51 protein-coding genes and 2 pseudogenes (1 of these 53 running past the window's edge) are annotated in these 56,634 nt (G+C 73.2%); 32 read left to right on the top strand and 21 right to left on the bottom strand.

Annotated features, from left to right (window positions below; all coding sequences use genetic code 11):
• A protein-coding gene (locus ACFVIU_RS15695) for a hypothetical protein (protein ID WP_385842995.1) crosses the window boundary here: on the bottom strand, positions 1-224 show its start. The gene continues 523 nt to the left of window position 1, outside the view; 224 of the gene's 747 nt are visible here — the first part of the coding sequence; its start codon is at positions 222-224; the stop codon falls past the left edge of the window.
• A gap of 107 nt (positions 225-331) precedes the next feature.
• Between ACFVIU_RS15695 and ggt the strand changes: the two genes are divergently transcribed.
• Positions 332-2,134, top strand: a complete 1,803-nt coding sequence (gene ggt / locus ACFVIU_RS15690; RefSeq protein ID WP_385842994.1) for a gamma-glutamyltransferase — start codon at positions 332-334, stop codon at positions 2,132-2,134.
• Positions 2,135-2,165: 31 nt separating this feature from the next.
• On the opposite strand, the gene ACFVIU_RS15685 is transcribed toward ggt, so the two are convergent.
• Positions 2,166-4,730 carry an ATP-dependent Clp protease ATP-binding subunit gene (locus ACFVIU_RS15685; protein ID WP_385842993.1) on the bottom strand — a complete coding sequence of 855 codons (2,565 nt, stop codon included), beginning with the start codon at positions 4,728-4,730 and terminating at the stop codon, positions 2,166-2,168.
• Between the two features lie 126 nt (positions 4,731-4,856).
• Positions 4,857-5,633: a type I methionyl aminopeptidase gene (gene map / locus ACFVIU_RS15680; RefSeq protein ID WP_385842992.1), complete on the bottom strand. Its 777-nt coding sequence runs from the start codon at positions 5,631-5,633 to the stop codon at positions 4,857-4,859.
• 73 nt (positions 5,634-5,706) lie between these two features.
• On the opposite strand from map, the gene ACFVIU_RS15675 reads away from it, so the two are divergent.
• The 10 genes and pseudogenes from ACFVIU_RS15675 to ACFVIU_RS15630 form a co-directional block, all read left to right on the top strand.
• The gene (locus tag ACFVIU_RS15675) at positions 5,707-5,958 is read left to right on the top strand and encodes a helix-turn-helix domain-containing protein (RefSeq protein ID WP_385842991.1); all 252 of its coding nucleotides are present in this window, start codon (positions 5,707-5,709) and stop codon (positions 5,956-5,958) included.
• 126 nt (positions 5,959-6,084) lie between these two features.
• Entirely contained in the window at positions 6,085-7,506 is a 1,422-nt protein-coding gene (locus tag ACFVIU_RS15670) for a hypothetical protein (RefSeq protein WP_385842990.1), read from the top strand.
• A gap of 207 nt (positions 7,507-7,713) precedes the next feature.
• Positions 7,714-8,556 carry a nitrilase-related carbon-nitrogen hydrolase gene (locus ACFVIU_RS15665; RefSeq protein ID WP_385842988.1) on the top strand — a complete coding sequence of 281 codons (843 nt, stop codon included), beginning with the start codon at positions 7,714-7,716 and terminating at the stop codon, positions 8,554-8,556.
• The gene (locus tag ACFVIU_RS15660) at positions 8,553-9,836 is read left to right on the top strand and encodes an aspartate aminotransferase family protein (protein ID WP_385842987.1); all 1,284 of its coding nucleotides are present in this window, start codon (positions 8,553-8,555) and stop codon (positions 9,834-9,836) included. The genes ACFVIU_RS15665 and ACFVIU_RS15660 overlap by 4 nt, the downstream gene beginning before the upstream one ends.
• Positions 9,837-9,858: 22 nt before the next feature.
• Complete coding sequence (locus ACFVIU_RS15655) at positions 9,859-11,445, top strand: PucR family transcriptional regulator (RefSeq protein ID WP_385842986.1); 1,587 nt, start codon at positions 9,859-9,861, stop codon at positions 11,443-11,445.
• Between the two features lie 179 nt (positions 11,446-11,624).
• Entirely contained in the window at positions 11,625-12,467 is an 843-nt protein-coding gene (locus tag ACFVIU_RS15650; protein WP_385842985.1) for a nitrilase-related carbon-nitrogen hydrolase, read from the top strand.
• A 28-nt stretch (positions 12,468-12,495) separates the two neighbouring features.
• Entirely contained in the window at positions 12,496-13,899 is a 1,404-nt protein-coding gene (hydA, locus tag ACFVIU_RS15645) for a dihydropyrimidinase (protein ID WP_385842984.1), read from the top strand.
• A gap of 11 nt (positions 13,900-13,910) precedes the next feature.
• Complete coding sequence (locus tag ACFVIU_RS15640) at positions 13,911-14,930, top strand: TIGR03842 family LLM class F420-dependent oxidoreductase (protein ID WP_385842983.1); 1,020 nt, start codon at positions 13,911-13,913, stop codon at positions 14,928-14,930.
• 122 nt (positions 14,931-15,052) lie between these two features.
• Positions 15,053-16,633 (top strand): NCS1 family nucleobase:cation symporter-1, encoded by a 1,581-nt coding sequence (locus ACFVIU_RS15635; RefSeq protein WP_385842982.1) that lies wholly within the window; start codon positions 15,053-15,055, stop codon positions 16,631-16,633.
• Positions 16,582-16,982: pseudogene (locus ACFVIU_RS15630) on the top strand (MSMEG_6728 family protein); the annotation flags it as partial. The gene ACFVIU_RS15635 and the pseudogene ACFVIU_RS15630, both read left to right, overlap by 52 nt.
• Positions 16,983-17,097: 115 nt before the next feature.
• Here the strand turns inward: ACFVIU_RS15630 and ACFVIU_RS15625 are convergent.
• The 13 genes from ACFVIU_RS15625 to ACFVIU_RS15565 form a co-directional block, all read right to left on the bottom strand.
• Positions 17,098-17,760 (bottom strand): hypothetical protein, encoded by a 663-nt coding sequence (locus ACFVIU_RS15625; RefSeq protein WP_385842981.1) that lies wholly within the window; start codon positions 17,758-17,760, stop codon positions 17,098-17,100.
• 129 nt (positions 17,761-17,889) lie between these two features.
• Positions 17,890-18,432, bottom strand: coding sequence for a hypothetical protein (locus ACFVIU_RS15620; protein ID WP_385842980.1), 543 nt, complete (start codon positions 18,430-18,432; stop codon positions 17,890-17,892).
• Positions 18,429-18,965 carry a hypothetical protein gene (locus ACFVIU_RS15615; protein ID WP_385842979.1) on the bottom strand — a complete coding sequence of 179 codons (537 nt, stop codon included), beginning with the start codon at positions 18,963-18,965 and terminating at the stop codon, positions 18,429-18,431. The genes ACFVIU_RS15620 and ACFVIU_RS15615 overlap by 4 nt, the downstream gene beginning before the upstream one ends.
• Positions 18,943-20,226: a WXG100 family type VII secretion target gene (locus tag ACFVIU_RS15610; RefSeq protein ID WP_385842977.1), complete on the bottom strand. Its 1,284-nt coding sequence runs from the start codon at positions 20,224-20,226 to the stop codon at positions 18,943-18,945. Before ACFVIU_RS15610 ends, ACFVIU_RS15615 begins: the two co-directional genes overlap by 23 nt.
• Positions 20,227-20,246: 20 nt before the next feature.
• Positions 20,247-20,537, bottom strand: a complete 291-nt coding sequence (locus tag ACFVIU_RS15605) for a DUF6317 family protein (protein ID WP_385842976.1) — start codon at positions 20,535-20,537, stop codon at positions 20,247-20,249.
• Complete coding sequence (locus tag ACFVIU_RS15600) at positions 20,534-21,046, bottom strand: SAV_915 family protein (protein WP_385842975.1); 513 nt, start codon at positions 21,044-21,046, stop codon at positions 20,534-20,536. Before ACFVIU_RS15600 ends, ACFVIU_RS15605 begins: the two co-directional genes overlap by 4 nt.
• 181 nt (positions 21,047-21,227) lie before the next feature.
• Positions 21,228-22,292: a biotin/lipoate A/B protein ligase family protein gene (locus ACFVIU_RS15595; RefSeq protein ID WP_385843030.1), complete on the bottom strand. Its 1,065-nt coding sequence runs from the start codon at positions 22,290-22,292 to the stop codon at positions 21,228-21,230.
• A gap of 94 nt (positions 22,293-22,386) precedes the next feature.
• Positions 22,387-23,394 carry a hypothetical protein gene (locus tag ACFVIU_RS15590; protein ID WP_385842974.1) on the bottom strand — a complete coding sequence of 336 codons (1,008 nt, stop codon included), beginning with the start codon at positions 23,392-23,394 and terminating at the stop codon, positions 22,387-22,389.
• A gap of 58 nt (positions 23,395-23,452) precedes the next feature.
• On the bottom strand, positions 23,453-23,725 hold the full coding sequence (locus ACFVIU_RS15585; RefSeq protein ID WP_385842973.1) for a DNA-binding protein: 273 nt from the start codon (positions 23,723-23,725) through the stop codon (positions 23,453-23,455).
• A complete protein-coding gene (locus ACFVIU_RS15580; protein ID WP_385842971.1) occupies positions 23,722-24,447 on the bottom strand; it encodes a hypothetical protein in 726 nt (241 codons plus the stop codon). The genes ACFVIU_RS15585 and ACFVIU_RS15580 overlap by 4 nt, the downstream gene beginning before the upstream one ends.
• A 97-nt stretch (positions 24,448-24,544) precedes the next feature.
• A complete protein-coding gene (locus ACFVIU_RS15575) occupies positions 24,545-26,620 on the bottom strand; it encodes a hypothetical protein (protein ID WP_385842970.1) in 2,076 nt (691 codons plus the stop codon).
• Complete coding sequence (locus ACFVIU_RS15570; protein ID WP_385842969.1) at positions 26,610-27,518, bottom strand: hypothetical protein; 909 nt, start codon at positions 27,516-27,518, stop codon at positions 26,610-26,612. Before ACFVIU_RS15570 ends, ACFVIU_RS15575 begins: the two co-directional genes overlap by 11 nt.
• Positions 27,519-27,686: 168 nt before the next feature.
• Positions 27,687-28,343 (bottom strand): Crp/Fnr family transcriptional regulator, encoded by a 657-nt coding sequence (locus ACFVIU_RS15565; RefSeq protein WP_385842968.1) that lies wholly within the window; start codon positions 28,341-28,343, stop codon positions 27,687-27,689.
• A gap of 234 nt (positions 28,344-28,577) precedes the next feature.
• Between ACFVIU_RS15565 and ACFVIU_RS15560 the strand changes: the two genes are divergently transcribed.
• From ACFVIU_RS15560 to ACFVIU_RS15485, 16 genes are all read left to right on the top strand, one after another.
• The gene (locus ACFVIU_RS15560) at positions 28,578-31,253 is read left to right on the top strand and encodes a glycosyl hydrolase (protein WP_385842966.1); all 2,676 of its coding nucleotides are present in this window, start codon (positions 28,578-28,580) and stop codon (positions 31,251-31,253) included.
• Positions 31,254-31,525: 272 nt separating this feature from the next.
• Entirely contained in the window at positions 31,526-33,343 is a 1,818-nt protein-coding gene (locus tag ACFVIU_RS15555) for a gamma-glutamyltransferase family protein (protein WP_385842965.1), read from the top strand.
• 93 nt (positions 33,344-33,436) lie between these two features.
• Positions 33,437-34,285, top strand: coding sequence for an inositol monophosphatase family protein (locus ACFVIU_RS15550; protein ID WP_385842963.1), 849 nt, complete (start codon positions 33,437-33,439; stop codon positions 34,283-34,285).
• A 104-nt stretch (positions 34,286-34,389) separates the two neighbouring features.
• Positions 34,390-35,808 (top strand): phytoene desaturase family protein, encoded by a 1,419-nt coding sequence (locus ACFVIU_RS15545; RefSeq protein ID WP_385842962.1) that lies wholly within the window; start codon positions 34,390-34,392, stop codon positions 35,806-35,808.
• A complete protein-coding gene (locus tag ACFVIU_RS15540) occupies positions 35,805-36,314 on the top strand; it encodes an O-acetyl-ADP-ribose deacetylase (RefSeq protein ID WP_385842961.1) in 510 nt (169 codons plus the stop codon). The genes ACFVIU_RS15545 and ACFVIU_RS15540 overlap by 4 nt, the downstream gene beginning before the upstream one ends.
• A gap of 330 nt (positions 36,315-36,644) precedes the next feature.
• Positions 36,645-37,829 (top strand): ATP-binding protein, encoded by a 1,185-nt coding sequence (locus tag ACFVIU_RS15535; RefSeq protein ID WP_385842960.1) that lies wholly within the window; start codon positions 36,645-36,647, stop codon positions 37,827-37,829.
• Complete coding sequence (locus tag ACFVIU_RS15530; protein ID WP_385842958.1) at positions 37,826-38,668, top strand: roadblock/LC7 domain-containing protein; 843 nt, start codon at positions 37,826-37,828, stop codon at positions 38,666-38,668. Before ACFVIU_RS15535 ends, ACFVIU_RS15530 begins: the two co-directional genes overlap by 4 nt.
• Positions 38,665-39,048 carry a DUF742 domain-containing protein gene (locus ACFVIU_RS15525; protein ID WP_385842957.1) on the top strand — a complete coding sequence of 128 codons (384 nt, stop codon included), beginning with the start codon at positions 38,665-38,667 and terminating at the stop codon, positions 39,046-39,048. The genes ACFVIU_RS15530 and ACFVIU_RS15525 overlap by 4 nt, the downstream gene beginning before the upstream one ends.
• A gap of 3 nt (positions 39,049-39,051) precedes the next feature.
• Positions 39,052-39,612 carry an ATP/GTP-binding protein gene (locus tag ACFVIU_RS15520; protein ID WP_385842956.1) on the top strand — a complete coding sequence of 187 codons (561 nt, stop codon included), beginning with the start codon at positions 39,052-39,054 and terminating at the stop codon, positions 39,610-39,612.
• A 13-nt stretch (positions 39,613-39,625) separates the two neighbouring features.
• Positions 39,626-40,981 carry a cytochrome P450 gene (locus ACFVIU_RS15515; protein WP_385842955.1) on the top strand — a complete coding sequence of 452 codons (1,356 nt, stop codon included), beginning with the start codon at positions 39,626-39,628 and terminating at the stop codon, positions 40,979-40,981.
• A 98-nt stretch (positions 40,982-41,079) separates the two neighbouring features.
• Entirely contained in the window at positions 41,080-42,330 is a 1,251-nt protein-coding gene (locus ACFVIU_RS15510) for a cytochrome P450 (protein WP_385842953.1), read from the top strand.
• Between the two features lie 5 nt (positions 42,331-42,335).
• A complete protein-coding gene (locus tag ACFVIU_RS15505; protein WP_385843029.1) occupies positions 42,336-43,091 on the top strand; it encodes an enoyl-CoA hydratase/isomerase family protein in 756 nt (251 codons plus the stop codon).
• A gap of 365 nt (positions 43,092-43,456) precedes the next feature.
• Positions 43,457-44,332 (top strand): methylenetetrahydrofolate reductase, encoded by an 876-nt coding sequence (locus tag ACFVIU_RS15500; protein ID WP_385842952.1) that lies wholly within the window; start codon positions 43,457-43,459, stop codon positions 44,330-44,332.
• Positions 44,333-44,403: 71 nt separating this feature from the next.
• Complete coding sequence (locus ACFVIU_RS15495) at positions 44,404-44,586, top strand: hypothetical protein (RefSeq protein ID WP_385842951.1); 183 nt, start codon at positions 44,404-44,406, stop codon at positions 44,584-44,586.
• A 122-nt stretch (positions 44,587-44,708) separates the two neighbouring features.
• A complete protein-coding gene (locus ACFVIU_RS15490) occupies positions 44,709-46,226 on the top strand; it encodes a DNA-3-methyladenine glycosylase 2 family protein (protein ID WP_385842950.1) in 1,518 nt (505 codons plus the stop codon).
• A complete protein-coding gene (locus ACFVIU_RS15485) occupies positions 46,223-46,711 on the top strand; it encodes a methylated-DNA--[protein]-cysteine S-methyltransferase (RefSeq protein ID WP_385842949.1) in 489 nt (162 codons plus the stop codon). The genes ACFVIU_RS15490 and ACFVIU_RS15485 overlap by 4 nt, the downstream gene beginning before the upstream one ends.
• Here ACFVIU_RS15485 and ACFVIU_RS15480 read toward each other — a convergent pair.
• Positions 46,696-47,439 carry an NAD-dependent deacetylase gene (locus ACFVIU_RS15480; RefSeq protein WP_385842948.1) on the bottom strand — a complete coding sequence of 248 codons (744 nt, stop codon included), beginning with the start codon at positions 47,437-47,439 and terminating at the stop codon, positions 46,696-46,698. The two genes, ACFVIU_RS15485 and ACFVIU_RS15480, sit on opposite strands and share 16 nt — an antisense overlap.
• Positions 47,440-47,658: 219 nt before the next feature.
• Here ACFVIU_RS15480 and ACFVIU_RS15475 point away from each other — a divergent pair.
• The 3 genes and pseudogenes from ACFVIU_RS15475 to ACFVIU_RS15465 all read left to right on the top strand — a co-directional run.
• Positions 47,659-48,426: pseudogene (locus ACFVIU_RS15475) on the top strand (MFS transporter); the annotation flags it as partial.
• A gap of 139 nt (positions 48,427-48,565) precedes the next feature.
• On the top strand, positions 48,566-49,222 hold the full coding sequence (locus ACFVIU_RS15470) for a hypothetical protein (protein WP_385843033.1): 657 nt from the start codon (positions 48,566-48,568) through the stop codon (positions 49,220-49,222).
• 105 nt (positions 49,223-49,327) lie between these two features.
• A complete protein-coding gene (locus ACFVIU_RS15465) occupies positions 49,328-50,836 on the top strand; it encodes a hypothetical protein (RefSeq protein ID WP_385843032.1) in 1,509 nt (502 codons plus the stop codon).
• Positions 50,837-51,059: 223 nt separating this feature from the next.
• On the opposite strand, the gene ACFVIU_RS15460 is transcribed toward ACFVIU_RS15465, so the two are convergent.
• From ACFVIU_RS15460 to ACFVIU_RS15450, 3 genes are read right to left on the bottom strand one after another with little or no spacing between them, the layout of a single operon-like run.
• Positions 51,060-51,554, bottom strand: coding sequence for an NUDIX domain-containing protein (locus ACFVIU_RS15460; RefSeq protein ID WP_385842947.1), 495 nt, complete (start codon positions 51,552-51,554; stop codon positions 51,060-51,062).
• A 28-nt stretch (positions 51,555-51,582) separates the two neighbouring features.
• A complete protein-coding gene (locus ACFVIU_RS15455) occupies positions 51,583-52,668 on the bottom strand; it encodes an ADP-ribosylglycohydrolase family protein (protein WP_385842946.1) in 1,086 nt (361 codons plus the stop codon).
• 40 nt (positions 52,669-52,708) lie between these two features.
• Positions 52,709-53,278 carry a hypothetical protein gene (locus ACFVIU_RS15450; protein ID WP_385842945.1) on the bottom strand — a complete coding sequence of 190 codons (570 nt, stop codon included), beginning with the start codon at positions 53,276-53,278 and terminating at the stop codon, positions 52,709-52,711.
• A 343-nt stretch (positions 53,279-53,621) separates the two neighbouring features.
• On the opposite strand from ACFVIU_RS15450, the gene ACFVIU_RS15445 reads away from it, so the two are divergent.
• Positions 53,622-54,560 (top strand): Ig-like domain-containing protein, encoded by a 939-nt coding sequence (locus tag ACFVIU_RS15445; protein WP_385843027.1) that lies wholly within the window; start codon positions 53,622-53,624, stop codon positions 54,558-54,560.
• Between the two features lie 12 nt (positions 54,561-54,572).
• Here ACFVIU_RS15445 and ACFVIU_RS15440 read toward each other — a convergent pair whose 3' ends face one another.
• Complete coding sequence (locus ACFVIU_RS15440; protein ID WP_385842944.1) at positions 54,573-55,241, bottom strand: NAD(P)-dependent oxidoreductase; 669 nt, start codon at positions 55,239-55,241, stop codon at positions 54,573-54,575.
• A 151-nt stretch (positions 55,242-55,392) separates the two neighbouring features.
• Between ACFVIU_RS15440 and ACFVIU_RS15435 the strand changes: the two genes are divergently transcribed.
• Positions 55,393-56,529 carry a glycerate kinase gene (locus ACFVIU_RS15435; RefSeq protein WP_385842943.1) on the top strand — a complete coding sequence of 379 codons (1,137 nt, stop codon included), beginning with the start codon at positions 55,393-55,395 and terminating at the stop codon, positions 56,527-56,529.
• Positions 56,530-56,634: the final 105 nt, after the last annotated feature.

Below are 56,634 nucleotides of genomic sequence, written 5' to 3'. Positions count from 1 at the left end.
AGCTCCAGCAGGGCGAACACGTCGGTCCGGGTCACCGTCAGCTCCGGCCCGCCCGCGTCCCGGTTGACCACGAGCAGCGACTCCGAGTTGTCCGGCAGCCCGAAGAACGCCTGCTTGCGCCGGAGTCTGCGCCGCCACAGACCCGTGCGGGCGAGCCAGCCCAGGGCGGCGGATATGCCGGTCGCCACCAGGCCCAGGACGATGTTGCGCACGTCGTCGTTCATGGTCGGGCATGGTAGGCGCTCCGCCACAACCGCACCGGCCGGTGGCGCAGTTCCCCGTGCCCCGCCGGGACGCTAGGCTGCGCGGACGGTTCCGACGGGAGGTACGGATGCGTCGTCCTGGGAGACGGAAGCTGGCTGTGCTGGCGGTCTCGGCCGCCATGGTGTCGGTGGGGGCGGCGGCGCCACCCGCCGCGACGACGGGCGGAGGGGCCACCAAGGTTCCGGTGGCCGTCGGTTACGGCGGCGCGGTCGCCAGCGTCGACGCGGACGCCTCCGCCGCCGGCATCGAGGTGCTCCGGCACGGCGGCAACGCCGTCGACGCGGCCGTGGCCACCGCCGCCGCGCTCGGCGTCACCGAGCCGTACTCGTCCGGCATCGGAGGCGGCGGCTACTTCGTCTACTACGACGCCAACACCCGCACGGTGCACACCATCGACGGCCGGGAGACCGCGCCGCTCACCGCCGACGCCGACCTCTTCAAGGAGAACGGCAAGCCGCTCGCCTTCGCCGACGCCGTCAGCTCCGGGCTGAGCGTCGGCACCCCGGGCACCCCCGCCACCTGGCAGACGGCCCTGGACGCGTGGGGCAGCCGGAAGCTCGGTACGGTCCTGAAGCCCGCCGAGCGGATCGCCCGCGACGGCTTCACCGTGGACGACACCTTCCGCGCGCAGACCGCGGCCAACGAGACCCGGTTCCGCTACTTCCCGGACACCGCCAGGCTGTTCCTGCCGAACGGGCAGCTGCCCGCCGTCGGCTCCACCTTCAAGAACCCCGACCTGGCCCGGACCTATGAGGAACTGGCCGACAAGGGCGTGGACGCGATCTACCACGGCGACCTCGGCCGGGACATCGTCAACACGGCCGACCACCCCCCGGTGGACCCCGGCTCCGGCTGGAACGCCCGCCCCGGCAAGCTGTCCGCGCAGGACCTCGGCGCCTACCGCGCCAAGCTCCAGAGGCCCACGAAGGTGTCGTACCGGGGCCTGAAGGTGTACTCCATCGCCCCGTCCTCCTCGGGCGGCACCACGGTCGGCGAGGCGCTCAACATTCTGGAGAGGACGGACCTCTCCCGGGCGAGCGAGGTGCAGTACCTCCACCACTTCATCGAGGCGAGCCGGATCGCGTTCGCCGACCGCGGCCGCTGGGTCGGCGACCCCGCCTTCGAGGACGTACCGACGAAGCACCTGCTGTCCCAGCGGTACGCCGACTCCCGCGCCTGCCTGATCAAGGACGACGCGGTGCTCACCAGCCCCCTCGCCCCCGGTGACCCGCGTCACCCGGCGGCCTGCGGCCAGGGCGGCACGGCGGCCCCCACGACCTACGAGGGGGAGAACACCACCCACCTCACCGTCGCCGACAAGTGGGGCAACGTCGTCTCCTACACCCTCACCATCGAGCAGACCGGCGGCAGCGGCATCACCGTGCCCGGCCGGGGCTTCCTGCTCAACAACGAGCTGACCGACTTCTCCTTCGCCCCGGCCAACCCGGCCGTGCACGACCCGAACCTGCCCGGGCCGGGCAAGCGGCCGCGCTCCTCGATCTCCCCGACCATCGTGCTGGACCGGCACAACCAGCCCGTCGTGGCGCTCGGTTCGCCCGGCGGGGCGACCATCATCACCACCGTGCTCCAGACGCTCACCGAGTTCCTCGACCGGCATCTGCCGCTCGTCGACGCGATCGCCGCGCCCCGCGCCAGCCAGCGCAACGCGGCGAAGACGGAACTCGAACCCGCCCTCTACGACTCCGCTCTGCGCACCCGGCTGGAGGCCATCGGGCACTCCTTCTCGCTCAACCCCGAGATCGGCGCGGCGACCGGCGTGCAGCGGCTGCCGGGCGGCAAGTGGCTCGCCGCCGCCGAGAAGGTACGGCGTGGCGGCGGCTCGGCGATGGTGGTGGACCCGGCGCCCTGACGCTCACCGTTCGCGTGCCGGCGCCCGACGCTCACAACTCGGGGGCCGGCGGCCGGGCTTCCTCGGGCGGGGTCTGACGCGGGGCTTCGGTGCGGAAGTCCAGCCGGCCGTCCCTGACGTCGACCGTGACCCGGCTGTCCTTGCTGATGGTGCCGTCCAGCAGCAGCCGGGACAGCCGGTTGTCCACCTCCCGCTGGATGGTGCGGCGCAGCGGCCGGGCGCCGTACTCCGGCTGGTAGCCGCGCTCGGCGAGCCAGTCGACGGCCGCGTCCGTGAACCGGACCGTGACGCCCTGCCCCTCCAGCAGCCGCCGGGTGCCGTTCAGCAGCAGATCCGTGATCTGCCGCAGCTGCTCGCCCGTCAGCTGCCGGAAGACGACGATCTCGTCGATGCGGTTGAGGAACTCCGGCCGGAAGTGCTCCCGCAGCGGGCGCAGGATCTGCTCCCGCCGCGCCTCCTCGTCGGCGTCCGCGCCGCCCGGCCCGAACCCGATCCCGGCGCCCCGCCGGGTGATCACCTCGGAGCCCAGGTTGCTGGTCATCACGATGACCGTGTTGGTGAAGTCCACCGTGCGGCCCTGGGAGTCGGTCAGCCGGCCGTCGTCCAGGACCTGGAGCAGGATGTTGAAGACGTCCGGGTGCGCCTTCTCCACCTCGTCCAGGAGCAGCAGCGAGTACGGGTGCCGGCGCACCACCTCGGTGAGCTGCCCGGCCTCCTCGTGTCCGACGTACCCGGGCGGGGCGCCGACCAGCCGGGAGACGGTGTGCCGTTCCTGGTACTCGCTCATGTCCAGGCGGACCATCCGGTCCTCGCTGCCGAACAGCGCCTCGGCGAGGGCGCGGGCCAGCTCGGTCTTGCCGACACCGGTGGGGCCGAGGAACAGGAAGCTGCCGATGGGCCGCCGGGGGCTCGCGAGCCCGGCGCGGGAGCGCAGTACGGCCTCGGCGACCACGGCGACGGCCTCCTCCTGGCCGACCACCCGCTGGTGCAGATGCTCCTCCAGGCCCAGCAGCCGCTCCTTCTCCTCCTCGGTGAGCCGGCTGACCGGGATGCCGGTCTGCCGGGACACCACCTCGGCGACGGCCTCCGCCGTCACCTCCAGGTCCTGCCCCTCGTCGGCCCGGTCGCCGCCGCTGGCCTCCTCGATCCGCTGCCTCAGCTCGCCGATCCGGTCGCGCAGCTGCTTGGCCTGCTCGTAGTCCTCGTCCGCGACCGCCTGGTCCTTGTCCCGGGCCAGCTGCTCCACCTCGCGCTCCATCGCGCGGACGTCCGTGCCCTTGGTGCGCGCGCCGAGCCGCACCCGCGCGCCCGCCTGGTCGATCAGGTCGATCGCCTTGTCCGGCAGCCGCCGGTCGGTGAGATACCGGTCGGACAGCTCCACGGCGGCGGTCAGCGCCTCGTCGGTGTAGCGGACCTGGTGGTGGGCCTCGTACCGGTCGCGCAGGCCGCGCAGGATCTCGAGGGTGTCCTCGGTCGTCGGCTCCGGCACCAGGATCGGCTGGAACCGGCGTGCCAGCGCCGCGTCCTTCTCGATCCGGCGGAACTCCTCCAGCGTGGTCGCGCCCACGATGTGCAGCTCGCCCCGGGCCAGCGCGGGCTTGAGGATGTTGCCGGCGTCCATCGCACCGCCCTCGCCGCCGGAGCCCGCGCCCACGACGGTGTGCAGCTCGTCGATGAACACGATCAGCCGGCCGGAGTGGGCGCGGATCTCCTCCACGATGTTGTTCAGCCGCTCCTCGAAGTCCCCGCGGTAGCGGGTGCCGGCGACCACGCCGGTCAGGTCCAGGGCGACGACGCGGCGGGCGGCCAGCACATCCGGCACGTCCCCGTCGGCGATGCGCTGCGCGAGCCCCTCCACGACGGCCGTCTTGCCGACCCCGGCGTCCCCGATGAGGACGGGGTTGTTCTTGCCGCGCCGGGACAGCACCTCGATGGTCTGCTCGATCTCGTTGTCCCGGCCGATCACCGGGTCGATCCGGCCCTCCCGGGCCAGGTCGGTCAGATCGCGGCCGTACTTGTCCAGGGTGGGCGTGCCGGTGGCCCGCTGCCGCTCGGTGCGCGGCTGGGTGCTCTCCGGGGCCTCCGGCGGGAGCGCGCCCGCCGAGAAGCGGGCCGCGTTCAGGATGTGCCCGGCGGCCGAGTCCGGGTTGGCGGCGAGCGCGCTCAGCACATGCTCGGGGCCGATGTACCCGGCGCCGCTCGCCCGCGCCATGTCGTGCGCGTCCAGCAGGGCCCGCTTGACGGCGGGGGTCAGCGACAGCGAGGTCGGCGGCGGCACCTCGCCCGGCGGATGCAGCACCGGCCCGGCGCGGTCGTCGATCTCCGTCGCCAGCGAGTCGGGGTCGGCGCCCGCGCGGGTCAGCAGTGAGCGGGTGGGCTCGCTCTGCGCGGCCGCCCGCAGCAGATGCTGGGTGTCCAGGTCCCGGCTGCCGTGTTCGGCGGCGTACAGGGCGGCCCCGCGGACCAGTTCCCGGGCCGGCTGGCTGAGCAGGCGGCCGATGTCGATGTGGCGCGGCGTACCCCGGGCTCCGCCGGTTCCGCCGAAGAAGCGGGCCAGGAATTCACCGAAGGGGTCAGGAGGGTAGCCGTTGGTCATGGCGTTCCGTTCCTTCGCAGGGGCTGGCTCCGCCGGGTAACCCGGGGCTGGGGTGCTCATGCCCACGATGACATGATCCGTGGGGGGTGGCATGTGGGAGTCGTCCCCCTCAGGGAGCCGTTCCCCTCAGGGAGCCGTCCGCGCCGTGAGGACCCTGGGGCCCGACTCGGTGACGGCCACCGTGTGCTCCGCGTGGGCCGCCCGGGAGCCGTCGGCCGTGCGCAGGGTCCAGCCGTCGTCCGCCTCGTAGTAGGCGTCCTTGCCGCCGGCGATCAGCATGGGCTCGATGGCCAGGACCATTCCGGGGCGCAGGGGCAGGCCCCGGCCCGGGCGGCCCTCGTTCGGGACGTCGGGTTCCTCGTGCATCCGGCGGCCGATGCCGTGGCCGCCGAAGCCCTGCGGGATGCCGTAGCCGGCGCTGCGGCAGACCCGGCCGACCGCGTGCGCGATGTCGCCGATGCGGTTGCCCACGACGGCCGCCTCGATGCCGGCCGCGAGCGCCTGTTCGGCCGCCTCGACCAGGCGCAGGTCCGCCGGGCGCGGGCGGCCCACGACGAGGCTGAGCGCCGAGTCGCCCACCCACCCGTCCAGCTCGGCGCCGCAGTCGACGGAGAGCAGATCGCCGTCGCGGAGCCGGTACCGGGTGGGGACGCCGTGCACGATCGCGTCGTTCACCGAGGCGCAGATCACCGCGGGGAAGGGGGTCGGCGCGAAGGAGGGCCGGTAGCCGAGGAAGGGGGAGGACGCCCCGGCCTCGCGCAGCACCTCCCGTGCGACCTCGTCCAGCTCCAGCAGGGACACGCCCACGGCCGCGGCCTTCCGTACGGCCGTCAGGGCGCGGGCGACGACCTGGCCCGCGGCGTGCATCGCGTCGATCGATGTGTCTGTCTTCAGCTCCACCATGCCAATTAATATACCGGTATTTGAATGGGGGTGGCGCCTGGTGGCCGCGGCGGCCGGTATTAGAATCGGGCTCATGGTGCGCACCCCTCTCACTCCCGAAGAGCGCGAACGCGGTGAGCGGCTCGGGCTGCTGCTGCGCGAGGCGCGCGGCGGGCGGAGCATGGCCGAGATCGCCGCCGCGGCCGGTGTCTCCGCCGAGACGCTGCGCAAGATCGAGACGGGCCGGGCGCCGACGCCGGCGTTCTTCACCGTCGCCGCGCTGGCCCGGGTGCTCGGGCTGTCCATGGACGAACTGATCGCCCGCTGCGCCCTGGTGGGCGTCTGACGCGCAGCCGCCGGCACCGTGTGATGAGGGGTCCGCTCGCTGCCGGAAAACTCTGCGTAGCAACGCCGTAACACAACTGGTGTTGCCTACCGAGCGGAGTGCTGGCGGTCGGGCGGGAGCTGGGCGATGGCTGTGGATCAACTCCCCGCTGAGGTGCGGGAGTTCGTGAGCTACCTGGACGCCCTCGTGGCGCGCCTCGACCGCGCCGCGGGCTGGAACGCGGTCTTCTGGCAGCGCGACCCCGAGGGCATGCAGGCCTGCCTCGACGGCCGTGAGATGCCGCCGTGGGACGTGGTGGAGGCGCTGCTCCAGGACCTGGGCCTGAGGTACGGCGCCGCCGTCGCCGCGGCCGAGGGGGAGCGGGCCCGCGCGCTGCACGCCGCCGCGCTCGACGCGTACGACGCCCGGCCCGGCGCCCGGGACGCCCTCGCCGACCGCCTCGACGTCATGCTCCGCGAACAGCGGTACGCCGCCGAACGCCAGGCCGTCCTGAGTCGCCGGCTGTCCACGGCGAACACCGCGGAAGAGGCCGAGTCCCTCCGTCAGGACCTCGCCTGGGCCCATGACGACCACACCCGCGCCACCGCCCGCTGCGCGGAACTGCGCGCCCGCATCGCCCAGGTGGACCGCCGCGAGCTGGCCGTCGTGACGGCGGATTCTCAGGTGCTCCCGTCCGCCGCGTCCCAGGTTTCCCGCCTTCGGCAGCCCGCGTCCGCCCAGCCGCTCGGCCCCGACGCGCACGGCTTCCCGCCCTCCGCGTCGCTCGCGGCCCCCGGTGTCTTTGCCGGCCGGACGGCAGGCGCTCCCGCGCCGGAGGCCGCGCCGGGCGGGAAGGGGCGGAAGCGCCGGCGGGGCAGTGCCCGGTTCGCCGGGGTGGGGGAGGGGGAGGACCAGCCGGTGGTCGTGCCGCGGGCCGGAGGGCCGGCGGACGGCGGGCGTACGCCGCGAGGGGCCCGGTTCGCCGGTGCCGCCGAGCCGGCCGAGCCGGCCGAACCGGTGTCCGTGGCGCCGGTGGACGCCGGGGCGCACGAGGCCGTCGCCGAAACCGTGCTGCTGCTCGCGCGGCTCCGGGACGAGGGACGCAGCGGGGAGGCCCACGTCTTACTGGTGGAGGCCGCGCAGTGGCCCGCCGGCCGGTTCCCGCTGCTCGCGGACGCCCTGCGGCACGCCGGTCTCGGCGCCGACTGGGCCACCCTGCTGTGGGAGGCCGCCGCGCTGCCCGCCGAGCGGCTGGTCGCCGTCGCCGACGCGCTCGCCGGTGCCGGGTGGGAGGCCGACGGGGAGCGGATGCTGCGGCAGGGCGTGGCCCGGCCGGCGGCGGAGATAGGGGCGGCCGTCCTGCATCTGGAGGAGGCCGGGCGGCGGCGCGACGTGCTGGCCCTGCTGGACGCCTATGTCCGGGTCCGCTCCCCGGAGGAGGCCGCCCGCAGCGTCGCCGCGGACCCGCGCCGGCTCGTGCCGCTGCTGCTCCAGGCCGCGCGGGCCGTCTCCGAGGAGCGGCACTGGGACCTCGTGCACGCCCTGCGTGTCGCCGGACACACCCCGTGACCGGCGCACGGTGGTGTCGTCCTGGTCTGTCCCGGTTGCGCCTCCGCCACGGGGTCGTACGGTCACCCGCAGGAGTGTGAAACGAGATCGACCCAGCGGGTTGACGACGATGGTCTTGGCAAGGACCGTCCGGAGGCTTACGTTCGTCCCTCTACGGGCCGTTTCTACGTGCGTAGAGGCTCTGACGTCCCGTCGAAGGAGCAGCTCATGGCCAACGTCGTACGAGCCGCACTGGTCCAGGCCACCTGGACCGGCGACACCGAGTCCATGGTGGCGAAACACGAGGAGCACGCCCGCGAGGCGGCCCGCCGGGGCGCGAAGATCATCGGGTTCCAGGAAGTCTTCAACTCCCCCTACTTCTGCCAGGTGCAGCAGCCCGAGCACTACCGCTGGGCCGAGCCGGTGCCCGACGGGCCGACCGTCCGCCGGATGCGGGACCTCGCGCGCGAGACCGGCATGGTGATCGTCGTACCGGTCTTCGAGGTCGAGCAGTCCGGGTTCTACTACAACACCGCCGCGGTGATCGACGCCGACGGCCGCTACCTCGGCAAGTACCGCAAGCACCACATCCCGCAGGTCAAGGGCTTCTGGGAGAAGTACTACTTCCGGCCCGGCAACCTCGGCTGGCCGGTCTTCGACACGGCCGTCGGCAAGGTCGGCGTCTACATCTGCTACGACCGGCACTTCCCGGAGGGCTGGCGGCAACTGGGACTCAACGGGGCCCAGTTGGTCTACAACCCCTCCGCCACCCACCGTGGCCTGTCCGCGCACCTGTGGCAGCTGGAGCAGCCCGCCGCGGCCGTCGCCAACGAGTACTTCGTCGCCGCCATCAACCGGGTGGGCCAGGAGGAGTACGGCGACAACGACTTCTACGGCACCAGCTACTTCGTCGACCCGCGCGGACAGTTCGTCGGCGACGTCGCCGACGACAAGAGCGAGGAACTCCTCGTCCGCGACCTCGACTTCGGCCTCATCGAGGACGTGCGGCAGCAGTGGGCCTTCTACCGCGACCGCCGCCCCGACGCCTACGAAGGGCTGGTACAGCCGTGAACGACCTCTACTCTCGTCACCGCCGGGTACTGCCCGACTGGCTCGCCCTCTACTACGACGACCCGATCGAGATCACCCATGGCGAGGGCCGTCACGTGTGGGACTCCGCCGGGAACCGGTACCTCGACTTCTTCGGCGGCATCCTGACCACCATGACCGCCCACGCGCTGCCCGAGGTCACCAAGGCGGTCGGCGAGCAGGCCGGCCGGATCCTGCACTCCTCGACCCTCTACCTCAACCGGCCGATGGTCGAACTCGCCGAGCGCATCGCCCAGGTCAGCGGCATCCCCGACGCCCGCGTCTTCTTCACCACCTCCGGCACCGAGGCCAACGACACCGCCCTGCTGCTGGCCACCGCCTACCGGCGCAGCAACACCATCCTCGCGATGCGCAACAGCTACCACGGCCGCTCCTTCAGCACCGTCGGCATCACCGGCAACCGCGGCTGGTCCCCGACCTCGCTGTCCCCGCTCCAGACGCTGTACGTCCACGGCGGCGTCCGCACCCGGGGGCCGTACGCCGAGCTGGACGACCGGGCGTTCATCGACGCCTGCGTGGCCGACCTGAAGGACCTGCTGGGCCACACCCGGCCGCCCGCCGCGCTGATCGCCGAGCCCGTCCAGGGCGTCGGCGGCTTCACCTCCCCGCCCGACGGGCTGTACGCGGCCTTCCGCGAGGTGCTGAGCGAGCACGGGATCCTGTGGATCGCCGACGAGGTGCAGACCGGCTGGGGCCGCACCGGCGAGCACTTCTGGGGCTGGCAGGCGCACGCCCGCAGCGGCCCGCCCGACATCGTCACCTTCGCCAAGGGCATCGGCAACGGCATGTCCGTCGGCGGTGTCATCGCCCGCGCCGAGATCATGAACTGCCTCGACGCCAACAGCATCTCGACCTTCGGCGGCACCCAGATCACCATGGCCGCCGCCCTCGCCAACCTCACCTATCTGCTGGAGCACGACCTCCAGGGCAACGCCCGGCGCGTCGGCGGACTGCTCATCGAGCGGCTGCGGGCCATCGCCGCCCCGCTGCCCGGCGTGCGCGAGGTGCGCGGGCGCGGGCTGATGATCGGCGTCGAGCTGGTACGGCCCGGCACGGACGAGCCCGACCCGCGGGCGGCGGCCGCGGTGCTGGAGGCCTGCCGGGACGGCGGGCTGCTCATCGGCAAGGGCGGCGGCCACAACACCAGCGCGCTGCGCATCGCCCCGCCGCTGTCGCTGACCGTCGCCGAGGCCGAGGAGGGGGCGGCGATTCTGGAGCAGGCGCTGCGCAGGACGTACTAGACGAAAGAGCAGGTGCACAGCCATGACCACCCTCTCGGAGCCCCTGAGCGACCACCAGCCGTCCCCCGGACCCGCCCTGTCCGTGCGCCAGGTGCTGACGCTGGAACGGGTGCTCGCCGGGGAGCCCGAGGTGGTGGCCGGCGCCGCGGGGCTCGACCGGGCGGTGCGCTGGGTGCATGTCGCCGAGGCCGCCGACGTCGGGGTGATGCTCAGCGGCGGCGAGATGGTCCTCACCACCGGGGTGCTCCTCGCCGGTGACGAGGCCCGGCAGGCCGAGTACATCCAGTCCCTGCACCGCGCGGAGGCCGCCGCCGTGGTGCTCGGCCTCGGGCGGGCCTTCCCGGCGCCGCCGGAGGTGATGCGCCGGGCCGCCGAGCGCTGCGGGCTGCCCCTGGTCGTCCTCCACCGGCCGTTCCCCTTCGCGGAGCTGACCGAGGAGGTGCAGTCCCGGCTGGTGCGGCGGAAGTTCGCCGCCGTCAGTCTCTCGGAGACGGTACGGACCGCGCTCACCGGACTGATCACGGCCGGCGCCCCGCTCCAGCGGCTGCTGGACGAGGTCGCCCGGCACAGCGGCTGTCCGGTCGTCGTCACCAACCTCGCCCATCGCGTCCTCGCCACGGCGGGGGAGCGGTCCGCGGTGGACGACGTGCTGCGCGACTGGGAGCGGATCGCCCGGCAGGCCGGGGCCGGTGCCGGCCCCGGCTGGATCAGCGCCGGGCTGGGCGGCCGCGGGGAGCGCTGGGGCCGGCTGCTGCTGTGCGGCTACCGGGGTGAGACGGCGACCGGACGGCTGCTCGCCGACCGGGCCGCCGAGGCGCTGGTCCTGCACCGCATGCTGGGCGGCGGCTCCGCGCACAGCTGGGAGGAGCAGTCCGCGCAGAGCCTGCTGACCGACCTCGTCTCCGGGGTCGTACCCGCCCGGCAACTGCTGCCCAGGGCCCGGGCGGCCGGGCTGCCGGTCAACCGGCGCACCTTCGTCCCGCTCGTCGTGCCCGGCGCCGATCCGGCCGAACTCGACCGGCTGCTGCGGGTGCTGGGGCTGCCCGGACTCGTCGCCGAGCTGGCCGGCGGTGCCGTCGCCGTGCTGCTCAGCCTCGCCCGCGACCAGCACGCCGAGACGCTCACCGCACACCTGGCGGCCCGCTGGCGCGGCGGCCCCGGGGCCGGGTCCGCCGTGATCGCCGCCGCCGCTGCCCGCACCTGCTGGGACGACGTGCCCGAAGGGCTGCGCGAGGCCCGGCATGTCGCCGACGCCGTCGCCGACTTTGCCGCCGCCCTCGACCTGCCCGCCGTGGTCCGGCTCAAGGACGTCCATCTGCGCGGGCTGATCCGGCTGCTGCGCGACGACCCGCAGGTGCAGTCCTTCGCCGAACGGGAGCTGGACGGGCTGCTCGGCGACGCCGAACCGGAACTCCTCGGCGTGCTGCGGACCTACCTCGCCACCGGCCGCAACAAGTCCCGCACCGCCCAGCTCCACCATGTCTCCCGGCCCGCGCTCTACCGCCGCCTGGAGGCGATACAGGCCCGCCTCGGCGTCGACCTGGACGACTTCGAACAGGCGGCCTCCGTGCACATCGCGCTGCTCGCGCATGATGCGCAACACCGGTGAAAGCATGCTGCGCAACACCGGTGAAACCTGCAACGACCTGGGAAAACGGCGGTGAAACATGGGCCTTGAAACACGTGACACGGTGACACGCGGCAGGCCCGCACCCGTGACACGCTGCCCGTCGAACGCCCCGCCCGGACTTCCTACGCTCACGGCACACCGAGCTACCGGAGGTCCCGATGAGCCGAGTGATCCGTGCCGCGCTGTTCCAGACCGCCTGGACCGGCGACAAGGAATCCATGATCCAGGTGCACGAGCAGGCGGCCCGCGACGCCGCCGCCCAGGGCGCCCAGGTCCTCTGCTTCCAGGAGCTGTTCTACGGCCCCTACTTCTGCCAGGTGCAGGACAAGGCCTTCTACGAGTACGCCGAGCGGATCCCCGACGGCCCGACCGTCCGGCGGTTCCAGAGCCTCGCCCGCGAACTGGGCATCGTCCTGGTGCTGCCGATGTACGAGGAGGAACAGCCCGGCGTCCTCTACAACACCGCCGCCGTGATCGACGCGGACGGCTCCTACCTCGGCAAGTACCGCAAGACCCACATCCCCCAGGTGCAGGGGTTCTGGGAGAAGTTCTACTTCCGTCCCGGCAACAGCGGCTGGCCCGTCTTCGACACGGCCGTGGGCAGGATCGGCGTCTACATCTGCTACGACCGCCACTTCCCGGAGGGCTGGCGGGCACTGGGTCTCGCCGGTGCCGAGATCGTCTTCAACCCCTCGGCCACCTCGCGGGGTCTGTCCCGCTACCTCTGGCAGCTGGAACAGCCGGCGGCGGCCGTCGCCAACGAGTACTTCGTCGGCGCGATCAACCGGGTCGGCGTGGAGGACCTGGGCGACAACGACTTCTACGGCACCACCTACTTCGTCGACCCGGAGGCCCGGTTCGTCGGCGAGTTGGCGAGCGACAAGGAGACCGAACTGGTCGTCCGCGACCTGGACCTGGCCACCCTCCGCGAGGTCCGGGACCGCTGGCAGTTCTACCGGGACCGGGCGCCGGGGGCGTACACGCCGCTGACCGCGCCCTGAGCGCAGCCGAGTCGACCGAGGGAGCAGCATGAGCAGCCGTACCGTCATCCGCGGTGGTCTCGTCATCACCGCCTCGGACGAGATCCACGCCGACGTCCTGGTCGAGGACGGCCGCGTCGCCGCCCTCGCGGCGTCCGGCACCCCCGCCGCCGCGGCCTTCACCGCCGACCGCGTCATCGACGCCACCGGGAAGTACGTCATCCCGGGCGGTGTCGACGCCCACACCCATATGGAGCTGCCGTTCGGCGGCACCTACGCCTCCGACACCTTCGAGACCGGCACCCGCGCCGCCGCCTGGGGCGGTACGACGACCATCGTGGACTTCGCGGTGCAGACCGTCGGCCGCACCCTGCGCGAGGGCCTGGACACCTGGCACGCCAAGGCCGAGGGCAACTGTGCGATCGACTACGCCTTCCACATGATCGTCTCCGATGTGAACGAGGAGACGCTCAAGGAGATGGATCTGCTGGTCGAGGAGGGCGTCACCTCGTTCAAGCAGTTCATGGCGTATCCCGGTGTCTTCTACAGCGACGACGGCCAGATCCTGCGCGCCATGCAGCGCTCCGCCGACAACGGCGGACTGATCATGATGCACGCCGAGAACGGCATCGCCATCGACGTCCTGGTCGAGCAGGCGCTCGCCCGGGGCGAGACCGACCCGCGCTACCACGGCGAGGTCCGCAAGGCCCTGCTGGAGGCCGAGGCCACCCACCGCGCCATCCGGCTCGCCCAGGTCGCGGGCGCCCCGCTCTACGTGGTGCACGTCTCGGCGATGGAGGCGGTCGCCGAGCTGGCCCGCGCCCGCGACGACGGACTGAACGTCTTCGGCGAGACCTGCCCGCAGTACCTCTTCCTGTCCACCGACAACCTCGCCGAACCCGGTTTCGAGGGCGCCAAGTACGTCTGCTCGACCCCGCTGCGGCCCAAGGAGCACCAGGCCAGACTGTGGCAGGGGCTGCGCACCAACGACCTCCAGGTGGTCTCCACCGACCACTGCCCCTTCTGCTTCACCGGCCAGAAGGACCTGGGCCGCGGCGACTTCTCCAAGATCCCCAACGGGCTGCCGGGCGTGGAGAACCGCATGGACCTGCTCCACCAGGCCGTGGTCGACGGGCACATCTCCCGCCGCCGCTGGATCGAGATCGCCTGCGCCACCCCGGCCCGGATGTTCGGTCTGTACCCGAAGAAGGGCACCATCGCCCCGGGCGCCGACGCCGACATCGTGATCTACGACCCGCACACCGAGCAGGTCATGTCCGCGCAGACCCACCACATGAACGTGGACTACTCGGCGTACGAGGGCAGGCGCACCACCGGCCGGGTGGAGACCGTGCTCTCGCGCGGCGAACTCGTCATCGACCAGCGGGAGTACACCGGGCACGCCGGGCACGGTGCCTTCACCCCGCGCTCCACCTGTCAGTACCTCAACTAGGAGAGGCGCCCATGGACTTCGGACTCGTCCTTCAGACCGACCCGCCGGCCTCCCGGGTCGTCAGCCTGATGAAGCGCGCCGAGCGCAACGGCTTCACCCACGGCTGGACCTTCGACTCGGCGGTGCTCTGGCAGGAACCGTTCGTGATCTACAGTCAGATCCTGGCGAACACGGAGAGGCTGAAGGTCGGCCCGATGGTCACCAACCCGGGCACCCGCACCTGGGAGGTCACCGCCTCCACCTTCGCCACCCTCAACGACATGTTCGGCAACCGCACCGTCTGCGGCATCGGCCGGGGCGACTCCGCGATGCGGGTCGCGGGCCGCAAGCCCAACACGCTCGCCCGGATCAGCGAGGCCATGAAGGTGATCCGGGCCCTCGGCCGCGGCGAGGAGGCCGACCTGGGCGGCACGAAGATCCGCTTCCCGTGGATCGGGCCGGGCGCCGAACTCCCGGTCTGGATGGCCGCGTACGGTCCGAAGGCGCTGAAGATGGCGGGGGAGGAGGCCGACGGCTTCATCCTCCAGCTGGCCGACCTGTACCTCACCGAGTACATGGTGAAGGCGGTCAAGGACGCCGCCGCGGCGGCCGGCCGGGACCCCGGCGAGGTCACCGTCTGCGTGGCCGCACCCGCCTATGTCACCGCCGACGACTCGCCCGAGGCCCTCGCCCACGCCCGGGAGCAGTGCCGCTGGTTCGGCGGCATGGTCGGCAACCATGTGGCCGACCTGGTGGCCAAGTACGGCGAGCACTCCGCCCAGGTCCCCGAGGAACTCACCGAGTACATCAAGGCCCGACAGGGCTACGACTACGCCCACCACGGGCGCAGCGGCAACCCGGACACCGCGTTCGTGCCGGACGAGATCGTGGACCGGTTCTGCCTCGTCGGCCCGGCCGAGCGGCACATCGAGAAGCTGAACAGGCTGCGCGAGCTGGGCGTCGACCAGTTCGCCGTGTACGACATGCACGACGCGCAGGAGGCCACCATCGACGCCTACGGCTCCCAGGTGATCCCCGCCGTCAACTCCTGATCCGCGGCGGCGCGTCGACCCCCCACGCGCCTCGCCTCATGGTCTCCCCTCCCCGCCGTCCCCGGGGAGGGGGCTGGTGCCCGCACGGCCTCTCTCGTCCCGCCTCCCCGATTGGCCAGCCCATGACCGACACCGTCCCTCCGGCCATATCCGCATCCGGCCAGGTCACCCTCCCCGACGGGCGCGTGGAACTCGCTCCTGGCACCCCGCCGCCCAGCGGCCCGTACGCCAACGAGGACCTGCTCCCGGTCCCGGTGGCGAAGCGCACCTGGACGACGTACAACTTCTCCGCGCTGTGGGTCGGCATGGCCCACAACACCGCCTCCTGGACCCTCGCCTCCGGGCTGATCGCGGTGGGCATGGACTGGAGACAGGCCGTGTTCACCATCGCCCTCGCCAACCTGGTCGTGCTGGTGCCGATGCTGCTGACCGGGCACGCCGGCCCCAAGTACGGCATCCCGTTCCCGGTCTTCGCCCGCGCCTCCTTCGGGGTGCGCGGCGCCAACCTGCCCGCGCTGGTACGGGCGTTGGTGGCATGCGGCTGGTTCGGCATCCAGACCTGGATCGGCGGCGAGGCCATCTACTTCCTCGCCGGCAAGCTGATCGGCGACAGCTGGGCGAACGCGGCGCACCTCGGCGGCCACCCCTGGACCATGTGGCTGTCCTTCGCGCTCTTCTGGGCGCTCCAGGTCGCGATCATCTACCGGGGCATGGAGACCATCCGCCGCTTCGAGAACTGGGCCGCGCCGTTCGTCCTCGTCGGCGCGTTCGTGATGCTGTGGTGGATGAGCGAGAAGGCGGGCGGCGTCGGCCCGCTGTTCGACCAGCCGTCGAAGCTCGGCTGGGGCAAGGACTTCTGGAAGCTGTTCGCGCCCTCCCTCATGGGCATGATCGGGTTCTGGTCGACGCTGTCCCTGAACATCCCCGACTTCACCCGCTACGGCCGCAGCCAGCGCGCCCAGACCTGGGGCCAGGCGCTGGGCCTGCCCACCACGATGACCCTGTTCGCCTTCCTCTCCGTGCTGGTCACCTCCGGCTCCCAGGCCGTGTACGGCACAGCGGTCTGGGACCCGGTGCAGCTCGCCGCGAAGACCGACAACGCGGTGGGCCTGCTCTACGCCCTGGTCACGGTGCTGGTCGCCACCCTCTCGGTGAACATCGCGGCGAACCTGGTCTCCCCGGCCTTCGACTTCTCCAACATGGCGCCCAGGAAGGTCGGTTTCCGCACCGGAGCGCTGATCACCGCCGTACTCGCCGTGCTGATCCTGCCCTGGAAGCTGTACTCCGACCCGCAGGGCTACATCTTCACCTGGCTCGGTCTGGTCGGCGGTCTGCTCGGCACCGTCGCGGGCATCCTCGTCGCCGACTACTGGATCCTGCGCCGCACCCGGCTCGACCTCGCCGACCTGTACCGCGCGGGCGGCCGCTACTGGTACGCGGGCGGCTGGAACTGGCGGGCGGTCGCGGCCTTCCTGGCGGGCGGTGTCCTCGCCGTCGGCGGGGCCAGCTTCAAGCCCCTGATCGACGGCCGCCCCATCCCCGCCCTGTCCGCCCTCGCCGACTACGGCTGGGCGGTCGGCCTCGGCACCTCCCTGGTGCTGTACCTGGGGCTGACCCTGCTCACCGGCCGCGGCCGGCCGGACGGTCAGGACGACACCGCACCGGCCGTGCCCGCGTCCCGGTCCGACGCCGGCCACACATAGGGCTCCAGGTGCTGGGCGGTCTGACCGTGCCGGGCTACGGCCGGCGCCGGTATACCGCCGTACGCATGTGGACCGGGTACGAGGAGGCGCTGGTCCGGTACGGCCTGGAGATCTGCCGGGTCTGGCGGGGGCAGGGCCACCATGACAGCTGCGCCGCCTCGCTGGTCGCGGGGTTCGCCGACGGTCGGGCGGGCGCCCGCGTGTGCGGCAGCCCGCGCTCGCCGCCGCGGGCGAGCTGCCGCCCCGGCTGGGTGAAGAAGACTTCCGTCGCAGCCATCGGTCCGCGCTGGTCCGCGAGGACCCTCACTTCTACGCCGGGGAGTTCGCCGGGATGCCGGACGATCTGCCCGGGGAGCGTCGGCCGTACGGCCGGCCGCCTCGGTCCGCCGGGGGCCGGCCCGCCGTCCCGTCAGCGCCGAGTGCCCCGCGCGGGAGCGGCCGAACCCTCGAGCGCCGACGGGCGGTCAGCGGGCCAGTGCGCCGACCGCGGCCCGGGCCGCCTTGATCGCCCCCGTGTTGATCACATCCGTGCTCGGGGCCTTCTTGGTCTCGAAGTCGCTGCCGCTGTAGGTGATGATCACCAGGGCGTTGGAGATCCGGGCCATCACCACGCCCTCCCGGGTCTGCTGCCTGTCCTCCGTGGTGAGGTCCACGATCGAGTACGCGCTGTCCCCGAGGCCCGGTACGGTCCCGCCGCCGCTCTTCTCCTGCACCCGCTGCTGGTACTCCTGCCGCGCCTCCTGCTCCGACGCGCCGATCTCGAACGAGACGTCCAGCCAGCGGTAGTCGTAGCCGTCCAGCGCGTTCCAGGAGCAGGTGCGGCGCAGCTGGGGGTCGGTCGACGGGATCTCCTTGCCGGTCGTCTTCGCGCCGGGCACCAGCGACGTGACCAGGGCGGCGGGCAGGCTGGTGCAGGGGGCGGGCGCGGTGTCGTACGCCTTCGCCTTCGCCGCCGCGCTGGACGGCGGGGCCGCGGCGGAGGTCGCGCCGGGTGCCGGCCGGCCCTGCTGCTGCGCGGCGGAGGGCGGTGCGGCCGGGCCCGACGACAGTGCCCAGCCGGCGCAGGCGAGGACCGCGACCGGCGTCAGACGCGCGGTGAGGGCGAGCGGCAGAGGAAGAGAACGCACGGCGCACTTCTCGTGGGGGAGGGGGCGTTGGAAGGTGTCCGTGGGGTGGACGGGGACGACAGTGTCACACGACCGCCTGTGGGCGGAAGTGCCAACGCGCTGTGTGCGCGGGCGGTCACGGCAGCGCGTTCACGACGTACTGATTGACCCGTTATGTTCCTCCAGTTGGCGACGGGCGCCGATCTCGCTCGGGTACGCGCGGACGGCGAGGGCGGCCAGGAGCCGGCCCGCGCACCAGGCCGCGAACGCGGGCAGGACCGGCGCCGCGAGCAGCAGCGGTACGACACCCGCCCGGGACCAGTTCCCGGCCCGGCCGGTCGCCGCCCGCTTCGCCGCGCGGACCTCGCCCGGCGCCGGCGGGTCCAGCCGTTGCCGCCGCAGTGCGCGGCGCTGACCGACCCAGCCATGGACCAGGGCCGCGCAGGACGCGACCGCCTGGACGGCGTCCCACGCCCGGCGCACCCGCGGCGGCAGGTCGCTGCGCGGCACGCCGAGATACAGCCGCAGGGCGACATAGCAGAAGAAGGCCAGGGCCGTGAGCAGGAGGACGGCGCCGCCGGCGCGGCGCAGCCAGTAGCGTGCCCCGCGCCGGTACCAGGTGGTCCCGAGGCCCGGCAGCGCCGGGACGGTCACGGGAGCCGCGGGCGGGGTCGAGGTGCGGTGCGGGGTCATGGACGGGTGGAGTGCGCCTCGAGCCAGCGGCGGGCGCCGACCTCGCTGGGGTACTCGCGCACGGTCGTCCAGGCCGCCAGCCAGCCCACGAGGTACGCGGCGAACGCCGGCATGACGGGGGCGGCGAGCAGCACCAGCCCGCGCCCCAGGGCGATCCGGCCCGGGACGCGCCGGTCGTGGGCGCGTTTGGCCCGGAGCGTCTCCTCGGGGGTCGGCGGGTCCGCCAGCGCCGCGCGGTGGCCCCGGCGCTGCGCCACCCAGCCCCACACCAGGGTCACGGCGGACGCCGCCGCCTGTACCCCGTCCCACACGACCCGCGCGGTGGCCGGCAGCAGATCCCGGACCCCCGCGTACAGGCCCAGCGCGAACAGGCAGAACATGGCCATGGCGAACACGATGAAGACCGTCGTACGGGCCCGGCACAGCCAGTAGCGCGTGCCGCGCTCGTACCACGTCCGGCCCAGTTTCGGCAGGGCGGGGACGGGGACGGAGAACCCCGGGGCGGGGGCCTCAGAAGATACTCGTGACGCCATGCCAGACATCCTTCGCCAGTCGCTTTCCGTCGTCGACGGTCTCCGTGGCGACGTGCTTGGTGCCGGTCAGCACGCCACCGAACACCCCGTGGTCGTGAATGTCCTCGCTCCAGTGCTCGTGGAAGGCGTGGTCGAGGACCGAGGTCGAGACGATCACCGTGCCGACCCCGACCGCGGCGACGGCGGCGGCACCCTCGACGGGCAGGGCCGCGGTGATCGCCGCACCGGCGGCCAGTCCGCCGAGCGCGACGCCGCCGTCCACGACGACGGAGTGCTGCCAGGACCAGCCCTTGTCATGGTCGTCCTTGGCCTCGATCAGCCCGCAGGCGGCCGCCGCGGCCACGTCCAGCACCGGCAGCTCCTTCAGGGCGTCCGGCAGCGCCTCCAGCCCCTTGCCCAGGCGCAGCGCGTCCGCGGCGTCGGCCAGCTTCACGTTCAGGGCACGGTCGTACGGCAGCTTGCTGCTGCCGCTGTCGGCGCGGGCGATGTCCCGCTCCAGCGAGTCCACCTTGGTGACCGCGTCGCGGTAGGCGCTCTTGGCCGGCAGGTCGTCGGGCAGCCGGCGGCCCTGCTGCTGGAACACCCTGCGCTCGGCCCGGAGTTGCTTCTTCGCGGCCTGTGCCTCGGCCCTGGCCGCGTCGATGTGCTGGCGGGCCTCGATACCGCCGGCCCGGGCGTCCTCGGCGTCGTACGCGTACAGCCCGCGCAGCGCGTCGTACAGGGTGACCTTGTCCCCGGGGGAGACAGAGTCGTCCTTCGAGGTCACCTTGTCGTACAGCCCCTGCAACTGCTTCGCCGCGACCAGCCGTGCGTGCTGGGCGGTGTGCAGGATCTCGTCGCGTGCCGTGGCGTACTCGTCCAGCGCCGCGACGGCCTTGTGATCGTCCGCGGTCGGCGGGTTGGCCGTCGTCATCGGCAGCGGCGCGCCCCGGGGGCCCGTCGGCACCCCCTTGCGGGCCGCGACGTCCTCCGCGTTCTGAAGGGACGCCTCGCACGTGGCCAGCGCGTCGGCGAGGGTCTGGAGGATCTCGCCGGCCGCGTGCACCAGTTCGGCGAAGCCGCCGGCGGCCAGCGCGTCCTCGCTCCACTTGGCGCGGAAGGCCTCGGCCGCCTCGCCCTTCCAGCTCGCGTCGTCGACCAGCTTGTCGACGGCGCTGCCGATCGGCCTGACCACGCCGTCGAGCTTGTCCTTGGCGTTCTTGTACGTCTCGGCCATCGTGCGCAGCCCGCCGATGTCACCGCCGACCCAGCTGTCACTCATCCGTGCTCACCCGTCAGCTCTCAGCCCATCAGGTCTTCGAAGACACCGTGGACGTCCACGTCGTGCCGGTGGAAGGAGTCCCGCGCGTACGCCACCTTGTCGCCGTGGTCGTCCAGCCGGTCGGCCATGCCGATGTGCAGGGCGACGATGAGGTCGGCGACCTCCTTGATGGCCGAGTCCAGCCCCGGATCGCCGCTGCCGGCCACGGCGGGGGCCACGTCGGCGTGCAGCGCACGGTAGTCGCGGGCCTGGGTGTGGAACGTCTTCGCCATCGTCGACAGGTCGTCGTAGATCACCGTGAAGTCGGTCATGGCGTGCGCACCTCCCGTGCGTAGGCGGCCAGGTCGGCCGGTTCCCAGTGGTGGCGGCCGGGCGGCACCCGCGGGTCCACCAGCACGGTGACGCCCTGGGCGCGCACGCCCTCCGCGAGCGGGCCGAGCGAGGCGGCGACCCACGGCTGGGCCTCCCCGAGGGCTTCGGCCAGCTTCGCCGGCGTGCTGAAGGCGAAGGCGACCGTGCCGTGCGCGGGGTGCTCGAACAGCTCCAGGACGACGAACGGCACCCGCGCGGGGCGGCCGTCGCCGCCGGTCCCCGCGACGGAGCGCGGATGCGCCGGAACGCACACCGGCGTGTGGTAGGCGGGCACCCCCGGCCGGGGGCCGGGGCGGCGGTCGTCACCGGCCGCCCGCGGCGGCGGCGCGCCGGTCAGGAGATCCCGCAGCCGGGCCGGGCGCGCTTCCGGTGCCTGCTCCGGAGGCGGCCCGGCGGGCGGCTCCGGTTCCAGGAAATCGCGCAGCCGAGAACGCTTCGGCGCCCCCACCGCCGTCACCTCTTCCCCGTGGTTCTGCGTGGCCGAATCGGGCCCGTCCACGGTAGCCAGCGGGCGGCGGGGCAAATCCGGCTAAGTGGGGACGGCGGTTCCGACGTACACGGAACTCATACGACCGTTTGGGCGGGGCGAGGGAAGCTCTTGACCCTTCCCTGAAGCAAGCCCCCGACGGTCACGGCACTCTCGCGGTCCACTCGGCCGACGTGAACTTGGTCCGCGCCAGCTCCTCGGCCCGGGCCAGCTCCTCGTCCGTGATCTTGCCCTGCTCCAGGCCGTACCGCGCGCGGAAGGAGTCGATCATCCGCTCGATCACCGCGGCGCGCGGCAGCCCGGTCTGGCGACGCAGCGGATCCACCCGCTTCTTCGCGCTCGCGGTGCCCTTGCCGGACAGCTTCTCCCGCCCGATCCGCAGCACCTCGACCATCTTGTCGGCGTCGATGTCGTACGACATCGTCACATGGTGCAGTACGGCGCCCGGCCCGCCGCCCGGCCCGACGATCCGCTTCTGCGCCGCGCCCGCGATCTTGCCCTGCTCGGTGGCGATGTCGTTCAGCGGCTGGTACCAGGCCCGGATGCCCATCTCGCCGAGGGCACCCAGCACCCAGTCGTCCAGATAGGCGTAGCTGTCCTGGAAGGACAGGCCCTGGACGAGGGAGTCGGGCACCGACAGCGAGTAGGTGATCGTGTTGCCCGGCTCCACGAACATCGCGCCGCCGCCGGAGATCCGCCGCACCACCTCGATCCCGTGCCGGGCGGCGCCCTCGGGGTCGACCTCGTTGCGCAGCGACTGGAAGCTGCCGATGATCACCGCGGGGGCGCCCCACTCCCACACCCGCAGCGTCGGCGGCCGCCGGCCCGCGGCCACCTCGGCGGTCAGCACCTCGTCCAGCGCCATGTGCAGCGCGGGCGGCTGGGGGCTCTCGTGGATCAGCTGCCAGGCGTAGTCCGTCCAGTCCGTGGCGTGTGCGAGCGCTCTGCGCACCGCGATGCCCACGCCCTCGGCGGTCAGCCCGTACATCACGGTCCCCGCCGGCAGCGCGGCCTCGATCCGCGCGGCCAGCCCCGACGCGTCGGTGTCCGCCGGGGCCCCCTCCAGGGCGCGGTTCACCGCGTCCAGTGCCTCGTCCGGCTCCAGGAAGAAGTCGCCCGCCACGCGCACCTGCCGCAGCACGCCGTCCTCGACCTCCGCGTCGACGACGACGAGCTTGCCGCCGGGCACCTTGTACTCACCGTGCACTGTCCGGTCCTCCATCCTGCCGCACGAGATCAACGACCGGGAGGGCCGCGGTGTTCCCCCCGCGGCCCCGGACCGGCCGGGCCGCCCGCCCCGCTCAGGCCTTCCTGAGCGTGCGCGCCATGTGCTCGAACTCCTCGAACGGCGCCACCGCCCCCATGAGCGTCCGCAGCGAGCCGACGATCTTCCGGCTCGGCCTGCGCACCCGGCTGCTGGTACGGCCGATCCACACCAGCATGGATTCGAACTCCTCGGCGGTGGTGGCCGCCTCGCGCATCTCCCGGGACTGCTCGATCATCTGGTCGAGCAGCGAGTCGATGCCGTCCGGCCACTCCGCGCGCGGGGTCTCGGCGGTCCACTCCAGGAACGCGCGCAGCGCGCCGAACGTCAGCTCCATCCGGCCGGCGAGCCGCCGGGCCGCCTCCTCCAGCTCGGCCGACGGGCCCTCGATGGACTTGGCGAACCGGTTGACCGCGGCCAGCTGAGCGCTCATCGGCACGCCCGGCAGATTGGCCCGCAGCAGGTCCTCGGAGGACAGCTCCGCCATCGCGCCCAGGTCCTCGAAGGCCGCCTCGACCATCGCCATGTCCTCCGCCATGGCCCCCATCTCGGTCTCGGCCTCCACGGCCAGCTCCAGCAGCCCGGGCCCGTTCTCCTCCGGCGCGGCCGGGGCCTCCTCCCGTCCGGGCGCGGCCTCGCCGGACCCCTCACCCGGCGCGGGTACGGCCGTCCGGCCCAGCTCCTCGGCGAGCGCCGCCCGCAGCAGGGCCCGCGCCACGGCCCGGCCGAGCGGCAGCGGCGGGAACTCGAGCGCCGGGAACGCGTCGAGGCCCGCAGGCACCGTCCCGGCCTGCACCAGACGCACCGTGCGCCGGCCGGCGGCGTGCCGGACCCCCAGCCCGAGCACCACGGACGGATGGCCCCCGGTGAGATCGGCGACGACCACGTCCTCCTCGACGAGGTGCCGGACGAGCCGGTCGCCGAGCGGGCTCGGGTCGGCGAGCTGGTCGGCCCGGACCAGGGACAGCTCCAGCTCTTCGCAGACGGGCCGCACGACCTCCTCGTGGAAGAGCGCCGTGGGACCGAGGGCGAGACACGTGGGCATGACGGAGTACCTCCGAAAGAAGGGAAGGAAAGGGTGAGGGAACTGAGGCGAAGGGGGCTCAGTCGAACAGCGTCAGCGCCACGCCGTCGCCGAGGTCGTCGGCGTAGACGGGCCGCTCCTCGATGCCCAGCGAGGACAGCAGACGGGTGGTGAGGACACGGTGCCGGCGGCCGACCCGGACCGTCTCGCAGGGGAACGTGCCCAGGGCGACCAGCCGGTAGGCGGTGGCCATGCACATGCCGTACGCCCGGGCCGCCGTACGGAGATCGACGCTGACCGGCAGGTCGAGGACCTCCCGGAAGGTCAGCGGGGTCGGCGGGCGCCCGGTCATCGGCCGCTCCCGGGCCGCAGGGACAGCGTGCCCACCCGGCGGCCCCGGTGGATCCGGCGGGCCGTGGCGACCCGCTCGGTCAGCCCCCATTCCGCGGCCAGGGCGCCGAGGCGCACCCCCTCGGCCCGGTCGGCCGGGACGGTGATCCGCAGGGTCGCGGCGAGCCCCTCCGGCCGGGTACCGCCGTCGAACTCCGCCTGCCACAGCGCGCCCCGGTCCCGGCGGACCGCCGCCGCGACCTGGACGTCCTCGACGGGCCGCTCGGCCCGGGCCTGCCCGGCGGTGTTCCAGGCATGGGTGCACGCGGCACGCAGCAGCACGGAGCCCGGGTCGGCGGTGCCCGGCTCGATCGTCCGCAGGGTCTCCAGGCAGGCGGTGAGCATCTCCGCCTCCACGTCGTCCCGTTCGGCGCCCAGGCGCTGGACGATCGCGAAGGCGTGGCGGCGCAGCCCGGGCAGGGCGCACCACACCGCGCCGAGCAGCCAGCCGTTCCCGTCGGTGTCCTCGCGGGCCAGCGCGGCGATCTGGTGCCACAGCGAGGTCCGTACGGCGGCCGGTGCGCAGCGGTCGTAGAGCAGGGGGCGTGCCTCGGCGGGGGTCAGGGCGGTGCCCGGGGCGCCGGAGCCGTCGTCCAGCCGGAGCCCGGCCAGCGGTTCCCGGCCGGCCATCTCCCGCTCCACGCGCGTGAAGAGGCTGGTGGGGTACGGGGGCAGGGGTGTCATCGATCTCCTCGGGTGGTGAGGGGCATGCGGTGCCGCGGGGATGGGTCCGGCGGCGGGTGGTGGGGAGCCCGGGCGGCGCCGGAGAGGGCAGGGCGGATCAGGCGCTCTGGTCGGCGCCTTCCGGCACGGTTCCGGCGCGCCACTCGGCGAGCGACCGTTCGGCGAGCGCCTTGCCGGGTGTGGTGTCCCCGGCCCGGTCGATCGACCTCAGCAGTCGCAGGCTCCCGGGGTTGCGCTGCCGGACGAGCCGGGCGAACAGCTCGTCCAGCTGCCGCTCCTGCTCCGGAGTCCCGGCCGCCCCGGCGCACCAGGTGAGCAGCGTGTCCCGCATCGCGGGGTAGGCCATCGCCTCGTCCAGGGCGTGGCACACGAGGGCGGCGACCTGGTCCGCGCCCTCCTGCCCGGCGGTCAGCAGCGCGCCGTACCAGCCGGGGTCCTCGGCGACGAGGGCGGGGACGGTGAGGACGGTCACCAGTCCCGGCAGGTCCTCGATCGCCGCCCACTCGGCCAGGTGACGCACCATCACCTGCCGGGTGGGCGCGGAACCGGTGGCGAACCGGCGTACCAGCGTCGCCGACACGCCCATGGCCGTGGGGGTGGGGTCGGCGTCGTCGGCGAGGGCGTCCAGCACCTGGCGCAGCAGCCGCAGGGCGGTCTCGGCGGGCAGCGCCTCGGCGTCCGGCCGGCAGGCGGCCAGGACCGCGGCCCGGCAGGCGGGTTCGGGGGCGCGGCTCCACGCGTCCAGCAGCGCGAGCGCCGGGGCGGCGGCCCGGCCGAGGCGGCCCTGAGCGGCGAGGGCGCGCCCCGCGACCTCGACGGCCGTCCGGAGCCCGGTGCCGACCAGGTCCTCGACCAGTCCGAGGCTCCGTCCGGCCGTCCGCGCGGCCAGCGCGCTCAGCGCACGCGCGGCGTGCTCCGCCTGCACCTCGTCCGCGGCTGTGCCGAGCCAGCGGTGCAGCAGCGGCAGCCACTCGGTCCGCTCCCGGCACACCACGTCCCAGACCGCCTCGCCCACCGCGGGCCAGAGGAGGTCGACGGTGCCGTCGCCGTCCTCGCGGACCGTGCACCGCGCCCCGACGGCCGCGAGGACGGCTGGTGCGGCTGGCTGTACACCCCTTGTGGTGCGCGGTGACGTCTCGGCAGGGTCCGCGGCGGCGCGGTCGGCGCGGACCAGGTCGAGCAGGTCCGCCGCCCGGCCGAGGATGGTCTCCCGGTCCAGTCCCCGGTGGACGCAGACCGCGAACAGGTGGGCCGGCAACACGGGATCGCCGTCCGTGCCGAAGCCCGGACCGGTGTCCGCGCCGACGACCGGGCCGGTGTCCGTGCCGGACAGGAGCCGCGCGGCCTCGGCGGCGGCGAGCCGGGCCGTCAGCGCGGCGGCGGTCACCCGGCCGGCGGGTCCGGGGCCGGACAGCGCCTCGGCGACCCGCACCGCCTTGCCCGGCGGCAGCCCGGGCGGCAGCAGCGCGGCGAGGGCAGCCGGCCCCACCCGTCTGCGCCGGCGGGCCCGCTCCCCGGGGTCGGGGCACAGGCGGGCGAAGTGGCGCGCGAAGACCTTCCCGGGGTGGGGCGGCCGGTGGCGCAGCGCGCACACGCCCAGCCGCTCCTCAAGGGCCCGCGCCAGACCCGGTGTCTCCCGCAGGACGACGACCATCCGGGCACCGGCCTCCGCCAGCTCGCGCTCCAGGCGCTCGATGTCCCAGGGCCGCAGGGCGAGCGGATCGGCCAGGTTCATCACCAGGAAGCCGTGCGTCCCGTGGGGCCGGGGCCGCCAGTGCGCGAGGTCCACGGTCCCGTCGACCTGGACCAGCGCGGGATCGGCACGTTCGTGCGCCAGCAGGTTCAGCGCCAGCGTCTGGCGGCCGGTTCCGGGCGGGCCGACGAGGAACAGGACTCCGGAGCCGAGCGCCTCCAGGGCGTCGGTGTATCCGGCGGGCGGCACGAAGTGGGCGCGGGCCGCCCGGAGCTCCTTCGCCCGCACCGGCCCCTGGCGGACCGGGGGCAGGCCCAGGCCGCCGGGCGCGGGGGAGTCCGCGGACGCGTAGCGCTGATCGCCGTGCACGGTTCCGGTGTTGACGGTCCCGTGCGGGGCGACGACCACCGTCCCCCTGACCCGGGCGACCCCGGGCAGCAGGGCGTCGAGGAGGTCGTCCGGGTCGTCCTCAGCCGTCATGGCGCTCCTCCGCATCCGGGCGCGCGGACGGACCGAGAACGGTCAGGTGCTGCCCGCCGTGCACGGAACCGGTGTTGACGATGCCCCGGTCGGCGCGCAGCACCCCGATGACGGCGCGGCCCAGGCCGACCGCCGGGGCCTTCGCCTGCGCCCCTTCCGGTCCCTCCTGCGGTGCCTGCTTCGGTGCCTCCTCCGGCGCTTCTTCCGATGCCGCGGGCCGGCCGGGCGGTACGGACAGCGGCCCGGAGGGCGAGGGCACGTACAGCCAGGCCCGCTGGGCGAACGCCTTGCCCTCGACGGTCGCCGGCACCTCGATGAACTGCTCGCGGGGCCGCCCGGTGTACCCGGAGGCGACGGCGTCCTGGTAGCAGCGGTCGGACAGGATGGCCACCACCTGCGTGACCCGCTCATGGGACTGGGCCAGCACGGCCCTGACGGGACGGGAGTCGAGCAGCCGGTGCGTGTCGTTGCGTGCCGTTCCGTTGCCGCCGAAGACGTCGCCGGTGTCGGGGAGCGGGCCGATGTGCAGACTGACGCGCAGCCTGATCCGGGCCAGTCCGGCGCCGTGCACGTTCAGTTCGGCGAGCACGTCCTGGAGGGTGTCCAGCCAGGGATGGATCACCAGCGGCAGCAGCCTGGGGTCGAAGCCGAGGACGTAGCCGTCGCCGGTCGTGGCGGGAAACAGCCGGGTGTCCCACACCTCGGCCAGCCCGGCGCGCGCCAGCGAGGTCCTGACCAGCTCGGGCACCGCCCGGCTGAGCGCCTCGTGCTCGATCGCCGGGCGCGCGGTGAAGCCCTCCATGTCCACGGCCAGGATGCCGCGGTACGGGGGGAGCGGACGGCTGCGCGAGTAGGGGAGTGCCGTGGTCACCGGCGGTGCCTGGGCGTCGACGTGCACTGTCTCTCCTTCGGTAAAACGCGTGTAGGACAAGGAAGTTGAGCCGGGCTGGGTCTGTCGGCCCGTGCTCCGTCGAGCTTCATGGGGAAACGGCGGGAGTTCCGTTCCCTCGGCACCGACGGAGCGTGTCGGCCGTCACATCCGGCTCAGGCGGCCGTCACATCCGGCTCAGGCCGCGGGCCGCTGCCGCAGTACGGCGCGCAGCCGCCGCTCGTCCACGACCTGGACGGAGGTACGGCCGACCCGCACGCACTCCGGACCCAGGCGCCGTAGCGCCTCGCTGACGGACCGCCGGCCCGTGTCGAGGTGCTGGGCCAGCTCCACCCGGGTGAGGCGGAACGTGTGCGCGCCGGACAGCGCCAAGAGGCGGAGCAGCACGGCCGCGAGCCGCCGGTCGAGGTCGCCCTCGCCGGCCTGGGTCTGCTCGCGCAGCCGGCTCACCGCGAGCCGGGCCAGCTGCTCCCCGAGGCCGTGCCTCCTGACGACGTCGCGGAAGTCGCGCGCGGAAACGGGGATCACTTTGCATTCAGTAATGGTCTGGACGTCCGCGAGCCGGGTGTCGCCGTCCTGTACCGCCATCTCGCCCAGCACTTCTCCCGGACCGCGGAAGGACAGCAGCTTCTCGCGGCCGTCAGCGCTTCTGCGGACCACCTTCACCACGCCATGGAGCAGTACCAATATATGAGTTCCGGGCTCTCCCTGACGGAGCAGCGTCACCCCGGCGGGGTGCCGGCGGGCAGGGCGGCCGGTCAGGTCCCGCCAGGCCTCGAAGGGGGCCGTGTCGCGCAGTGTCGCGTACGGCGAGAGAGGGGTTTCTTCGCTCATGCGACGAAAAATAGAGGAGCCGGGAAGCCGGCGGTGGGCAATGATCACATCTGTTCGCGACATCACCATCTCCGGCTCCGTCTGGCCGAGTTGGTGATGATCGGGTTCATGTGCGGTGCTCGGTAAACACCACGCCATATTTTCCTGTGAGCCCTATCTGCGACTGTTGTGGCCACGCCAAGATCCCCTCTGCGCCGGGACACCCCGATATGCCCGGTGCAGGGAGGAGAGGGCATGACGGCCCCGCAACAGCGACGACGGCTCATGACCTGCGCCGTCGTGGCGGCCGCGTTCGGACTGGTGAGCACCCAGTCGTTCGCGGCCTCGCACGACACCAGACCCCGGCCCTGGCAGGCCCGCCACCAGGCCGCCGCCGGCCGGCAGCACATCAAGGCGGTGCGCGCCGGACAGGGCATGTCCGCCCTCAACGCGACCGAGGGCGATGACGACGGCGGCGACGAGGCGGAGAACTCGGCCGAGTCCACCGCCCAGTTCACCGAGGCCCGCACCGCGCCCGGCGTCGTCGCGCCCGGGGCCTACGGGGCGGCCTGGCAGCAGTTGCAGTCGATGCGGCACACGCCCGGCAGCTGGAACCACGTCACGGACAAGGCGTACGACTCCGACGACCGCCGCTACCGCGATGTGAACTCCAACTCCAGCGGCGGCGCCGGCAAGGTGACGGGCCGGATCACCGGCATCGCCGCCGACGACCAGGGCTACGTCTACGCGGGCGGCGCCAACGGAGGCGTCTTCCGCTCCACCACCGGCGGCGGCCACTGGAAGCCGATCGCCGACGCGCTGCCCTCCCTGTCGACCGGCACCCTCGCCCTGGACGGCCGGCAGCGGCTCTGGTACGCCACCGGCGAGTCCAACACCGGCGCGACGTCCTTCGTCGGCACGGGTGTGTACGTACTGAAGGACCCGCACCACGGACAGTTCCAGCCCGGTGACCGCGTGGGCGGTGCGGAGCTGGAGTCCACCGTCATCCACGCGCTGCGCTTCGCCGGCACCACGGTGTGGGCGGCCACCAGCACCGGTGTCTGGTCGCACTCCACGACCACCCTCTCCGGCCCCTGGAAGCACGAGTTCGCACCCAACCCGGACTACCTGCCCGGCGGTTCGAAGGCGGACGACCCGAGCGCGCCGTACAAGAACATCGCCAACGACATCGCCGTCGACCCCAAGGACCCCGGCAAGGTCCTGCTCGCGGTCGGCTGGCGCGGCGGCGACACCTACAACGGGCTGTACGCGAAGGCGGACGACGGCAGCTGGAAGCCGGTCAGCGGCCTGGGCGACCTGCCGACCGACAGCGACGACGTCGGCAACATGACGTTCGCGGCGGCGGCCGACGGCTCGCGCCTGTACGCCATCGACCAGTCGCCGGCGCAGATGGCCGCCAACCCGGACAGCGGGCTGAAGGGCGTGTACGTCTCCAAGAACGGCTCCCCGTTCGGGCCGTGGACGCAGATCGCCGACTACACCAAGCTGAAGGCGTCCGGCTCCGCCTTGCAGGGCGCGGGTTACATGCCCGGCATCCAGTCCTGGTACAACCAGTTCCTCCAGGTCGACCCGGCCGACCCCGACCACGTCTACCTCGGCCTGGAAGAGGTCTTCGAGACCAAGAACGGCGGCCAGAGCTGGACCACCCCGGGCCCGTACTGGAACTTCCCCTTCCCCTGCTGGAGCATCGACCCGGCCAAGCAGACCGGCGACTGCTCGCCCACCACGCACTCCGACCAGCACGCGGTCGCGATCGGCAGCTCCAAGGGCAAGACCTGGGCCTACGTCGGCAACGACGGCGGCATCTACCGGCGCCCGCTGAACGGCGCGGTGGACTCCGGCGGCCACGCCAAGGACTGGCAGTCCCTCAACGACGGCACCATCGACGCGCTCCAGTACTACTCGGTCGGCGTCGGCAGGGACCTCGACCACGGCGGCGTCTCGGTCACCGGCGGCCTCCAGGACAACGGCCAGTCGATCCTGCGCGGCCACGACCGGGTGATGGGCTCGAACTTCGGCGGCGACGGCGGCGACACCATCGCCGACCCCGCCAACGGCTGCAACATCGCCGCCGAGTACGTCTACCTGGACATGTGGGTGACCCAGAACTGCGGTGCGAACGACGGTTCCTGGTCGACGGACCCGGCCAAGGCCACCGAGTACGAGGTCGCCCCGCCGGACAAGGACCTGGGCGGCGCGGGCGCCCGCTTCATCGCCCCGATCACCGCCGACGCCAAGGACACGCACACCTGGATCGCGGGCGGCCGGCACGTCTGGGTGCAGACCAAGGGCTTCGCGATCCGCTCCGGCAAGGAGTGGACCAGCGCCTACGACCTCGGCGACGGCCATGTGGCCACCGCCGTGGCGTCCTCCGGCGGCACGGTGTACGTCGGCTGGTGCGGCCCCTGCAACAACCAGGGCTTCACCCGGGGCATCGCGGTCGGCAAGGCGGACGGGACCGGCTGGCACCAGCTGAACCTTCCGGTCGACGGCACCGTCCCGAACCGCTACGTCTCCGGCTTCGAGATCGACCCGTCCGACGCCCAGCACGTCTACGTGGCGATGAACGGCTTCTCCCGCCGGTGGACCGAGGGCCCGGGCGCCGGCGTCGGCCACGTCTTCGAGTCCAGGGACGGCGGCGCGCACTGGACGGACATCTCGGCCAACCTGCCCGACGTCCCCGCCGACGCGGTCAAGCTCCTGCCGAACGGCGGCCTCGCCCTCGGCACCGACCTCGCCACCTTCTACCGGCCCGCCGGGGCCACCAAGTGGCTGGTCCTCGGCCACAACCTGCCCACCACGGCCGTGATGCAGCTGCGCCTCGGCCCCGACGGCAGGCTGTACGCCGCCACCCACGGCCGCGGCATCCGGTCCTACGACGTACGGCACCTCAGGGGCCGTAAGGACTGATCACGGCCTGTACGCCCCGCCGTACGACGACGGCCGGTGCGGCCCCGGACCCCCGGGACCCACCGGCCGTCCGGCGTGTCCGGGCTACAGACCGAGGGCCTCACCGGGGAGGTTCCGGGCAGCCCAGGTCCGCCGGCCTGACCAGCGTGTCGGCGATCGCCTGCTCCTGGAGTGACCACTTAAACCGGAAGCCGGCCAGGAAGGTTCACCCGGTCGAGAGGGTCCCGGCACCCTACGATGGGCACTCCGATCGCAGCGAGGTGAGAGCCCGTATGTTCACCACCCGCCCGACCCTCCAGGGCACGTTCGGCATGGTGTCCTCCACCCACTGGCTCGCCTCGCAGTCCGCGATGGCGGTGCTGGAGGACGGCGGCAACGCCTTCGACGCCGCCGCGGCGGGGGCGTTCGTGCTGCATGTGGTGGAGCCGCATCTGAACGGGCCCGCCGGCGAGGTGCCGATCCTGCTCGCCCCGGCGGGCGGCGAGGTGCGGGTGCTGTGCGGGCAGGGCGTGGCTCCGGCCGGTGCCACCGTCGCCCACTACCGGGGGCTCGGGCTGGACCTGGTGCCCGGGACCGGTCCGCTCGCGGCCGCCGTGCCCGGCGCCTTCGACGCCTGGCTGCTGCTCCTGCGCGACCACGGCACCAAGTCCCTGGACGACGTCCTGAAGTACGCCATCGGATACGCCGCGCACGGGCACCCGCCCGTGGAGATGGTCGGCGCGACCGTCGAGAGCGTACGGACGCTGTTCGAGACGGAGTGGACCTCCTCGGCGGAGGTGTATCTGCCGGGCGGCAGGGCGCCCCGGCCCGGTGCGCTCCTGCGCAACCCCGCCCTCGCCGCCACCTGGCAGCGGCTGCTCGCCGAGACCGCGCGGGCCGGCGACCGGGAGGCCCGGATCGACGCGGCCCGCGAGGTGTGGCGCTCCGGCTTCATCGCCGAGGCGCTGGTACGGCAGTCCCGCCGGCCCACCCTGGACACCAGCGGCGCCCGGCACACCGGCACGCTCACCGAGGCCGACCTCGCCGGCTGGTCGGCGTCCTACGAGCCACCGGTGCGCTACGACTGGAACGGCTGGACCGTGTGCAAGGCCGGCCCCTGGAGCCAGGGACCCGCCCTGCTCCAGCAGCTCGCCCTGCTCCCGCCCGAGCTGCCCGCCCCCGGCTCCGCCGAGTACGTCCACCTGCTGGTCGAGAACTGCAAGCTCGCCATGGCCGACCGGGAGGCCTGGTACGGCGACGCCGCCGAGGTGCCGCTCGCCGAGCTGCTGTCGGACGAGTACAACGCCGCGCGGCGGGCCCTCGTCGGCGCCAAGGCCTCGTACGAGCTGCGGCCCGGCAGCCCCGGCGGACGCGCCCCGCGGCTGCCCGCGCAGGCACACGCGTGCGTGCCGGAGGGCACCGGCCGGGGCTTCGACCCGATGGGCGCGGGCGAACCGACCGTCGCGCAGTTCCCCGCCGAGCCGCAGGTGGCCGCCGACGGCACCACCCGCGGCGACACCTGCCACCTGGACGTGGTCGACCGCTGGGGCAACATGATCGCGGCCACGCCCAGCGGCGGCTGGCTCCAGTCCAACCCGGTCGTGCCCGAGCTGGGCTTTCCGCTCGGCACCCGGCTCCAGATGACGTGGCTGGAGGAGGGCCTGCCGAACTCCCTCACCCCGGGCCGCCGCCCCCGCACCACCCTCACCCCGTCCCTCGCCCTGCGCGACGGCGTCCCGGTGCTGGCGTTCGGCACCCCGGGCGGCGACCAGCAGGACCAGTGGCAGCTGCACTTCTTCCTCGCCGCCGCGCTGCGCCCGCCGGTCCGGGGCGGTCTCGACCTGCAAGGCGCCATCGACGCCCCGAACTGGCACAACGACAGCTTCCCCAGCTCCTTCCACCCCCGCGGTCGCCGCCCCGGCAGCCTGACCGTGGAGTCCCGCACGGACCCCGCCGTGGTCGAGGAACTGCGCCGGAGCGGCCATGACGTCACCGTCGGGCCCGCCTGGTCCGAGGGCCGCCTGTGCGCGGTGGCCCGGGACCCGCACACCGGCATCCTCTCGGCGGCGGCCAACCCGCGCGGCATGCAGGGGTACGCGGTGGGCCGCTGAACAGGGCGCGGCGGCACCTGTTCGTCATGCCGATTCCAGCCCCTGTACACCCGGGCGGCGGGCGATGTCAGTGGGGCGTGCTCTCATGGAGGCATGATCGAAGAGACCAGGGAAACCATCGAGGAGTTTCTCACCCGCTGCTCGGCCGACGTGGAGGAAGCGCTCCGCAAGGCCGCCGAGGCCGAGATCCTGCCCCGCTTCCGCCGCCTCGCCGCCCACGAGGTGGACCAGAAGAGCGGCCCCCACGACCTGGTGACGGACGCCGACCGGCGGGCCGAGGAGCGGCTCACCGAGGCGCTCGGCGCCCTGCTGCCGGGCTCGCTGGTGGTCGGCGAGGAGGCGGTGCACGCGGACCCGGCGACGTACGACGCGATCCAGGGCGGCATACCGGTCTGGATCGTGGACCCGGTCGACGGCACCCGGCAGTTCGTCCACGGCGACGACGGCTTCTGCACCCTGGTCGCGCTCGCCCACCACGGCACCGTCCTCGCCTCCTGGACCTACGCCCCCGCGCGCGACCAGCTCGCCACCGCCGTCCGCGGCCGGGGCGCCTTCCTGGGCGGCGAGCGGCTCGCCGCCGGGACGCCCGAGCCCGGCCGGGATCTCACCGTCGCCACCTCCCACCCGGACTACACCACCGGCGCGCAGAAGCAGGCGCTGCTCCCGCTGTGGAGCGACGGCCTCGCCCCGCGCCCCTGCGGCTCGGCGGGCCTGGAGTATCTCGCCGTCGCGAGCGGCCGCCTGGACGCGGTCGCGTTCTCCTGGGAGGCCGCCTGGGACCACGCGGCCGGGCTGCTGCTGGTCGAGGAGGCGGGCGGCACCCACCTGACCCGCAGCGGAGAGCCGTTCCGGGTGACCGGGGACAACGCCCTGCCGTTCACCGCCGCCCGTGACGCCGCCACCGCCCACCGGGTGGCCGGACTGCTGCGCGCGGCGGCCTGACCCGGGCGGGCAGCAGCCGGTGTGACGGCCCCGGGCCGGGGGAGTGTCAGTCCCCCGGCATATCCTGATCCTGAATGGCCGTCGGCTGACGAAGGGGTCCGAAGGTGCCGTCGATGCTCGATGCGGTCGTGGTGGGTGCGGGGCCGAACGGACTGACCGCTGCCGTGGAGCTGGCCCGCCGTGGCTTCTCCGTCGCCCTGTTCGAGGCCAAGTCCACCGTGGGCGGTGGCGCCCGCACCGAGGAGCTGACCCTCCCCGGCTTCCGGCACGACCCGTGCTCGGCCGCCCACCCCCTCGGCATCAACTCGCCCGCCTTCCGGGATCTGCCCCTCGACCGCTACGGCCTGGAGTGGCTGCACGCGGAGCTGCCGATGGCGCACCCCTTCCCGGACGGCAGCGCGGCCGTCCTGTCCCGGTCGGTGGCCGAGACCGCCGCCTCCTTCGGGCCCCGGGACGCCGGCGCGTACCGCAGGCTGGTCGAGCCGCTGCTCGCGCACTGGGACACCCTCGTCCGGGACTTCATGTCCCTGCCGCTGACCGCCCTGCCGCGCGACCCGGTCACCCTGGCCCGCTTCGGCCTGGCCGGGCTGCCGCCGTCCACCTGGCTGATGCGCCGCTTCCAGGACGAGCGGTTCAAGACGCTCTTCGCCGGACTGGTCGCCCATGTGATGGCGCCGCTGAACGGACTGGCGACCAGCGCCATCGGCCTGGTCTTCGCCCTGTCCGCGCACGCCCGCGGCTGGCCCGTGCCCCGCGGCGGCTCCCAGGCGATCTCCGACGCGCTCGCCGCCTACCTGACCGACCTCGGCGGCGCCGTCCACACCGACTACGAGGTCAAGCGCCTGGACGACCTGCCGCCCGCCCGCGCCTACGTCTTCGACACCTCGCCGACCGCGCTGGCCCGGATCGCGGGCTTCGGCGACTACTACGCCGGGTACCGCTACGGCCCCAGCGTCTTCAAGATCGACTACGCGCTGGACGGCCCGGTGCCCTGGACCGCGCCCGAGGCCCGGGTCGCCGGCACCGTCCAGATCGGCGCCGACCACACCGAGATCGGCACCGCCCTGCACGCCGCCTCCCGCGCGGGCCGCGCCCCCGACCGGCCCTTCATGATCACCGTGCAGCCCGGCGTGGCCGACCCCACCCGGGCCCCCGAGGGCAAGCAGGTCTTCTGGGCGTACGGCCATGTCCCCAACGGCTGGTCCGGCGACCTCACCGACGCCATGGAGCGCCAACTGGAGCGCTTCGCCCCCGGCTTCCGCGACCGCGTGCTCGCCCGCGCCGTCGCCGGCCCCGCCGAGATGGCCTCCCGCAACGCCAACTACGTCGGCGGCGACATCGCCTGCGGCGCCGCCTCCGGGCTCCAGCTGCTGCTGCGGCCCCGGCTGTCCCTGTTCCCGTACCACACGCCGCATCCGGCGGTGTTCATCTGCTCCTCGGCCACCCCGCCCGGACCCGGTGTGCACGGCATGTCGGGGCACAACGCGGCGAAGGCCGTCTGGCGGAGACTGAGGCAGACATGACCGCCATCACCCTCGTCCGGGGCGACATCACCGAACAGCACGCCGACGCCGTCGTCAACGCGGCCAACTCCTCGCTGCTCGGCGGCGGAGGCGTTGACGGCGCGATCCACCGGCGCGGCGGCCCGGCCGTCCTGGAAGCGTGCCGCGCCCTGCGCGCCGCCCGCTACGGCCGGGGTCTGCCCACCGGGGAGGCCGTCGCCACCACGGCGGGCCGGCTGAACGCACAGTGGGTCATCCACACCGTCGGCCCGGTCTGGTCCGCCACCGAGGACCGCTCGGAGCTGCTCGCCTCCTGCCACCGCGCGTCCCTGCGGGTCGCGGACGAACTCGGCGCCCGCACCGTCGCGTTCCCGGCCATCTCCACCGGCGTCTACCGCTGGCCGGTCGAGGACGCAGCCCGCATCGCGGTGGACACGGTACGGACCACGCCGACCGCCGTGGAAGAAGTGCGCTTCGTCCTCTTCGACGACCGCGCGTACCAGGCGTTCGGCGCGCAGCTCCGCTGACGCAGTCGCCGGGGGCATATACCCGGCGACCGTCGGAAATGTCCCCGGTCACGCTTTCCGGAACGGGAACCGACCAGTACGCAAAGGGATGCAAACCCCCCGGGGAACAGGGCCGTTGGGGGGTCTCCGGGGTGCGATGGTTCACCTAAGTGGGTGATAGCATCCCCGCGTCTGTGACCTTGGTCCCCTCGGCTGAGGCGCCGTAGAAAACGATTTCGGCCCGGTACTCGACCACATCGCGGCCAAGTCGTCCTGGAAGCCGGTCGTGCCCCCGGTTCGCGCGGCGTCCCTCCGTCAACGGCCGCAGGCTACACGCCAGGAAAGGTTTCCATGAATCGAGACGCACTTGTGTGGTGCCTGGTTGCGGTGACGGTGATCGCCGTCGTCGCGGCCGTGGCCCTCAGTCGTCGCAACAAGGCCATAGCGGCGAAGAAGGCCCAGGCCGAGGCCCTGCTCACGCAGAGACTGAGCGAGGCCGAGGCCCAAGCAGCCGCTTTACGAGCGGAGTTGCACCAGCACCGGACCGAGCACGCCAGGACCATCCAGGAAGCCGAGGAGGCGGCGGAGGACAGCACCAAGGCCGTCCTCAAGGGCTCCGCACGCTTCCTCCAGAGCCTCGCGGCCGAGCAGTTGGCGCTGCTGGAGGAGATCCAGCGCAAGTACGGCGGCCACTCCGTGCTGGGCGACCTGCTCGAAGTCAGCCACGCCAACGCGCAGATGGCCCGCAAGGCACAGGGCATCGCGGTCATGTGCGGTGCGCCGCTGGGCCGTCGCAACCGGCCCGCGAGCGTGTACGACGTGGTGCGCAGCGCGCAGGGTCAGATCCGCAACTTCCGGCGGGTCGAGATCATGCAGCAGACCGGTTTCGCGCTGAAGGCGTCCGCGGTCTCGCCGGTGGCGCTCGCCGTCGCCGAACTGCTCGACAACGCCGCGAGTTTCTCGCAGCAGGGCTCGCCCATCGAGGTGACGTTCCAGCGCGTGCAGAGCAACCTGTGCATCGTCATCGACGACGCCGGTGTCGGCATGAACGACGAGGAGCGGCAGAAGGCCAGCGCCCTGCTCTCCGGCGACTACCGGCCGCGCCTGTCCCAGCTGGGCAACCAGCCCAAGTTCGGCTTCCCGGTGATCGGCCTGCTCGCCCAGCAGTACGGCTTCCGGGTCGACGTCACCGGCATCTCCCGCTACGGCGGTGTGCGCGCGGTCGTACTGCTGCCCGAGGAACTGTGGACCGAGGAGGAGACCGCTCCGGTGGAGGACGACCGTACGGCCGCTGTCCGTGGCCCCGTCGGCCGCCCCGAGCCCGTGGCCCGCACCGCGCACGGCCTGCCCCGGCGCGGCGCCCGCCAGGTGCCCATCGCCAGCGTCCCCGACCGCGACGACACCACCGCGCCGCCCCCCGCGGCACCGGAGGAGGCCGGGCGTGCGGCGGGCCGGAGCCTCGGCGCCTTCCAGCGCGGCACGCTCTCGGGCCGCAACCTCGCCGCGGCCCCGTCCGAAGGGTCGGATGAGGCATGATCGAAGACCTGTCGTGGATGCTTGAGGACATCGTGGCCAACGTGCCCAAGGCACGCCACGCGGTCCTGCTCTCCGCGGACGGCCTGCCGCGCGGCGCGACCGAGGGCATGGCCCAGCGCGACGTGCGGACCATCTCCGCCGCCATGGCGGGCATGCAGTCGCTCAGCCGGGCCACCTCGCACTTCGCCGGGACCGGCGAGGACCGCCAGTGGAACCAGACGATCATCGAGTTCTCGCACGGCTGGATCTTTCTGATCGGTGCCGGGCAGGGCGCCTATCTCGCGGCGGCCGCGGCGCCCGACGTCGACATGCAGCAGATCTCCTTCCGGATGCACCGGCTCGTCGCCCGGCTCGGCAACAACCTGACCTCGCCGCCCCGGGTGCACGCCGACGACGCCCCCGGCGACCGGCCCGGACACCCCCGGCACGAGAACGGCCGGGGCACCGGGATCCCGATCGCGGACCTCGACGAGGTGATCGCCGAGGTCCGGGGCGCCCGGCACGCCGTACTGCTCGGCGCCGACGGGCTGCCGCGCGGCGCGACCACCGGCATGAGCCAGGACCTCGCGGACACCATCTCCGCGGCGATGACCGGCATCCACGCCTACAGCCGCGCCACCGCGCAGTTCGCCGGAGCGGAGCCGGACGCCCAGTGGCGGCAGACGGTCATCGAGTTCCAGCACGGTTGGATCTTCCTGATCTCGGCCGGCCGGGGTGCCTTCCTGGCGGCGGCCGCCCAGCACGACGCCGACATCGAGGAGTTCACCACCCGGCTGCACAGCGTCGTACCGCGGCTGAGCGGAGAGCTGGCACCGCACGGGGAGGCGAGCCGCACGTGACCGACGAGCCGGACGAGGGACTTGAGCTGACCTCGGCGTTAGTCCCGTTCTTCGTCATCGCCAACGGGCGTTCGCTGCCCCCGGAGAACGCCTACGAGCGCACCACCCTGGTGTCCGCGAGCGAGGACGCCTTCGCGTCGGCACGCACGCTGTCCCCGGAGGCCCGTCTCGTCCTGGACCTGGTCAAGGACGGATTCCTGTCCGTGGCCGAGGTGGCCGCCCACACCCATCTGCCGCTGGGTGTCGTCCGGATTCTGCTGGCGCAGATGGAGGACAACGGTCTGATCGTCGCGCGCAAGCCCGTGCCGCGCGCCGAACGTGTCGACCGAGAAGTGCTGAACGCCGTGCTCGACGGCCTCAAAGCTCGATTCGGAGCGTGATTCGTGTACCTGGATTCAGGTGTCCGCACCGCGGTGAAGGTCCTCGTGGTGGGGCACTTCGGGGTCGGGAAGACCACGTGCATCGGAAGCATCTCCGAGATCGAGCCGCTGCGGACCGAGGAAGAGATCACCGAGGCCAGCGAGGGCTTCGACGACCTGTCCGGCACCCCGGACAAGACCACCACCACGGTCGCCATGGACTTCGGCCGCCTCACCATCAACGAGGAGGTGGTCCTGTACCTGTTCGGCACGCCCGGGCAGGAACGTTTCAAGGAGATGTGGGAGGAGCTGTCCCGGGGCGCCCTCGGCGCACTGGTCCTGGTCGACCCCGAACGGCTCTCCGAGTCCTTCCCCGTACTGGACCTGGTCGAGCGGTTCGGACTGACCTACGCCATCGGTGTCAACTACTTCGACGGCACGCCCCGTTACCCGCTCGAGGAGATCCGGGAGGCGCTCAACCTGTCCCTGGACACGCCCGTCGTCCCCTGCGACGTACGCGACGAGCAGTCCGCGGCACACGCCCTCATCACCCTCGTGCACCACCTTCTGTCCCTCACCTACTAGGAGCCCACCCCCTATGCAGCAGCGCCCCGGCATACAAGGGCCGCCCCCCGGCTGCCCCGCCCACGGCGGCAACCCCCAGCTTTACGGCCCGCAGTTCGGCTCCGACCCCGACGCGCACTACGCCTACCTGCGCACCCTCGGCCCGAGCGCGCCCGTCGACATCGCTCCCGGGGTGGAGGTCGAACTCGTCACCAGCTACGACGCGGCGCTGTACATCCTTCAGAACCCCGCGTCGTTCGTCCGGGACTCACGGCGCTGGAACGCCCTGAACGAGGGCCGCGTCCCCGAGGACAGCCCCGCGCTGCCCATGATGGGCTACCGGCCCAACGCCCTGTTCAGCGACGGCGCCGCGCACGCCCGGCTGCGCCAGGCCGTCACCGACAGCCTCGCCACCGTCAACGAACTCCAGCTGGTACGGCAGACCCAGCAGTCCGCCGACTACCTGATCAGCCGGTTCAGCTCCGAACGGCTCGGCCAGGCCGAGCTGATGGCCGAGTACGCGCAGCCGCTGCCGCTGCTGGTCTTCAGCGAACTCTTCGGCTGCCCGCCCGAGATCGGCGACCGGGTCATCACCGGCATCAGCGGCATCTTCTCCGGCACGCCCGGCGCCGACCAGGTGCTCGCCGAGGCGCTGTCCGAGCTGATCGCCCTCAAGCGGCGCCGCCCGGCCGAGGACCTGACGACCCGTCTGATGCAGCACCAGGCGGGCCTGTCCGACGAGGAGGTGCTGCACCAGCTGGTGACCCTGCTGTCCGGCGGCACCACCCCGCTGTCCGCGGTCATCGGCACCACCAGCGCGCTGATCCTCGGCGAGGAGTGGCAGACGGACCTCCCGGTCGAGGACGCGGTCAACCAGGTCCTGTGGAACTACGCGCCGATCGCCAACTACGCCGCCCACTACCCCACCCACGACGTGGAGCTGGGGCAGCGCGTGATCAGGGCGAACGACCCGGTGGTCATCTCCTTCGCGGCCGCCAACACCGACCCCCGGCTGGCCGAGCACCGCGAACAGCTCAGCGCCAAGGCACATCTGGCCTTCGGGGCCGGGCCGCACGCCTGCCCCGCCAAGGACCCCGCCTTCGTGATCGCCGTCACCGCCGTGGAGTCCCTCCTCAACCGGCTGCCGGACATCGAGGTCCGCGCGCCGTTCAAGGACCTGAGCTGGGTTCCGGCCCCGTGGAGCCGCTCCCTGGTGGCGCTGCCCGTGCGGTTCACCCCGCGCACGATCGGTCCGGCCGCCGCGCCGGCCCGGGAACAGCAGCCGGCCGCCCCCGCCGCTGCGGCCGCCTCGTCCACCGACCGGCCCACCGCGCCGAAGCCCAAGCCGGGTCTGTTCAGCCGGTTCCTGGCCTGGACCCGAGGAGAGTGACGAAGGCAACTCATCGTTGAATCGTCATTTTGTATGTACCCGTCAAGCAAGGGGTATGCATGGCGGCGGCCGATCAATTGGATCAAGGAAGGGCCGTTGTGGAGACCGCTGCGATAAGACCACCTGCCGACAGGCGCCGTACCGTCTCGCTCTTCTCCCGTCTGCGGACGGCACAGGGACAGGCCAACCCGTTCCCTGTCTACGCCGAACTCAGGTCGAGGGGCGAGGTCGCGGCGGCGCCCTGGGGCGGGTACCTCCTCACCGGCTTCGACGTGTGCGACCGGGTGCTGCGCAGCCGTGACTGGCTGGAGCCGGACAGCCGCTGGCGCGAGCAGCAGGGCTCCGGCACCCGGTGGACGGCGCCCTCCTCGCGGGAGATGAGCCGGACCCTGCCCGCGCTCAACCCGCCCGAGCACACCTGGGTGCGCCGCGCGGCGGGCATGTTCGACCGCAGCTCCCTCGACCAACTCCGCGGCCCCGTCGCCCGGTTCACCGGCCGCAGCCTCGACACCCTCGCGGAGCGGCTGCACGACGGTGAGGCCGACTTCAACGCGCTGGTCAGCGAGGAGCTGCCGGTCGCCGTCATCGGGCACTGGCTCGGCCTGCCGACCGCCGACCACGCGCGGCTGCGCGAGCTGACCCACGACCAGGTGTTCACCCAGGAACTCCTGCCCTCGGCCAGCCAGCTGGCCCTCTCCGACGCGGCCACCGCGGAACTGCGCACCTACTTCACCGACCTGGTGCGGGAACGCCGCGCACGGCCCGGCGACGACCCGGTGTCCCGCTGGCTCGCCGTGTGGGACACCCTGGAGAGCGACCGCGACAAGGCCGACGAAGCCGTCTACTTCCTGGCCCTGTTCGTGCTGCTGGCCGCCCTGGAGACCACGGCCACCCTGCTGTCCACCATGACCCTGCTGCTCCTGGACCACCCCCGGCAGTGGCAGCGGCTCGTCCTCCAGCCCGACCTGGTCCCCGCCGCCGTAGAAGAATCGTTGCGCTACGACCCGCCCACCCATGTGATCAGCCGCGTCTCCGCACGCGACTGCGTCCTCGGCGGCGTCGACATCCGCAAGGACGAGATGGTCCACCTGCTGGTCGGCGCGGCCCACCGCGACCCCGCCCGGCACCCGGACCCGGAACTGTTCAACCTGCACCGCAAACCGGGCCACCTCGCCTTCAGCGGAGGCGCCCACTACTGCCTCGGCGCGCCCCTCGCGCGCATGGAGGCCCAGACCCTCCTGCACCAACTGGTCACGCGCTTCCCGCGGCTCACTCTCGTACGCCGGCCGACCTGGGCCCCGCGCGTGGCCTTCCGCCGCCTGCTCAACCTGGACGTCACCCTCGTATGACCGACATGACCAGCCTCTACGACCCGCTGCCCGGGACCGCGTTCGACACCGACCAGGACGGCCCCGTGCTGACCGTCCGGCTCGGCGGCGACACGCTCACCCTCGCCGTCCTGGACGGACTCCTCGCCCTGCTCGACGGTCTGCACGAGCGGCCCGACGTCCGGGTGCTGCTGCTGACCGCCGACGGCGACGACTTCTGCCTCGGCGCCGACCGCGCCGAGTACCAGGCGGCCCTGGACGCCGACCCCACCGGCGCCGCCCTGCGCCGCATCGCCGACAAGGCGCACCGGGTGTGCGAGGCCCTGGAGAACACCCACGCCGTCACCATCGCCCGGCTGCACGGCAAGGTCATCGGCGCCGGCCTCGCCCTCGCCTCCTACTGCGACCTGCGCGCGGGCGCGGACGACTGCCGCTTCCGCATGCCCGAGATCGGCATCGGCCTCCCCCCGGCCTGGGGCGGCGCCATGGGCCGGCTGGTCGCCGAGGCCGGCGCGTCCCGCATCCGCGAACTGATGCTGACCTGCGACACCTTCGACGCGGCCACCGCACACCGGCTCGGCCTGCTGCACCGTACGGCGCCGCGCGAGGACCTGGACCGGGTGATCGGCGCCTGGGTCCGCCCGCTGGTCCGCCGCTCCGCCGAGGCGGTCACCCTGACCAAGCGGATGCTCGCCGGCTACGCCCGCGCCGCCCGCACCGCCGACCCCGGCCTGCTGGACGCCCACCTCCTCACCGCCCAGCTCACCCGCCCCCGCCCCTGAAACACCGTCTCCCCGCACCGGCCGGCCCGGCAGCACGTCCCCGCGGCCGGCCGAGTCGTGTCCCCTGGGGCACCGGGCGGCGTCCGGCGTCCGTGCCGTGCGTGGCATCATCGGCCGAGGTTCCGAACGCGGCCGCACCCAGGGCCTGTCTTTCGGATCAGGTCGGCTGCGGCGCCGGAGCCTTCTCGGCCGACCCGAGCGGGGTCTGGTGCGTGCAGCTGCAAGGCGGAGGACCGAGTCGACGCGGAGCGTCGGCGAGGGACGACAACGCGGCAGATGTGCGTGCCAGGGCCCGCGACGCCGGCAGGATCCGAAAGACAGGCCCTAGCCGCCACCGGCCGTACCCAGCCCCCACAAGGAGCACGATGAACCCCGCACGCACCGCGTCCTCCTCGCCGGCCGCGCCGGCCGCCTCCCTGCTGGAGGACTTCTCGCTGGAGATGACCGGCAAGGACGTGCCCGCGCTGGAGGAGGCGCAGGGCAGCATCCCGCGGGGCACCCGGATCAACATCACCTTCCTCGCCAACGAGGACCTCGGCACCCGGCTCGCCGCCGCCCGCGCGGTCAAGCGGCTCGGCTTCGTCCCCGTCCCGCACATCTCCGCGCGCCGCCTGCCCTCCCGCCCCGCCCTGGAGGAGTTCCTCTCGGCGCTGGCGGCGGACGGCACCGCCGAGAACGTCTTCGTCGTCGGCGGCGACCCCGCCCGCCCCGAGGGCCCCTACCCGGACGCCCTCTCCCTCATCCGCACCGGCCTGCTGGCCCGGCACGGCGTCCGGCACATTGGTATCAGCGGCTACCCGGAGGGCCATCCCGCGATAGCCGACGGCACGCTCTGGTCCGCCCTCACCGACAAGGCCGCGGCCATCGGCGCCGAGCGGTTCACCGGCGATGTCATCACCCAGTTCGGCTTCGACGCCGATCCCGTCCTCGGCTGGCTGGAAGCGGCCCGCGCCCGGGGCGTACGGCTGCCCGTCCGCATCGGCGTGCCCGGACCCGCCGGAGTCCGCCGGCTGCTCGGCTACGCCACCCGCTTCGGCGTCGCCACCAGCGCCTCCGTGGCCCGCAAGTACGGCTTCTCGCTGACCAACCTCATGGGCACCACCGGCCCGGACCGCTTCCTGCACACCCTGGCCGAGCGGTACGACCCGGCCCGGCACGGCGAGGTGAAGGTGCACTTCTACACCTTCGGCGGCCTGCGCACGACCGCCGAATGGATCAGCCGCTTCCGCGACCACCACTGACCGCCCCCCGGGGGCCTACGGCGCGCACGCATCGGCAGCGGCTGGGGGAGGGGGAGGTGAACACGGGTGGCATGGGTGAGCCTGCCGAGTTCGACCAGCCCGCCCAGCCCGCCCAGCACGCCCCCACGGCACCCGCGGTGCCAGCCCGGGGCACGTCGACCGCCCTCGACCAGCCCGCCCAGCACCCCGCCCACGGCGCTGACGGCGCCGGTCCAGGAGGGCACTGGCGGCGGCTGAGGGAGGGGAGCGCGTGAACCAGGACGGTACGGGGGCGGCCTTACGGAAAGGGGCGCCCCCGCCCCCTCGCTCACAGCCGCGCACGCACGTGTCGGATTTCCGCCAGCCGTGTCGGGGGCCGCTGCACGATCCTGGAGGCATGCAGAACGCGACGCACCTCGACCGGGAGCACTGCGTGCGTGCCGTGCAGTCCAAGGACGCGCGGTTCGACGGGTGGTTCTTCACGGCCGTGCTGACCACCCGGATCTACTGCCGGCCCAGCTGCCCCGCCGTCCCGCCCAAGCCCGAGAACATGACCTTCCTGCCGAGCGCGGCCGCCTGCCAGCAGGCCGGGTTCCGGGCCTGCAAGCGCTGCCGCCCGGACACCAGCCCCGGCTCCCCGGAGTGGAACCAGCGCGCCGACCTGGTGGCCCGCGCCATGCGGCTGATCGCCGACGGAGTGGTGGACCGCGAGGGGGTGCCCGGGCTCGCCGCCCGGCTCGGCTACAGCACCCGGCAGGTGGAGCGCCAGCTCCTCGCCGAACTGGGCGCCGGCCCGCTCGCCCTCGCCCGCGCCCAGCGCGCCCAGACCGCACGCCTGCTGATCGAGACCACCGCGCTGCCCATGGCGGAGATCGCCTTCGCGGCCGGCTTCTCCTCGATCCGCGCCTTCAACGACACCGTCCGCGAGGTCTTCGCCCTCTCCCCGAGCGCCCTGCGCGCCCGCGTCCCCGGCGACCGCGCCACCCCCGCCACCCCGGGCACCCTCACTCTGCGGCTGCCGTTCCGCGCCCCGCTCAACCCGTCCAACCTCTTCGGCCATCTCGCCGCCACCGCCGTACCCGGCGTGGAGGAGTGGCGCGACGGCGCGTACCGGCGCACGCTGCGCCTGCCGTACGGCCACGGCATCGTCGCGCTCGCCCCCCGCCCCGACCACATCGCCTGCCGCCTCACCCTCAGCGACCTGCGCGACCTCACCGTGGCGATCAGCCGCTGCCGGCGGCTGCTCGACCTGGACGCCGACCCGGTCGCCGTCGACGGCCGGCTGGGCGCCGACCCGCTGCTCGCCCCGCTGGTCGCCGCCGGCCCCGGCCGCCGGGTGCCACGCACGGTGGACGAGGCGGAGTTCGCCGTACGCGCGGTCCTCGGCCAGCAGGTGTCCACGGCCGCCGCCCGCACCCACGCGGCCCGGCTGGTCACCGCGCACGGCAAACCGCTGGACGACCCCCAGGGCGGCCTGACCCACCTCTTCCCGGCCCCGGACGCGCTCGCCGCCGTGGACCCCGAGACCCTGGCGATGCCCCGCACCCGGCGCGCCACCTTCACCCACCTCGTCCGCCAACTGGCCGACGGGACGCTTCACTTGGGCGTGGAGTCCGACTGGGCGGAGGCCCGCTCCCGGCTCCTCGCTCTGCCCGGCTTCGGCCCCTGGACCGTCGAGGTCATCGCCCTGCGCGCCCTCGGCGACCCGGACGCCTTCCTCCCCACCGACCTCGGAATCCGGCGCGCGGCACGCGGGCTGGGGCTGCCGTCCACCCCGGCCGCGCTCACCGCCCGCGCCGCCGCCTGGCGGCCCTGGCGGGCGTACGCCGTGCAGTATCTGTGGGCGACCGACAGCCACCCGATCAACTTCCTCCCGGCACCCGGCAGCGACCGAGAACACAAGGACATGCAGTGAAACAGCACACGGTCATCGACAGCCCGTACGGCCCGCTCACCCTGGTGGCCGACGACGGCGTCCTCTGCGGCCTGTACATGGAGGCCCAGCGCCACCGTCCGCCCGAGGAGACCTTCGGCGACCCCGACGACACCCCCTTCGCCGAGGCCCAAGAGCAGCTCGCGGCCTACTTCGCCGGCGAGTCCAAGGAGTTCACGCTCGAACTCAGGCTGCACGGCACGCCGTTCCAGCGCAGCGTCTGGGAACAGCTGCGCCGCATCCCCTACGGCGAGACCCGCTCGTACGGCGAACTGGCCGACGCCCTCGGCAACCCGGGCGCCTCCCGCGCGGTGGGGCTCGCCAACGGCAGGAACCCCATCGGCATCATCGTCCCCTGTCACCGGGTCGTCGGCGCGGGCGGCAGCCTCACCGGATACGGCGGCGGCCTGGACCGCAAGAAGCGGCTGCTGGACTTCGAGGCGGGGACGGCTCAGGCGCTGTTCTGAGCCCGTTCGGCCAGCTCGCGCAGCAGCCTGGGCAGCGCCGTGCCGATCGGCTCCCGTACGACCTCGTCGGCCAGTTCGTCGTACGGCGTCGGCTCGGCGTTGACGATCACCAGCCGGGCGCCGTGGTCGGCGGCGACACCGACCAGCCCGGCGGCCGGCTGGACCTGGAGGCTGCTGCCGACGGCGAAGAACACGCTGCACGCCTTGCTGACCGACAGGGCCTGGCCGAGCACCTCCGGGTCCAGCCGCTCCCCGAACATCACGGTCGCCGACTTCAGCACGCCTCCGCAGACCAGGCACGGCGGATCCGCCTCGCCGGCCGCCACCCGGGCCAGCGCCTCCTCCATCGGCCCCCGGGCATGGCACCGGGTGCACACCACGCCGTGCGCGCTGCCGTGCAGCTCCAGCACCTTGCGGGCGGGCATCCCGGCCAGCTGGTGCAGCCCGTCCACGTTCTGCGTGATCACCCGCACCGGGACGCCGGACCGCTCCAGCTCGGCCACCGCCCGGTGCGCGGCGTTCGGTTCGGCCCGCAGGCTGCTGGTGGCGCGCCGCATCTGCCAGGACCGCCGCCGGATCTCCGGGTCCCTCATGTAGTACTCGTACGTGACGAGCTTCTCGGCCTCCGGATCCCGCCGCCACAGTCCGTTCGGGCCGCGGTAGTCCGGGATACCGGAGTCGGTGGAGATACCGGCGCCACTGAGGACGGCGACGAGCGGTCTGTTCATGGGCCGAGGGTAGGACGCCCATGCGCGTGAGGCGAACGGATTCCAGGGCGCGGCCGGCCGGGCGGCCGGATCCCGGTGGCCGGCCCCACGGCATCGGTGGCACCATCGCGCCCAGGACGGTGACCAACCCGGACGGCACCGGACCCCACTGGGCCGAATGCCGGTCTTCCGGGCGCGTCGGCGCGGGGGCCCGCGGGGACCGGGCTACCGTCGACCGGTATGCGGCGCGGAAACACAGGAGACACCGCGGTGCCGGAGGCCGGGCCACGCACTGCCCCGCTGCCGCTGCCGCTCATCATCGGACTCGCCCTCGCCTTCACGGTCACGGTCGTCGACCCGCTGGTGCTCAGCCTGAACATGCCGGAGGTCAGCCGGGCTCTCCATGTGCCGCCGCAGGGGATCGGGTTGCTGGGCGGAGCGGCGACGCTGGTGATGGCCGCCTCCGTTCTCGGCGCGGGCAGGCTCGGAGACGCCGTCGGCCTCAAGCGGCTGCTGATGCTGGGACTGGTCGTCGTGACCGTCGTCGACCTGCTCGCCATGCTGGCTCCCGGCTACGGCTACCTGCTGACGATGCGCTTCCTGGCCGGGCTGGGGATGACCGCGCTGCTGGGAGTGCCACTGGCCCTGCTGAAGGTGTCCGTGGCACCGGAGAAGCGACCGGTGGCCATCGGTCTCCTGATGGCCGTCGACGTGATCCTGTGCGGACTGGTTCCCGCGTTCACGGGCTGGGCGGTGGAGGCCGTCGGCTGGCGGCTCCTGTTCCTGGTCGCCCCGCTGCTGTGCATGGTCTCGCTCTGGTTGACCGCCCGGTACGCCCCGGAGTCGTCCGTCCGGCAGGGCGGTCGCCTCGACATGGCGGGTATCGCCCTGATCGGCCTGACCCTCCTGGCCCTCGTGGTCGGTCTCGCCGCCGCGCAGAACGGCGTTCTGCGGTTCCAGACCTGGGTGCCGCTGCTGATCAGCGTCCTCGCGGCCGTGCTGTTCGTGCTGCACGAGCGGCGCACCCCCGAGCCCGCACTGGACCTGACGCTGTTCCGCAGCGCACCGTTCAGCGTCGCCCTGGCGGCGACCTTCACACTGAACTTCCTGATCGCCGGGTTCGGCATCGTCCTCGGGCAGTTCGGCAGTGGTGCTGGCCCTGTCCCCCGAGTCCGTCGGCCTGCTGTATCTGCCCGGCACGCTGCTGATCGCCGGTGCCGTGACCCTGGCCGGGCGCCTGGTCGGGACGTACACCCCGCGGCCGGTGATGGTCACCGGCCTGCTGGTGATGACGGGAAGCGGGCTGCTCATGGCGGCCACCGCCGGCCCGACCATGGCGGTGTGGCTGCTCGTGCTCGCCACATGGATGTGCAACCTCGGGTCGGTGGTCGCCTCCACGTCGGTGTCCGAGACCGTGCTCTCCCAGGCACCACCCGGGCGTTCCGGCACCGTGGCCTCCGTCCAGATGGCGTTCGCGGTGACCGGCGCCGCGTTCGGTCCCACCGTCTACCTGCTGATCCTCGACTTCTTCTTCCGGCGGCAGTGGCAGGCGGACGCGACGTCACGCGGGCTGTCGGTGACCCAGGCCGATCAGGCCGTGACCGCCGTGCGCAGCGGGATGGCACAGAGCCCGGGCAGCACCGTGTACGACCCCAACCTGCTCCGCCAGGCCTCCGGACTGGACCTCGGGCTGGACTTCGCCCAGGGACTGCGGCTCACGATGCTGACCGTCAGCGTCCTGCCCTTCGTCGTGGCGGTGGTGGCCTTCATGCTGATGCCCCGCCGCCGGGCACCCCGGGCGTAGGCGCGGCTCCTGCCACGGCGGGGCGTCGGCCGGCCCGGTGGCGAACCGACCTCGGCGCTCCTAAGGTGAAAACGGAGTCGCTTTCACAGGAGTGGCGGAGCCCCCATGGCCGTGAAACCGCGTCCATCACCTCCGGCCCCGACCGGTTCTCTCACCGCCCGGCCGGAATTCGACGCAGTGGTGCGTGACTTCTCGCTCGATGACGGACCCGCCAGGCTGAGTTACCGCGTGCACGTCGGGCGTATGTCCTTCTCCTCCACCATCTCCTACAGCTCGATTCCGGCATGGTCCGACGTGTTCGGTCCCATGCCGACCCGGGAGAACGGTCTGCGACTGGTCAGCTCGCTGATCGCCTGGGATGCCATGCGCTTCCTCGCGCTGGGGGGCGAGCGGCTTGTCCTGCCGCCCGAACTGCCCTGCGATGCCGTGATCAGCAGAGCCTGGCGGCGCTGTTTCCTGAGCCAGTTCGGTGAGTGGCGCTACCGCAACGGGATCCGGTACCGCGACGGCGCACCGGAACTGCTCTCTCCCGCGCACTCGTCGGCCGTCGTGCGCGGCGGAGGCGGCAGGCCGCAGGCCGGAAACAGGGCCCTGCTGACCAATGGCGGCGGCAAGGACACGTTGGCCGGAATGATGATCCTCGCCCGGAGCGGAATCGAGCACGACGTGTACGAGGGGTACCTGCCGGTCGGCGGCGGGCATGACCTCCAGCGCCGGCTGCTGGACGAGGTGAGGTCCGGTGCGGCGGCGCCGGGGACCGGGGTCGTCCGTGTGTACGTCCAGGACGACTTCTACCGCCGGCCGGCCGCGGAGTTCGCCGACGCCGGTGTGACGGTGGACCACTTCCACACCGACTTCGCGGTCGGGCACACCGCTTGCTACGTCGGCTACATGCCGGTCATCCTGCACGGCGGCCATGAACGCGTCTGGTTCAACATCGAGCGGTCCGCGGATGACGCTCACGTGAGGTGGGACGGCGAGGAGATCAACCATCAGTGGCGCAAGAGCGCGGAGTACCAGGCGATATCGTCGCGTCTGTTCTCGGAGCTCACCGGCTGCGACTGGTTCACGGGGTTCGATTCCACGCTGCGCGGCCTCTACGACCACATGATCTACCGCGTGGTCGCCACCCGGCCGGACCTGCTTCGCCGGACGCATTCGTGCAACTACGCGAAACCTTGGTGCGGCCGATGCCCCAAGTGCTGCTACTGCTATCTCATGACGGCCGCGTTTCTGGGTGAAGATTACGCCCGCGGACTTCTCGGGGTGACGGAAAGCCTGTTGGCGGATCCGCGGAACCTTCCGGTCTGGGAGTCCCTCATGGATGCGTCGCAGGTGGCGTGGGAATGCGTACCGTCTCGTCAGGAAGTCGTCACCGCAGCGGAGCAGTGCCTGAGCCGGGGCATCGATCACCCGGTGCTGCGCCGGTACGCACCCGGGCCCGCGACGGCGGCCCGGCTCCGGGCCCGCTTCACCGGCATCGACTGGTCGCGCGTTCCCGCCCCGATCGCGGAAGCCGTGCGGGACCTGGCGCGCGAATCCGCCGGGCCTGCAACGGGCCTCCCCGGGGCCGGCGAACCGGCACCGGCGGCCCGCGCCGGGTGCCGTCCGTGACCCCATCGGGCGCGGAACCGTCCAGAGGCGCGGGCTGCGGCCCGTGAAGAGACCCTGCGCGAGGGGGACCCCGAGCCGAGGGGCGTCGGGGACCGAGCCGCTCAGGGCGGCGGCCGCACGGGTGCCGTCGCCGCGCGCATACCCCGTTCCGTCAGGCGGGAGAGGTCGGGCAGGGCCGCGGCGACGGCCTCGCGTTCCTACGCCTCGGCGGGCCCCGCGGCCCTCAGGCCACGCGGTGGCCGTTCTCCAGCTCGGCGGTGCCGGAGCCGTCCGCGAGGATGTCGAGCGCGGTCAGCACGCGCCGCCCGAGCGCCCCGGGGAGGTGGTCGGCGAGTTCCGCGCGCGGGACCAGCCGCCAGGACAGCAGCTCCTCCTCCTGCAAGCGGATCGCCTTGAGGTCGGTCTCGGTGAGCACCCCGCCGTCGTACAGGTACGCCACCAGCGGCGGTCGCCCCGGGCCCAGCACCCAGTCCACCGCCAGCAGCCGGCCCGGCTCGCGGTCCAGGCCGATCTCCTCCAGCGTCTCGCGGCGCGCGCCCTGGCGCGGGGACTCCCCGTCGTCGGACTCGACGGTGCCGCCCGGAAGGGCCCAGCCGTCACGGTAGTTGGGTTCGACGAGCAGCACGCGGCCCTCGGCGTCGCGGAAGAGCGCGGCGGCACCCACGAGGACGCGGGGCAGGGACGCGATGTACGAGGCGAAGTCAGGCGTCGAGGTCATTCAGGAAGGGTATCCAGCCGCGGCCGGGCTACGGCCCGCTCGTCACCAGGCGCAGGGTGCGTTCGGCCAGCGCACTGATCCGCGTCCCGTCGAAGCCGAACACCGCGCTGCGCACCGTGTCCTGGAGCGGTTCCTTCCATTGGCGGGGGATCGCGGCCGCGCCGGTCAGCACCCCGGCCACCGTGCCGGCCGTCGCCCCGTTGGAGTCGGTGTCCAGGCCGCCGCGCACGGTCAGGGCCAGGGTCCGGGTGAAGTCGCCCGTGCCGTACAGCAGTCCGGCGGTGAGGACGGCGGCGTTGGGCACGGTGTGGATCCAGCCGAGCCCGGCGGTCTCCGCGGACAGGGTGGCCACGGTCTCCTCCCAGGCCAGCCCGGTCTCGTACAGGGTGATCACCCGGCGCACGGTGCGGGCGAGCCGGCTGCTCCCCGGGATCACACCGAGCGCGGTCTCCAGGGCGTCCCGGACGGCGGGCGCGGTGAAGGCGGCCGCGACCAGCGCGGCCGCCCACATGGCGCCGTAGACACCGTTGCCGGAGTGCGACAGCACCGCGTCCCGGCGGGCCAGCCCGGCCGCGCGGGCCGGATCGCCGGGGCAGGTCCAGCCGAAGACGTCGGCGCGGATCAGGGCGCCGATCCACTCCTGGTAGGGGTTGTCGTACGTCGCCGTCAGCGGCGGCCTCAGCCCGTTGGCGAGATTGCGGTAGGCGGCACGCTCGGCGGTGAAGGTCTGCCGGTACGGCAGCCTGAGCAGCCACAGATCGCCGACCTGCTCGGTGCTGAAGCCGAAGCCGTGGGTCTCCAGCAGATGCAGTCCGAGGATCGCGTAGTCCACGTCGTCGTCGCGCACACTGCCGTGCACCCGCCCGCGCACGCAGTCCCGCCACTCCGGGCGCAGGTCGGCGGCGTCGGCCGCGTCGGCGGGTTCCGGGAGGTAGTCGGTGAGCGGGAGAGCGGCGGCCCGGCGCAGATAGCGGTCGATGCGCTGCCGGGTCCACACCTCGCCCTGCTCGACCGGTTTGCCGAGCATGTTCCCCGCGATCCGGCCGAGCCAGCCGCCGTGCACGCGGTCGGCGAGATCGGCGGGGTCCATGGTGGCGGTGGGTGTGCTGCTCATGGGTGGGGTGTACCCGTTTTCCCGGACCCGCCCCGGCGGGTCAGGAGCCGTACAGCTCCGTCATCTCGGTGATCTTGCCGGCGCTGTTGACGGCGATGTCGTAGTAGTTCTCGCCGTAGCAGTCGCTGGTGTCGACCTTCGGGCCGGTGTCCTGCGCGGTGCCGTCGGCGCAGATCCGCACATGCGAGATGCCGCCGTTCTGCGCGGTCATCTTCTTCGGGCCCTTCTTCATGTGCAGCGGGTAGATCGGGGTGTCGCCCGAGGCGACGGTGTACGTGTTCTCCTTGCCGTTCGCCTGGTAGAAGGCACCCTCGTCGGGGTTGCAGTTCTGCGTGGCGTCCTTGGCGGTGATGGTGTTCATGGCGCCGGAGACGCTCTCGACCAGGACGTACTTGTGGCCCGGGGCGAGGGTGTGGCAGCCGCCCTTGGCGCCGCCCTTGTCCTTGGCGCCGCCCTTGCCGGCGGCGTCGCCCTTGGCGCCCTGGCTCGCGGTGGCGGAGGGAGCGGCGGTGCCGGTGGCGTCGGCCCCGTCGTCGGGCCCGCAGGCGGTCAGCGTGAGCGCGGCGCAGGCGAGCAGGGTGGTGGCCAGGGCATGGCGGATGGACGACACGATTCCCCCGATATGGTGCGGCCGGGCATGCGGGGCCCGGGTAATGGCATGGAAGTGGGACCGCGCGTCGCTGTGTCGACCGACGTCGGGGCCCGGGTCGAAGATCGACCCGGGCCGGAACTATATAGCCATGTGCATGTCTTGATCGCAGCGCTTGCGTCGGCGGGCGTGTCCGTGGCGCCGCCGGGTTTTTGGGACACGCTTTACACAACGCGCGCAACTGGGCCCCGGGATCACACTGTCTGACAGGGAGTCGGGCCCGTGTGGGCCGAGGAGCGAGAGAGCGGGGCAGGTCGTGGGACGGCGCAAGGGCGGCATAGGGATCGCACTGGTCACGGGTGCAATGCTGGTGAGCGCGACCGCCTGCGGCGGGGGCGGCAGCGACAAGACGAGCACGGACGACGCGAAGGCGCCGGGCAAGCCGAGCGCGACCGCCTCTCCGTCGCCGACGAAGCCCGCGGGCCCGCCGATGCTCCTGGAGACGATCACCCCGCAGTCCAACGCCACGGTCGGCGTGGCCATGCCGATCTCGGTGGTCTTCACCGACCCGGTGGCGGCGAAGGCCCGGGCCGCGGTCGAGAAGCACCTGAAGGTGAGCGCCTCCCAGCCGGTGACGGGCGCCTGGCACTGGTTCGGCGACAAGCGCGCCGACTGGCGGCCGAAGGACTACTGGCCGTCCGGTACGAAGGTGAAGATCGACGCCGATCTGACCGGCGTCACCAACGGCAACGGACGCTACGGCGTGCACAACTACACGCACACCTTCACCATCGGCGACGACGTCCGCGCGGACGTCTCGGTGACCGGCCACACCATGAAGGTGAGCCGCAACGGCAAGCCGGTGCGCACCCTGTCGATCAACGCGGGCAGCCCGCAGTACCCGACGTGGAACGGCACCATGGCCGTCATCGACAAGCAGGAGAAGGTCCACATGACCTCCTGTAGCGTCGGCATCAGCTGCCAGAAGGGCAGCCCCAACTACTACGACCTGACGCTGCCCTGGGACGTTCACCTGACCCAGTCCGGCACCTATGTGCACTACTCCACCGGCGACCCCAACCCGGGCAGCGGCAGCGCCCGCGGCTCGCACGGCTGCGTGCACCTGTCCATGTCGGACGCCAAGTGGTTCTACAACCAGGTCAAGCAGGGCGACCCGGTCACCATCACCGGCTCGTCCCGCGCCAAGGCCTCGCCCGACAACGGCTACGCCGACTTCAACCTGGGCTGGACCGAGTGGCTCGCGGGCAGCGCCGCCGGGGAGGGCACGACCGGGACGCTGTGACGGCGGCCCGGGTCAGCCCCGGGCGTCCCACACGAGGGGGGCCTGGCGCACCCAGGTCCCCTGTTCCACCGCGTCCAGCAGGAAGCCCGCGAGGCCGGCGCGGCTGAGCCACATCCCTGGCTTGCCGTGGCCGGCCTCCGCTGTGCGTACCGGGGCGCCAGCCGGCCGGTGCCGGTCCGTGAGGGTGACGGCCCGGGCGAGGGTCCAGTCGGTGCCGGAGGCACGCACGACCCGGTCGACGCCGTGGTGGTCGGCGAAGCTCGCCCTGATGCGGGACGCCCTGACGAAGGCCCTGGCCACCGGGTTCATCCGGGCCCAGTCGTCCCCGGCGCCCCGGGTGGAGACCAGGACGATCCGGCGGATGCCCTCCTCGCCCATCACCGTGAGGGTGTCGCGGGCCGCGTCGGTCATGAACATCGGCGGGCTGACGGGCCGGGCCCAGGGATTGTCGGAGGCGCGGGCGTTGTTGAGCGCGCTGATCACCGCCTCGCTGCCCCGGGCGGCCCTGCGCAGATCGCCGAGGTCCGCGGGCGTGCCCCGGATCAGCTCGACGCCGGGCGGGGCCTGGACGGCGTCCGGATCGCGGACCAGCGCGCGGACGCGGTGCCCCCGGGCGGCGGCCTGGGCGAGCACCAGGCGTCCGGTACGGCCGCTGCCGCCGAGGACGAGCAGGTTGGTCATGGACATCATCGTCCCAGCCCCGGCAGCCTTCCAGCCCTCGGTCGGGGCATGACGGCGAGGGCCCCCTGAGGTTAAGGTCGCAGCGGCGCGACTGGCCCTGACGTGCGCGGGGCCCGGAGAGCAAGGGGAAAGCAAGGTGGCGGACGCTGCAATGGACGACACCCGTCGGGTGCTCATCGCCGCGGACAAGTTCAAGGGCTCGCTGACGGCCGTACAGGTCGCCGAGCGGGTGACGGCCGGGCTGCGCCGGGCCGCGCCGAACGTCTCGGTCGAGGCGCTGCCCGTGGCCGACGGCGGTGACGGGACCGTGGACGCGGCCGTCGCGGCCGGTTTCGAGCGTCGCGAGGTACGGGTCGCCGGGCCGCTCGGCGACGAGGTGACAGCGGCGTTCGCGCTGCGCGGCGACACCGCGGTGGTGGAGATGGCGGAGGCCAGCGGCCTCCAGCGCCTCCCGGCCGGGGTCTTCGCCCCGCTGACGTCCTCGACGTACGGCTCCGGCGAGCTGCTGCGCGCCGCGCTGGACGCGGGCGCGCGGACGATCGTGTTCGGCGTCGGCGGCAGCGCCACGACCGACGGCGGCGCGGGCATGCTGGCCGCGCTGGGCGCCCGGTTCCTGGACGAGGACGGCGAGCCGGTGCCGCCGGGCGGCGGCGGGCTGGCCTCGCTGGCCCGCGCGGACCTGTCCGGTCTCGACCCGCGCCTCGGCTCGGTGGAGCTGGTGCTCGCCAGCGACGTCGACAACCCGCTGACCGGCCCGAAGGGCGCGCCCGCCGTGTACGGCCCGCAGAAGGGCGCCACGCCGGAGGACGTGGCGACCCTGGACGCGGCCCTCGCCCACTTCGCGAAGGTGCTGGAGGCCGAGGCCGGTCCGCGGGCCGCCGGGTACGCGGCGTCCCCGGGGGCCGGCGCTGCGGGCGGCATCGGCTACGGCGCGCTGCTGCTCGGCGCCCGCTTCCGCCCCGGCATCGAGGTCATGCTGGACGTCCTCGGCTTCGCGCCCGCCCTGGAGCGGGCCTCGCTGGTGATCACCGGTGAGGGCTCGCTGGACGAGCAGACGCTGCACGGGAAGGCGCCGGCAGGGGTTGCCGCGGCGGCGCGGGCGGCGGGCAAGGAGGTCGTCGCGGTGTGCGGGCGGCTCGCGCTGCCGCCGGAGGCGCTGGGGCGGGCCGGGATCCGCCGGGCGTACCCGCTGACGGAGGTCGAGCCGGACGTGGCGACGTGCATCGCGGAGGCCGGTCCGATCCTGGAGCGGGTCGCCGAGCGCATCGGCCGGGACTTCCTCGGCTGACGGCCGTACGGACGTGCGCAGGGGGCGGTACCCCGGCGCGCGGCCCCCCGGGCCCCCCCGAAAGGGCGGGGATGGGGGAGGGCGGGACAGTCCGCACGCACACAA

This window comes from Streptomyces sp. NPDC127190, from assembly GCF_042672505.1.
In the GTDB taxonomy this organism is placed as follows: domain Bacteria; phylum Actinomycetota; class Actinomycetes; order Streptomycetales; family Streptomycetaceae; genus Streptomyces.
This window is presented reverse-complemented; position numbering and strand designations above follow the sequence as displayed.

Bases quoted from the DNA above. Each gene is read 5' to 3' on its own strand.
- ggt (WP_385842994.1), top strand. From the start codon at position 332: ATGCGTCGTCCTGGGAGACGGAAGCTGGCTGTGCTGGCGGTCTCGGCC.
- ACFVIU_RS15685 (WP_385842993.1), bottom strand. From the start codon at position 4,730: ATGACCAACGGCTACCCTCCTGACCCCTTCGGTGAATTCCTGGCCCGC.
- map (WP_385842992.1), bottom strand. From the start codon at position 5,633: ATGGTGGAGCTGAAGACAGACACATCGATCGACGCGATGCACGCCGCG.
- ACFVIU_RS15675 (WP_385842991.1), top strand. From the start codon at position 5,707: ATGGTGCGCACCCCTCTCACTCCCGAAGAGCGCGAACGCGGTGAGCGG.
- ACFVIU_RS15670 (WP_385842990.1), top strand. From the start codon at position 6,085: ATGGCTGTGGATCAACTCCCCGCTGAGGTGCGGGAGTTCGTGAGCTAC.
- ACFVIU_RS15665 (WP_385842988.1), top strand. From the start codon at position 7,714: ATGGCCAACGTCGTACGAGCCGCACTGGTCCAGGCCACCTGGACCGGC.
- ACFVIU_RS15655 (WP_385842986.1), top strand. From the start codon at position 9,859: ATGACCACCCTCTCGGAGCCCCTGAGCGACCACCAGCCGTCCCCCGGA.
- ACFVIU_RS15650 (WP_385842985.1), top strand. From the start codon at position 11,625: ATGAGCCGAGTGATCCGTGCCGCGCTGTTCCAGACCGCCTGGACCGGC.
- hydA (WP_385842984.1), top strand. From the start codon at position 12,496: ATGAGCAGCCGTACCGTCATCCGCGGTGGTCTCGTCATCACCGCCTCG.
- ACFVIU_RS15640 (WP_385842983.1), top strand. From the start codon at position 13,911: ATGGACTTCGGACTCGTCCTTCAGACCGACCCGCCGGCCTCCCGGGTC.
- ACFVIU_RS15635 (WP_385842982.1), top strand. From the start codon at position 15,053: ATGACCGACACCGTCCCTCCGGCCATATCCGCATCCGGCCAGGTCACC.
- ACFVIU_RS15620 (WP_385842980.1), bottom strand. From the start codon at position 18,432: ATGACCCCGCACCGCACCTCGACCCCGCCCGCGGCTCCCGTGACCGTC.
- ACFVIU_RS15615 (WP_385842979.1), bottom strand. From the start codon at position 18,965: ATGGCGTCACGAGTATCTTCTGAGGCCCCCGCCCCGGGGTTCTCCGTC.
- ACFVIU_RS15610 (WP_385842977.1), bottom strand. From the start codon at position 20,226: ATGAGTGACAGCTGGGTCGGCGGTGACATCGGCGGGCTGCGCACGATG.
- ACFVIU_RS15605 (WP_385842976.1), bottom strand. From the start codon at position 20,537: ATGACCGACTTCACGGTGATCTACGACGACCTGTCGACGATGGCGAAG.
- ACFVIU_RS15590 (WP_385842974.1), bottom strand. From the start codon at position 23,394: ATGCCCACGTGTCTCGCCCTCGGTCCCACGGCGCTCTTCCACGAGGAG.
- ACFVIU_RS15585 (WP_385842973.1), bottom strand. From the start codon at position 23,725: ATGACCGGGCGCCCGCCGACCCCGCTGACCTTCCGGGAGGTCCTCGAC.
- ACFVIU_RS15580 (WP_385842971.1), bottom strand. From the start codon at position 24,447: ATGACACCCCTGCCCCCGTACCCCACCAGCCTCTTCACGCGCGTGGAG.
- ACFVIU_RS15575 (WP_385842970.1), bottom strand. From the start codon at position 26,620: ATGACGGCTGAGGACGACCCGGACGACCTCCTCGACGCCCTGCTGCCC.
- ACFVIU_RS15565 (WP_385842968.1), bottom strand. From the start codon at position 28,343: ATGAGCGAAGAAACCCCTCTCTCGCCGTACGCGACACTGCGCGACACG.
- ACFVIU_RS15560 (WP_385842966.1), top strand. From the start codon at position 28,578: ATGACGGCCCCGCAACAGCGACGACGGCTCATGACCTGCGCCGTCGTG.
- ACFVIU_RS15555 (WP_385842965.1), top strand. From the start codon at position 31,526: ATGTTCACCACCCGCCCGACCCTCCAGGGCACGTTCGGCATGGTGTCC.
- ACFVIU_RS15550 (WP_385842963.1), top strand. From the start codon at position 33,437: ATGATCGAAGAGACCAGGGAAACCATCGAGGAGTTTCTCACCCGCTGC.
- ACFVIU_RS15540 (WP_385842961.1), top strand. From the start codon at position 35,805: ATGACCGCCATCACCCTCGTCCGGGGCGACATCACCGAACAGCACGCC.
- ACFVIU_RS15535 (WP_385842960.1), top strand. From the start codon at position 36,645: ATGAATCGAGACGCACTTGTGTGGTGCCTGGTTGCGGTGACGGTGATC.
- ACFVIU_RS15530 (WP_385842958.1), top strand. From the start codon at position 37,826: ATGATCGAAGACCTGTCGTGGATGCTTGAGGACATCGTGGCCAACGTG.
- ACFVIU_RS15515 (WP_385842955.1), top strand. From the start codon at position 39,626: ATGCAGCAGCGCCCCGGCATACAAGGGCCGCCCCCCGGCTGCCCCGCC.
- ACFVIU_RS15505 (WP_385843029.1), top strand. From the start codon at position 42,336: ATGACCAGCCTCTACGACCCGCTGCCCGGGACCGCGTTCGACACCGAC.
- ACFVIU_RS15500 (WP_385842952.1), top strand. From the start codon at position 43,457: ATGAACCCCGCACGCACCGCGTCCTCCTCGCCGGCCGCGCCGGCCGCC.
- ACFVIU_RS15495 (WP_385842951.1), top strand. From the start codon at position 44,404: ATGGGTGAGCCTGCCGAGTTCGACCAGCCCGCCCAGCCCGCCCAGCAC.
- ACFVIU_RS15490 (WP_385842950.1), top strand. From the start codon at position 44,709: ATGCAGAACGCGACGCACCTCGACCGGGAGCACTGCGTGCGTGCCGTG.
- ACFVIU_RS15480 (WP_385842948.1), bottom strand. From the start codon at position 47,439: ATGAACAGACCGCTCGTCGCCGTCCTCAGTGGCGCCGGTATCTCCACC.
- ACFVIU_RS15465 (WP_385843032.1), top strand. From the start codon at position 49,328: ATGGCCGTGAAACCGCGTCCATCACCTCCGGCCCCGACCGGTTCTCTC.
- ACFVIU_RS15460 (WP_385842947.1), bottom strand. From the start codon at position 51,554: ATGACCTCGACGCCTGACTTCGCCTCGTACATCGCGTCCCTGCCCCGC.
- ACFVIU_RS15455 (WP_385842946.1), bottom strand. From the start codon at position 52,668: ATGAGCAGCACACCCACCGCCACCATGGACCCCGCCGATCTCGCCGAC.
- ACFVIU_RS15445 (WP_385843027.1), top strand. From the start codon at position 53,622: ATGCTGGTGAGCGCGACCGCCTGCGGCGGGGGCGGCAGCGACAAGACG.
- ACFVIU_RS15440 (WP_385842944.1), bottom strand. From the start codon at position 55,241: ATGACCAACCTGCTCGTCCTCGGCGGCAGCGGCCGTACCGGACGCCTG.
- ACFVIU_RS15435 (WP_385842943.1), top strand. From the start codon at position 55,393: ATGGACGACACCCGTCGGGTGCTCATCGCCGCGGACAAGTTCAAGGGC.